Here is a 56590-nt window from a genome sequence, read left to right on the forward strand (position 1 = left end):
GCTGTGGATGATGAACTAGCACGTATTATGAAACAGTATGAGAAATAATATAAAAATGAAAAACTTTTCTTTTTAGGTTGGAGAGAGGATCCGTCTGTGCATAGGAGCGGTCAGTGCCCTTTTTCGCCCCATGCCGCGTGAAAACAAAAAGAGGAGACCTGTTTTTGTTTTCATAGCTGCGGTTTATGTGTTGGAAAATCAAAATGGATATATAGAAGATAAAGGAACCGACATGTCATGAAAATCAATCATGTCGGTTTTCTATTATTCTCTAGAGGAGGTTTCACCATGACATGGATGAATGTGTTAGCCATGCTTGTATGGACAGGAGCAAGCGCTGTTCTTTTATTTGTACTTATGTGGGTTGATTCTATCTTTACAAAATATAATGATTTGGCAGAAATTAAAAAAGGGAATATTGCTGTGACAACGCGCTTTATTATGAAGTTATTTGCGCAAGGATATATTTTGTCACAGTCGATTACGAAAGCAAATGATTTATGGCAAGCGCTGCTTGCATCGGCAGTTTCATTCGTTATTTTGTTAGTTGTAGAAATGTTTATTGAACTCATTTTGAAAAAAGTGGCTGGTTTAGATTTAGAAGGGGGAACGAAACAAGGGAATGTTGCACACGCTTTATTAGCTGGTTCGTTACATGTTGTCGGGGCCCTCATTTTAGCAGCTTGTCTATAACGAGAAAAGGAGGGGATAGATTATGAGTTTATTCAAACGAATTAAAAATATAATGAAAAGTCCGGAGCCCGTTAAGCCAGAAAAAAGCCTATTAACGTTAACGCCTGGTGATATGATCGAAGTTTCATTAGTGATGTACGAAATGATTGGAAAAACAAGTATGCATTCTCGGAATGAAATTATTTTAACATTGCAGGACGGGAAGACCATTCGCTATTTAAAAATTGAAAATCGTGAAAGCACCTATTATAAACTATATGCACCAATTGATGGTCGTTTAGATTCTATAAATGAGATTCCAACAACGATTGAAATGGATGATATCGAGTATCATATGGAAGAGCAATATAACGGACGTGCCGTTGTGATGGGGAAAACGCCATTTGCAATATCTGATGAACAACACGTATGGGAGTTCCAATCTGACAACCGGAAGCTACTTCGCATTGAGTGGCAAGATGGCCGTACAATGATGTATGAGGGAGAATCGATTCTTTCTGCTGATGTACAAATTATAAGGGCAACGTAAGGGGGAGGTAATCATGTCAAACCGATTGTTTACCATGATTAAATCATTCATAATCCCTATCTTTGCCATTGTTACGTTACTTGTAATTGCTGGTTTTGCTTTATCGGGGTGTCAAAATGAAAAATCGATTCAAGATCGTTACCCATTAGAATCAGTTGCAAAAGACGGCAAGCAAGAATCATATGTGTATAGGGCCGCCAATCGATCAGTTCCAGAGGTGGCAAAGGAGCTGATTGATGAAAAGGAACCAAAACAAGCGTCTAAAGAAGATGAAAATCAGATGTTCCTTGTGTATTCTGATAAAATATACAACATTCAGAAAGACAAAGAGAAACCATCGGATACATTAATTGAGATAAGTAACAAAGAGTTTGTCCGTCAAAATTATCAGCCATCTTTCTTACAAGGTTATATTTTAGCAAGTATATTAGACGATATATTTGATTCGCGTAAATCGTATCATGGCGATTACCGTGGATATACAGATCGGAAAAATCATAAACCGGTTATTCCAGAAAGACCGCCTACAAAAGAAGAGAAGAAGACACCACCGCCTATTACAAAGCAAGGTAAGGGCTCTATTATTAAGAGAAGTGATAAAGTAGATCCAAAGACATCCGTAGGCGATAAAGGAAGTATTACAGAAAAAGAGACGAAAACTGTACCACCGTCTACTGAGAATAAAGGAAAGATTATTAAATCACCGGGCGGTTCTAGTGGTTCAGATGTGAAGCCGAAATCTTCGATTAAAAGCCCGCCGAAGAATACGTCTCCCCCTAAAACACGGGTTGGCGGATCTGGGAAGATTACGAAGAGAAGATAAACATAAAAAAGCTCAAGAAGTGAAGGAAATGCTTCTTGGGCTTTTTTTCGAGCACTATGATACAAATATAATTATTTATCCCGCTATTCGCAGGCAGTAATACTCCCACCTAGCGTCGGACTATCGCCCTACACACGCTTGAGGAAGGAGAATTCTTTCGGATAGAGTGTTAAAAGAAGAAGATAGAGGCTTATTGTTTTAAATAATGATTTAGTGAGATTTACGTACTTTTACAATTTTTTTATCGATAAAAAGGATTTGTCCTCCTATGGCTAAAAGTAATATACTGGCTATTATATAAGGCAAAGTGATAGGTTCTATTCCTTTTTCTAAAAATATTCCGTTTGTCATTGTCCCGATGGAACCGGAAAAATAATTAATAGAGCTAAGTAAGGCAATTGAAATGGTAGCGTGATCTGGACTAATTTCTAAGAGTGTTTTTTGCAGGGTGGCCAGTGCCGCCCACCCTGTACTTCCCCAAAGAATTAAACAGATGGCTAACAATAACGTAGTTTCGTGGAAAACTCCCATACATATAAATGAGAAAAACATGATTCCCATTAAGTACAGTAATATGATCTTTGGCTTTTTATAAAAATCCATTATAAACCCGATTATAAAACTTCCGGCAATTCCGCCGATTCCCCACATCCAAATAAATAGGATAGATTTTTGGAATCCGTATGCAATAATGATGGAATCTAAGTATGTATACAAGCCCAAACTACAAAAGCTTAATATCATTGTAATAAGCATGACAAGAGAGATTTTTTTGTTTTTGAACATACTTAGCCGTTCTTTTAATGTTGGCAAAGGACTAGATTCTATTATAGGAAATTTAGTAAAGAGAGCAAATATCCCGATTGCCCCAATTGTGACGATAAACCACATCGCCATGCGCCATTCATAAATGGAAGCGATATATATACCAAATGGAACGCCAATTACGGTTCCAGCACTCATTCCGAGTAAAACAGTGCTTAAAGCTCTGCCCCTTCTTTTTTCAGAAACTAATGTAACAGCAGCTGACGACGCCAATGGTGAATATAGACCAGCACCCATGCCAGCTAAGCCCCTAGAAATTAATAAAATAATAAAATGATGAGTCACAGCAGTCAGGAAGTTAGAGACTGTGAAAAGGAATAATGCAGCTAATAATGTATGTTTTGTATTCGTCTTTCTCATGCATGTAGCAAACAAAGGTGCCGCAATGGCATAACAGATTGTGAAGATACTTACGGTTTGCCCAGCAGTCCCAATCGAAACATGAAAATCATCAGCGATTTGAGGTAATATTCCTGCCATTATATAAGCATCTACTCCTAATGCGAACATCCCGAATGTTAATAAAAATATTTTATTCAATGTGAATCCTCCCTTGGATGAATTGTTCTATTTTTATCGTAACGGGTATAATGAAATTAATGAAATTCATATTTTGAATGAGAGGTATGAGTAAAATTCATGACGATAGCTAGATATGAAATTTTTCAAAAGGTAGTAGAATTAGGTAATTTTACTAGAGCGGCAGAACAATTGAACATGACACAATCAGCCGTGAGTCATGCGATTGCTAGTTTAGAAAAAGAATTTGGTCATTCTTTGTTACATAGAAATAAGCAGGCTGAAATTAGAAGAACCGAGTTTGCAAATCGTATTTTTCCACATATTCAAAATGTGTTAAAGAGTGAAGCAGCGATTAAACAAGAAGTATCTATGCAAAATAAGAGATTGGAAGGTACGCTTAAAATCGGGGCGTTTACAAGTGCAGCATCACAAATATTACCGTCTATGTTATTGCAGCTTAAAAAGAGTTACTCAGGTGTTAAAGTTTTATTATTTGAAGGTACATATGGAGAAGTAGCAGAATGGATTGAGAATGGTACAGTGGATATTGGATTTGTATTAGAATCAAATACAAAGAATCAAATAAAATCAATCCCAGTTAGCAAAGATGAAATTGTATTAGGGTTACCGAAAAATCATTCGTTGATGAATCAAAAAGTAGTGGATGTTCAGCAAATTGATGGAATGGATTTTATTATGCCAAAAGGTCCGTATCAGCCATTAGTGATAAAAAATTTAGCTGATTATCAAGTAAGTCCAAACATTATATTAGAAGTACTAAATTGCGAAACGATTGTGAATATGGTCTCGCAAAATATTGGAATTACAATGGGGCCTGAGCTGTTTTTTAAATCACATAAAAACATTGAAATGAAAAAATTAAAACAGAAACAATATCGTCATATTCATTTAGCATGTAAAGAAAGGTCACCTATAATAGATGCTTTTTTAACATGCAATCAATTGTCGATTCATTCCTAAGATTGTATGGAAATTAAAAAGGCTAGAAGAGGAAACGAAATGAAAGTATAACATGTCCACATATCGGCGATTTTTAAGATATATCGATGGAAACGATTCATATATCGGCGATTTTTACAATATATCGACCATTCGGCACAGTGTAATAAAAATATCAGTTTCAAAAAAGCCATCCTTTCATAAGGATGGCTTTTCCAACATAAATTAACTAAATAAAAAGCTAAGGGCTGATAAGAAAACAGAGAATCCTAAAATAACTCCTACGACCTTAGTATGACGCTTACGACTCATAACGACGATCGCAATGTACTCCCGAATCATCGCATTTGGCCAGTAATAGAAAGCAGTTTTTGAGCCGATTCCTTGGCTGTTTAATCCAGCTTGCTTTGCATATAGTCCAGCACGGAAAAGATGGAAATTGTTCGTTGTAAAGATGCTCTTATACCTATCTTTTAAAGAATCCATAATTTGTTTTGAGAAAAGCATGTTTTGATACGTATTGACGGAACGATTTTCTTGCACTGTATGTTCGATAGGAATGCCTTTTTCAATAGCGTATTTTTGCATAGCCTCAGCTTCAGGAAGATTTTCATCTGGACCTTGTCCACCAGAAAAAATGATTGTAGGCGGAGAAGCGACCGCAGCTTGCTTATGGTAAAAATCAATCGCCTTATTAATTCGGCTTGCTAAAAGTGGTGGCACTTTATCATTGATTAACCCACTGCCAAGAACAATAATGAAATCTTGATTACGTCTTGGTCTATTAAATTGATACAGGAAATAAGCGGTTAAGAAAGTCGATATATGGAAAAAGAAATAGACCATAATGAAAAATATTCCTGTAAAAATGGGCTGGAAGTGAGGAGAGAAAAATCGAGTTGGATCAACTATTAAGGACAGCATAATAAGCAACATGCCCATTCCAGCAATTAAAGTTAAGCAGTTAGATAAACGACGTCCTTCTTTTCTCATTAAAATTCTCGCATTGAGAAATAGTCCAATCATTAAAGCAAATACGCCAAAGGTTAGCATTAAGAAAATGATTATAAATGGTATAATTGCAATAAATCTAAATATCGCATAATTCGAGCTGAAACCTAAATAGAGGAAAAGGATAAGGGATGAACAAAAGAATAAATTAAATAGAAATCCGATTAATAAACTTCGAGGATCTCTTAAATAAAAGAATAGAAAAATAACGAGTAAAATAAGCGTAATACTTCCAAAAAACATCAATTTTGTAAACACCTCATTTTTTTATATGAATAATTTTCTCATTTATTATATATTACATTTCGTAAATAACGTAGTTGAAAAATAATTCATTATAAACATTGTTGTAGAATATCTTTTTCTTTTTTACTGTAAACATGCTATTTTTTTAGGCTCTTTTCATAAACTGAAAATAACATAATGAAGGTGAGTGATACGATGCCTGCTGTTATTGATGGTGTAGTTATTGAAAACTGTAATGGTTCAATTAATTTAGGTGATAAATATAATGTACATCCAATCGAACAAACGAAAGCATATAACGGTTCTGGATCGTCTAATGTAGGATTTAGTGTGAGAGCTTTTAATGGAATTAGTGCTACAGATGTGTATGATAACGATGTGAATGATCAAGGGATACAATTTACGCTATAAGCCTAGAATGAAAAAAGACGCTCCTAAGCGAGCGTCTTTTTTCATTCTAGTGATATCCTTTTGCAGAGTCTTTATGAATTTTTTCTTTGAAAATCGTGTAGCTCCATAATTGATATCCGATAACGATTGGTACCATTACCATTGCGACGAAGAACATGATTTTTAAGTTTAGTTCACTGCCTGCTGCTTGGTATAGTGTTGTACTATATGCATCGTTAATACGTGATGGTAACATTCTTGGGAACATACCTGCAAAGCCGGTTGTCATAAACATAGCAATTGTTAAGCATACAAATGTAAATGCAAAACCAATTTTATGTTTGTAAACCATAATGATTGCTAAGACACTCATTAACATTGCTAGTAGCGGAAGAATGAACAGTACAGGATATTCCGTAAAGTTTTGGAATAAGTTTGTACGGTTTGCAGTAGCTACATAGAAAATCGCAAGAATAATCGCAGCTGCCATTGAAAATGGCTTTGCAATTTTATAAGCACGATCTGATACTTCACCAGTTGTTTTAATCATAACCCAAAGTGCACCGGATACGACAAAGATTGCGGTGAAGAAGAGCCCGCCTAAAATACCGTAATGGTTTAATAAGCTGAATAATGTTCCTTCGTAGCCGTCTTTTCCGATTTGCAGACCGTAGTAAAGGTTAGCAAATGTAACACCGAATAAGAAGGCGATAAGAAAGCTACCAATTGCAAACGCCCATTTACAAGTGCTTTGCCAAATTGGTGAGTCATCTTTATGCATAAATTCAAGCCCTGCTGCACGAGCAAAAAGAGCAAGTAATACTAAAAATAGTGGTGTATATAAGTAGCTAAACATATTCGCATATGTGATCGGGAAGGCGGCGAAGGTTGCACCGCCCGCTGTAATTAACCATACTTCGTTACCACCCCAGAACGGGCCAATTGCTTCTTGCATTTGATTTCGTTCCTTCCGGTCCTTGGTAACGAACGGGAAAATCATTCCGTTACCAAGTGCATAACCATCAAGAATAAAATAAACTGTCCAAATTACGCCCCATAAACCGAACCAAATGACTGCAAGCATATCATGAGACATGAGCTGCACCTCCCTGAGTAGGCTCTTCTAATGCTGCAGGTCCTTTTTTTGCGAACTTCAGCATTAGATATACATCGGCAATTAAAAGCAATGTGTAGAACAATACTAAACTAATTAACGAGAACCAAATTTGTGGAACGGAAATTGGTGAGACAGATTCAGCTGTGCGCATCAATTTATATACTGTCCATGGCTGACGACCTGCTTCAGCAACAATCCATCCAGCGTTAATCGCAACATATGGAAGTAATACAGACCACATTGTAATTTTTAAGAAACGTTTTGAGTTTTCTAGTTTTCCTTTTCGGTTTAAATAGAAACCAAACCAAGTTAATGCCATGAAGAATACGCCAAGTGCAACCATTAAACGGAAGCTATAGTAAACAAGGTTTACGTTCGGACGATCTTCTTTCGGGATATCTTTCAAACCGACAATTTCTCCATCAAATGAGTTTGTATAGAAGAAGCTGCCGAGTTTTGGAATTGTTAATAATTCAAAGTTCTTCTCATTCTTCACATCGGGAATTTGGATGATTGAGAAGCCTTGACCTTTACCAGTTTCCCAAACTGCTTCCATTGCAGCCCCTTTTGCAGGTTGCATTTTTGCAGCGAAAGCGCCGGATTGGTGACCGATGAAAGGTGTTGCAGTTGCCGCAAATAATCCTAAAACTAAACCAAATTTAAATGATTTTTTAAAGAACTCCACATCGTTTTTACGTAATAAATGATAGGCACTGATTGCCATAACGAAGAAAGAACCAACAATATAACAGCCAACAACTGTATGGAAGAACATATGCCATGCATATGGATTTGTAACAAGTGCCCAGAAATCATTTAACTCAGCGCGGCCATTACGCACCACGTAGCCAACAGGGTTTTGCATAAATCCGTTTGCTGTAATAATCCAAAGCGCGGAAATATTTGTTCCAAGTGCAACCATCCACATACAAAAAGCACGGAATTTTGGTGAGATTTTATCTTTACCGAATAACCAAATTCCCATGAAAGTAGATTCTAAGAAGAAAGCCACAAGTGCTTCGATTGCGAGTGGTGATCCGAAAATATCCCCCATATATTTTGAGTACTCAGACCAGTTTGTCCCAAATTGGAACTCCATCGTAATACCGGTTATAATCCCCATTACGAAGTTAATCGTAAATAGCTTACCCCAGAAATTCGCCATTTTTCGATAAGTGGGATTTAATGTACGTGCATATTGTGTTTCCATACACGCTACTAAAATAACAAGTCCGATTGTCAAAGGTACAAACAAAAAGTGATAAAAAATAGTAATTGCAAATTGAAAACGACTCAGTAACAGAACGTCGGACATAATAAAGATTCACTCCTTTTTAACATTATCTACATTTAGTTTATAGTGGAAACGTGAGTAAAGTATGGGAGAGTTGTTACAGAGCTGTGTGTATATTATGAAGAAATTATGTCGGTTGTCTGAAAAATTATATATTTGCAATAAAGTAATATCCTTTTGGTATTTTTTTGATTTTGGTACACTTAGTATGTAGTTTAAATGAAAGAAAAGAGGGGCTATTTACTATGAAGTCATTAGAAGAGATTTTGCAGTATAATGAAAAATTCGTTGAAGAGAAAAAATATGAAGAGTATGAGGCAGGAAAATTCCCGAATAAAAAAATGGTAATCATTTCTTGTATGGATACACGTCTCGTTGAATTATTACCAAAAGCAATGAATATGCGTAATGGTGATGTGAAAATTATTAAAGTAGCGGGCGCTGTTATTTCCCATCCATTTGGAAGTATTATGCGTAGTATTTTAGTTGCTGTATATGAGCTTGGCGCAGATGAAGTATGTGTTGTTGGTCACCATGATTGTGGTATGGCAAAAATACAGGCGAGCAGCACAATTGAAAAAATGAGAGAGCGCGGCGTGACAGAAGAGAAATTAGATACACTTCGTTATTCTGGAATCGATTTAGAGAGATTCTTACAAGGATTCTCTAGCGTAGAAGAAAGTGTAGAACATAGCGTTTCTGTACTTCGTAACCATCCATTACTTCCAGCAGAAGTGCCTGTCCACGGTCTTGTTATTCATCCTGATACAGGAAAATTAGATCTTGTTGTGAATGGCTACGAAGCTTAATTTCTTTTTTCTTTTTTGTCCGGGACGGGGTCAAATCCTCCTGGATGAAAAGGGTGACATTTTAAAATACGTTTTAGTGTGAGCCAAAAACCTTTGAAAGCACCGTGTTTTTGAAACGCCTCTAATCCATAATGGGAGCATGTTGGATAAAAGCGACATGTAGGTGGTGTCATCGGAGAAATAAATTTTTGATAAAAGCGTATGATTCCGATGAAAATCTGTTTCATAACGGTCTCCTTTCCAGCATATTCTTCTAGTATTATAGCACGGGCTATACATAATACTTTACTAATTCGAATTTCCGTTATATCATATTGGATATAACGGAATTAAAATTAAAGCGGGAGAGATGTTTTATGCCATCAGTAGAAAGCTTTGAATTAGATCATACGATTGTAAAGGCACCTTATGTAAGACATTGTGGTGTTCATAAAGTAGGTAGTGACGGTATTGTTAATAAATTCGATATTCGTTTTTGCCAACCGAATAAACAAGCGATGAAGCCAGATGTTATTCATACGTTAGAACATTTATTAGCGTTTAATTTACGTAAATATATTGATCGTTATCCGCATTTTGACATTATCGATATTTCACCAATGGGTTGCCAAACAGGATATTATCTTGTTGTAAGCGGGACACCAACTGTTCGTGAAGTCATTGATTTATTAGAACTTACATTAAAAGATGCGGTTCAAATTACAGAAATTCCAGCTGCAAACGAAACGCAGTGTGGTCAAGCGAAGCTTCATGATTTAGAAGGAGCAAAACGCTTAATGAATTTCTGGTTAAGCCAAGATAAAGATGATCTTGAGAAAGTATTTGGTTAATAGATGAAAAAGCTGCCTGTGAAAAGGCAGCTTTTTATAGTTTAAAGAACATCTTAGAGGAGTTAATAAATAAAAATTTAGAGGGTTTTCTGCGCGATTAAACCAATTATGAGAGCTTGAATCATCATATTTAACTTTTACTGTCAAATCAAATTAAGAAAATATACTTTGTTTTCACTTTAATCGAATAAAAATAAGCCTCTTTAATCACTCCAGCATCATTAATAAAATTAGATAATGGATTAGCAGTTAAATGATCGTTTTTCTGAAAAACAGAGAGCATGGTTTTTAGTTAGATTTTCTTTCGTGGTCTCCTATGTATATTTTTCAGTCTAGTTTAAAATATAAAGTAAAAAGGTGTAGTGTTTTTTACTAAAATATATAGCGATATGACAATGTTTTTTACTGAAAATATTTTGACTTTTTTGAATTTTTTTAGTAAAAAGATAATATGACTTTATTTTTTAGTAGAATGAACTCGAAGTTAGGAAGGAAAACAATTCGTGCGAAGATGGGAGATAGTGGGCATTATAGATTTCATAGTTTAATGGGCAGTAAACCAGATTTAGAAGCCGAGTTGTGTATGGGATAAAGGAAATTCAGTATAAAGTGAAACTTTAATCATTGGGGGGTCTTCATCCCACAATGATTATTAGCCTTCACCAATCGGGCTTTTACGGGCAGTTGATTCCCGACTTAACTTCTTTGCTCTTGCTGAAATTTGAGGTGGGGGTCTTACTGCCCGTTAATGCGGGATAAATAGCATGAGGAGGATCTTAGATGATACATAACCAGTTAATGGAGAGTTTTAAGAAAATATTTCACCAAGAGGAGTATCGTACTTTCTTTGCTCCTGGTCGGATTAATTTGATTGGAGAACATACTGATTATAACGGAGGAAATGTGTTTCCATGTGCCATTACGTTCGGCACTTATGCGTTAGCAAGTAAACGAGATGATGCGTTAATATGTGCCTATTCACTGAACTTCCCCGAAAAGGGTGTTATTTCATTTTCTTTACACGAATTAGATTATAAGCAAGAACATGATTGGGCGAATTATCCAAAAGGTATGATTCGTTATCTCATAGAAGCTGGATATAGCATTGATTCAGGAATTAACATTATGTTTTATGGAAATATTCCAAACGGTGCGGGATTGTCATCATCTGCCTCTATTGAGCTTGTAACAGGAGTAACGATGGAAGGATTATTCCAATTTGAATTAGATCGTATAGAATTAGTTAAAATTGGTAAAAAGGTGGAGAATTATTTTATCGGTGTAAATAGTGGTATTATGGATCAATTTGCTATTGGGATGGGAAAAGCAAGATATGGGATGTTGTTGAATTGTCAAACACTGAATTTTACGTATGCGCCATTGCAGTTGGATAACTACAATATCATTATTATGAATACGAACAAGCGTCGAGAGCTTACTGCTTCTAAGTATAATGAGAGAAGAATGGAATGTGAACTGGCACTTGCAAAATTGCAAGAGGTAATTGATATAAGCTCCTTAGGAGAACTAACTGAAAAAATGTTTGAACAATATAAGCATGTAATTAAGGAAGATAGCTTAAGAAAACGGGCTAAACATGTTGTGTATGAAAACTGTCGAACATTGCAATCTGTAAAAGAGTTAAAAGAAAATAATATAAAAGAATTTGGAAGATTGATGAATGAATCTCATTGTTCTTTACGTGATGATTATGAAGTGACAGGACGAGAACTAAATACATTGGTTGAATCAGCTTGGAAACAAGAAGGGGTTATAGGAGCACGTATGACAGGTGCAGGGTTTGGTGGTTGTGCGATTGTGATCGTTGAGAAAGAATATACGGATCAATTTATTTGTAACGTTGGACAAAAATATAGAGACACCATCGGTTACGAAGCGACATTTTATGTTGCCGAGATTGGGGATGGGGCAAGAGAATTACAGAAAGAGGCCATGCAATAAATGGCATATTATATTAGTTCCTGTGCTTGTATAGCAATTAATAGAGCAAACTTCAATGTAGTAGTTACAGTTAATGTATAACTATTTTATTTCTCTTTATAGATGTTTAGGATGGGTATGAAAATAATCCGAATGGATATAACGATTCAGCGGAGGGAAAGTATCATGAATGTTTATCAAGTCATTGAGCAACTTATAAAACGGGCATGTTCACTTCGGTTTATCGAAAGAGAAGATGGAATTTATATAAGAAATCAAATTCTTCACCTTCTTCATTTAGAGCGTTTTGAAATGCAAAAAAGTAAAGCGGAAGAAAAAGAAATAACAGATTTACTAGAAGATTTAGTTCAGTATGCGAGTGAACAAGGAATTATCGATGGTCATTCTCACAATAGAGAAATATTAGCGAATCAAATTATGAACTGCTTCGTGTCAAAACCATCGACTATTAATCAATGTTTCTATCAACATTATGAGTGTCATCCAGAATATGCAACCAATTATTTTTATGAATTAAGTCGAATAAGCAACTATATTCAAACGAAGCGTGTTCAAAAAAATATTAGTTATAAAGCTAATACAGAGTATGGAGAATTGGACATTACGATCAATTTATCTAAACCGGAAAAAGATCCAAGGGAAATTGTAAACGAAAACGTAATACAAAATACGGATTATCCGAAATGTTTGCTTTGTATTGAAAATGAAGGATATGTGGGCAGAATTGGCCATCCTGCACGTTCTAACCATAGAATGATTCGAATGGAATTATTAGGAGAGCGATGGTACTTACAATATTCTCCTTATGTGTACTATAACGAACATTGCATTGTGCTAGCAGAAATGCATCGGAATATGGAAATAAATTGCCAAGCTTTCGGAAGATTACTTTCTTTTGTGAAACGGTTCCCTCATTATTTTATTGGCTCCAATGCTGATTTACCTATTGTAGGCGGGTCTATTTTATCACATGATCATTATCAAGGTGGTAAATATGAATTTGCGATGGCAAAAGCAGCAGATGATTATGCATTTAAATTGGATAGATTTCCGGGGGTTCAATGTTCGGTAGTGAAATGGCCCATGTCGGTTATTCGCTTAAAAGGTAAGGATTCTAATTTATTAGTAAATGTAGCCGATTACATTTTGGAAAAATGGAAGCAATATAGCGATTCATCTGTTCATATTTACGCACATACAGACGGTGTGCCACATAATACGATTACGCCTATTGCTCGCAAGCGAAATGAACAGTATGAGTTGGACCTCGTATTACGAAATAATCGTACAAGTGAGAAGTATCCCTTTGGTATCTTTCATCCGCATCAGGATGTACAACATATTAAGAAGGAAAACGTCGGTTTAATTGAAGTGATGGGATTAGCTGTACTTCCAGCAAGGCTGAAATTAGAACTACAAGAGGTAGAACGATATATATTGTATAAAGACAATTGTGTAGCGGAATATCACAAACAATGGGCAGAACAACTGAGAGAGCGGTATAAAAAGGAAGCGAATGAAGAGGATATTCACCATATTGTTCAAAAAGAGTTAGCGGCTAAATTTTTAAGGGCATTAGAAGATGCTGGGGTTTTCAAACGAAACGATGAAGGAATAGCTGCATTTAAACGTTTTATACAAAGTTTAGAGGAGCGGAAGTTGGGGATATGAAAGTCTTTCAAAATGTATTTGGTAAAGTAAATGGAGAAGATGTGTACGCTTATACATTAAAAAATGACAATGATATAGAAGTTACGTGTTTAAATTACGGTTGTGTGATTACAAAAATCATTACTCCTGATAGGAAAGGAAATTATGAAAATATCGTTTTAGGTTTTGAAGAATTAGAAAACTATGAGAGATATTCTCCATACTTTGGAGCAGTTGTAGGAAGAGTGGCTGGTAGAATCAAAGGTGCTCAATTTGAGTTGGATGGCAACACATATACGCTAGTAAAAAACGATCAAGACAATCATCTCCATGGTGGTTTAAAAGGATTTAGTTATATCGTTTGGGATGCTAAAATAATAGGAAATGAGAAGGAAACTGGAATTGAATTTACTTATACTAGCCCTAACGGAGAAGAAGGATATCCAGGAACTGTACATGTAAAAGTGATTTATACATTAAATAACGCGAATGAATTTTTGATTCGTTATGAAGCGCAGTCAGATAAAACGACCATATTAAACGTAACAAATCATACGTATTTTAACTTAAGTGGTAATTTAAAACGGGATGTCTTACAGCATACTTTAAAAATGAATAGTGATCAATTTCTAGAATTAAACGAGCAATTATTACCAACGGGTGAAATATAGGATGTAATAGATACGCCCTTCGATTTCCGAGCAGGAAGGCAAATAAAAGAGGGAATATATTCTCGCTATTATCAAAATGAATTAGTAGGAAAAGGATATGATCATCCTTTTCTTTTGAACAGCAACTGCGATCAGGAAATCATATTATGGGATGAAGAAAGTGGTCGCAAATTAGTTGTGGAAACAGATGAAGTTGGGGTAGTTTTGTACACAGGAAACCAATTACCAGGTGATTTTGAAATATGTGGGGTACAATCCAAAAAGTATTTAGGGCTTTGTCTAGAAACGCAAGGATTGCCTGATGCCATTCATCATCCGAATTTCCCTTCTTATATTTTAAATAAAAATCAATTATTCTCCTCCTCAACGAAATATACGTTTCGGATTGAATAATTGAGAAGAGTAGGTGAATCAGGTATGGCAACGATTAAAGATATAGCAGAGAAGGCAGGCGTATTCATCGCTACTGTTTCTCGGGTGTTAAATAATGATCCATTGCTTTCTGTCAGTGATGGAACGAAGAAGAGGATATTTGAGGCAGCAGAGGAGTTTTCTTATAAGAAGCGTACAAAGCGTAAAAAAGAATTGCCAAAAATTACTTTGGTTCATTGGTATACAGAAGAAGAAGAGCTTAACGATTTATATTATATGTCCATTCGTTTAGGAATAGAAAAAAGATGTGAACAGAAAGGTTTGAAAATTGTAAAACTTTTTCATAGCCAAATGGAAGAGTTGATGCAAGAAAACATTCAAGGCATGATTGCAATAGGGAAGTTTAGTGAACGAGAAATAAGTTTATTTGAAACGATAACAAAAAACATTGTATTTGTAGATTATTCTCCAAATGAAGATATTTTTGATGCGGTTGTGGTAGATTTTGAAAAGGTAACCATGAAGGTGATTGATCATTTAATAGAAAAGGAACATCAAAAGATTGGATACATAGGAGGACGGGAAACATTTAAAGATCAGACTTCTGAAATTGAAGATCCAAGGGAACGTGCCTTTATAAAATATATCAAGGAAAAAGAATTATTTTATGAAAATTATATATACACGGGTCAGTTTTCAGTAAACGATGGTTATTTATTAATGAAGCAGGCGATAGAAGAGCAGCAGGGTCAGTTACCGACGGCTTTTTTTGTTGGAAATGATGCTATGGCAATCGGATGTTTGCGGGCATTACATGAATGTGAGATTCCTGTTCCAGAAAGAGTAAATATAATTGGTGTAAATGATCTCAGTATTTCTCAGTATCTTTCTCCTGCGCTCAGTACAGTGAAAGTATATACGGGACTTATGGGAGAAACAGCAGTAGATTTATTAATGGAAAGATTTTCAGGACGGAATGTAGCTAAAAAGGTAATTTTGTCAACGAAATTAAACATTAGGAAAAGTAGTTTTTAGTAAATGAATAAATGAAAAAAGAAACTCCTGCTTATTGAAACAGGAGTTTCTTTTTATGGGGGTATATTAATGGGTTAGTGTGTGGTGTAATATGGGTTTAAAAGGATTATATTCAAGATTACAGGGGATGATTGAGTGGACGATGCAAAAATTCAAATCAAAAAGACAAAGAGAAAAGTAGCATTGGTATTATTTATTGCGCTAGTAATGATCATTGGCTTCGGATATTGGAAGTTTTTTAGTTTGCAAGGCGTTCCGAAAGGAGAATTGATTCGAACTGTGAAATCTCCAGATGGAAAACATGCTATAAAAACTTATTTTCATAACGCCGGATCATTAAGTGCAGATGCTGTTAGAGGAGAATTAGTTAACCTTAGTTCCAATTCTGTCAAAAATGTATATTGGAACTATCCAGATACAGATCCACACATTGAATGGATAGATAAAGATAGAGTTAGAATTGGAGATCAAGCGTTAGATATTTCAAAGAAAGAAACTTATGATTGGCGTGACGATGATAAGCATATAAAAGAATATCCAAAACAGTTTGTTCAATAAATGGGATAGAACTACTTTGATCAAATAAAGCACAAGAGTAACGAAAAGGGCTATCTTTTCTACATTAAGTGGGAAGATAGCTTTTATCTTTTTATCGTAAAAGTATAGAAATTACAATGAAGAAGATAAAACCAGAAACCAAAAAAGAAGCAATCCCTAATGTTTTTCTCCGCGCTTTCATTTCAGAAATGCCCATGATAATGAACATACATGCGAGTGAGAGCTGCATGTAAGGGAGTACATCAGTTTTGGTAAAATAGTAATAGCCTAAAAGAACAAGTGTCAGTAGTACGAAGAAAATACGTAATCCAGTTAGCATTTCATTCTCTCCTTTGAAAATTTATATTAGCGGAGTAATTCTGATATAGCGATGAATAAAACGATAGCTCCAACTAGAAAACACATTGTTCCGCTTACTTTCTTTTGTTCACGTAATTCCTCGATGCTCATAGTGAAAGACATTAAACCTAAAGTAATGAACATATAAAGCATAATGTCTCTGTTATCTGTGATAAAACTATAGATAGACAAAGCGAGTGCAATGAGTGCAAATGTAATTCGAGCGATTTTTAGCATATTAATCCCTCCGTAAGAAAATAGTCGTTACATAATATACTTTACTGCGAGAACAGCCCACACGAAAATTCCTGCTACCATACAGGTCAAACCTGTGCTTGGGTCTTTCTTTTGTATTTGTTCAATCGCGATTATAAACATTAAGGCTCCTAAGAAAAATTGTGAAAGAGTAAGAAATGAATCATTATGTGTAAATAGACTGTACAAGGATACGATAATGACAATGAAAGCAGTTAAGAGGCGGAGTATACGAAGCATATTATTGATCCTCCTTTTTATTTGCCAGATAAGGATTGTCCTCTGGTTTATCAACCGAATGTTTATATGAATAGCCCTTATTAATCGTTAACACAGAGAGTACCAATACGAGAATGACAATAATGACGCCGATGATTAATATTTTTAACATCCAGTTCCCCTCCTTTTCTTAATTTTACCATTAAATGAAACTTCGTTTTACATAATTTTGTAATTGTTGAAAACAATAGAAAGTAAAAGGGTGAAAGAAGGGCGTTATATGGATAATAAGAAAACTTACTATATATCAGTAGGAAATGGTCAGATTTCGCAGGTGAAAACGGCAGATACATATAGCTTTGAAATCCAGGCGAATGATGAGGAAATTACCCAGCTTCGGGAATACTTCGATCAAGCGTATCGTGAAGATCTTGGCTCTTTTGTACGTTCGCACGTTCCGTATGTTGAGTATCATCATGATTCGAATAATGACCGGTATGATGAACAACTGCAGAAAGCCTATAAGATGATCTATGATTTAGGGAATCATGAAACGAAAGAATTAGTCGCGCAAATGGGAATAATCAATGGATTGTAGTTGGATAACATTATGCATATGAATGAGAATTGTGCTACAATTTGTGGTAGGAAAAACTTGTAACCATCTATAGGGGAGTAATGGCATGTACAAATTTAAAGATTATTACCACAACAATGTACAATTATCGTTTGAACGTTACCCATTTTCTCCTGAGCCAAAGCATGTTTGGGTTGTATGCCGGTACGGGGATCAATGGTTATTAACGCATCATTTGCGCCGCGGTCTTGAATTTCCAGGTGGCAAGGTGGAGCTGGGGGAAACACCGGAAGAAGCGGCAGTTCGAGAGGTTCATGAAGAAACCGGTGGTATTGTTTCTGATTTAACTTACTTAGGACAATACAAAGTATCTGGAAAAGACAAAATAATCATTAAAAACATTTATTTCGCAACAATTAGTGCAGTAGAAGAACATACGCACTATGAAGAGACAAAAGGGTCTGTTCTATTAAAAGAAATCCCGGATAACATTAAAACTGATAGGAAATTTAGCTTTATTATGCGTGACGATGTATTAGCGCGTACGATGAAACATATAGAAGAACTCGGCTGTTTTACGAAGTAAAGGGCCGGGTTCTTTTTGTTATTAAAATTATATTTGTTCCTTCGGTATATATTCCGGCGGAGTATTTGTAATGTAGTGCTACCAATATATATTCATGGAAAAACTTATATGGAGTGTTAAAAAAGATAGAAACAAATTCACGATATGTATCATAGAGTGAATTTATATAAAGGGAAGACAAAATAGCTATTTCATAAAAATAAATTAATTTTTTTCTGGCTCCCCTGTAAAATGCTTCACTCGTTCGAATCCTATAATAAAAAAATGATTTAAGGAACATTAACATAAAAAGAAGGTTTGTGCGTATGAGTATACACCTTACATATATGCAATAAAAATACAAAGAGTTATAACTAATACTATTACATGCAATCAAAAACTCACTGGATTAACTGAATAATATATTGTCTTAATATTATTCAGTTAACAAAAACTTAAAAAGGAAAATTTATCTTTTTAATTGCATTTAGAATGTTGATATTATAACATTAGAGTTAAATTGAATTATGAAAATTAGTGTATAGTAACACCTAATCCTAGTGGATTTTGAGAACTTGACTTATGGCAATCTCCAAACTAAAAGGCCCTATGTAGTCATATCGCGCTACATAGGGCCTTGAAACGTTTGGGGGCTGCTTTTTTTTGATTTAATATGTTTATAGAAATCAAATGTTGAGTTTTTAATTATCTTGCTAGAATTAGATCTTTATATTTTTAAATCAAGTGGATAAGGAAAGGTGAACTACACATGTTGAAGAAAACTGCAGTAGCTGTTTTAACATTAGGCTATGTGCTTAGCCCAATGCAAGCTTTGGCTGAAACAGAGAATGAACAGCTACCTTTGGAACAAAAAATTAGTACTGAGCAACAAAAACAATCTAAACAGGGCAATCAATTACTACCCGAGCAAAAGAAGCAAGAACAAGAAATTAGTACTGAGCAACAAGAACAATCTAAACAGGGCAATCAATTACTACCTGAGCAAAAGAAGCAAGAACAAGAAATTAGTACTGAGCAACAAGAACAATCTAAACAGCAAGATCAGCTATTACCTGAGCAAAAACAGCAAGAACAAAAGACAATACAACAAGATATAACAAAGCAGCCTGGAACAGCAGGTGTAAAAAGTGAGCAACCACTAGGTACTAGTGAAATAGAAACGAATCAAACTACTGTTAAAACAGTACAGGCAGCACCTAAAACACAAGTAGGTTGGGTGAATAGAGATAATAAGTGGTATTATATTCAGCCAGATGGAAAACAGAAAACGGGTTGGCTGCAAGAAGGGACTACTTGGTACTATTTGCAACAAGATGGGGCAATGAAAACAGGCTGGTTGCAAGAAGGGACAACCTGGTATTACTTGCAAAGCAATGGAGCAATGAAAACGGGCTGGTTACAGGAAGGGACAACCTGGTATTACCTGCAAAGTAGTGGAGCAATGAAAACGGGCTGGTTGCAGGAAGGAACAACTTGGTATTATTTAGAAAGCAATGGAGCAATGAAAATAGGCTGGCTACAGCTTGGAGATAAAAAATATTATTTAGAAAGCAATGGAGCAATGAAAATAGGCTGGTTGCAGCTTGGGGATAAAAAATATTACTTCGAAAGCGATGGAGTAATGAAAACAGGTTGGCTGCAGCTTGGGGATAAAAAATATTATTTAGAAAGCAGCGGAGCAGCGAAAACAGGTTGGCAGTCAATTAATGGAGCATGGTACTACTTCAACGGAAGTGGAGCAATGCAAACAGGCTGGCAGTCAATTAATGGAGCATGGTACTACTTCAACGGAAGTGGAGCAATGCAAACAAATTGGCAGTCAATTAATGGAGCATGGTACTACTTCAACGGAAGCGGAGCAATGCAAACAGATTGGCAGTCAATTAATGGAGCATGGTACTACTTCAACGGAAGCGGAGCAATGCAAATGGGCTGGTTGCAGGAAGGAACAACCTGGTATTACCTGCAAAATAGTGGAGCAATGCAAACAGGCTGGTTGCAGGAAGGAACAACTTGGTACTATCTGCAAAGCAACGGAGCAATGAAAACAGGTTGGCTACAGGAAGGAACAACTTGGTACTACCTGCAAGGCAATGGGGCAATGAAAATCGGATGGTTAGATGAGAATGGTAAAGTATACTATTTTGATACAAATGGTGTTTGGATTGACAATCCAATCATATTTGGTAAAACAATTATAGTTGATCCAGGACATGGTGGATATGATTCAGGGACATTATATGAAAATATATATGAAAAAACGATTGCCCTGCAAGTAGGTTTGAAGTTAAAGAGTTTATTAGCTCAGAGTGGTTCAAATGTTGTGATGACACGAGCAACAGATATCTTTATTCCATTAGGAGATCGTGTTCGTATTTCAAATGAAAACAAAGCAGATATTTTTGTTAGTGTGCATGTAAATTCAGCTGATGCGACTGCAGCAGAAGGAATTGAAACGTTATATAATTCTGAACACCCAAAAAGTAAACAAGCACTTACTTTAGCAAATGCTGTACAGAATGCTTTAATTAAAAATACAGGTGCTAAAAATAGATTTGTAAAAGATCGACCAGAACTTCGTGTGTTAAAGGCAGATAATAGTGCACCACCTATATTAGTAGAAACAGGATTTTTATCAAATCCTAATGAAAGAGTAAAATTGACTTCTGACAAATATCAAAATGTACTGGCACAATCTGTGTTTGAAGGAGTTCTAAAATATTTTTCTAATTAGAGGTAGCGTAACATTGCTAGTAAGCTAGGAAAAAGAAATACACTCTTAAAATGAAAAAACGCCATTCTTTCTCTAGAATTATAGGAAAGGATGGCGTTTTTGTATCTGATGAATTACAACTTTAGCTTTATACTAACGTGAAAAGTGAATTCTTTAAGGGTGACGACTTATTTATCCAAGTTTTACGAATGAAAGTACCTCAAGTAAATTTTCAACTACACGAGAATGTTCAAACTCTCCCCAAAATGAATCTTTCTTCCAAACTGCAGGAATCCCGGCGTTTTCAGCACCGGTTACATCGTTTTCCGGATGATCTCCAACATAGATACATTCTTCTGATTGGACGTTTAATTGTTTGAGGGCACGCTCAAAGATAGCTGGATGTGGCTTCTTAATACCTTCTGCTTCCGAAATGAGAATGGTATTTGTATAAGTATGTAAGTTCAAAGCGCGAATATTGTTCATTTGAAATTCGGTTATGCCGTTTGTAATAATCCCCACTTTAATATTCTTGTTTTGTAATTGCTGAAGTAATTCATGCATATTTGGAAAAGGAATGCAGTGGTTTGCGAATTCTGTTACGTAATCATGCAAGAGTTGTTCGGCTGTCACACTTGTAATTGCATATTCTTTAAGCAGGGTAGCGTATACTTTATCTTTCCAAGTATAGCCGTTATTGTCTAGCTGAATGAAACGAGAACAGTATTCTGATTTAATAATGCTGGTAAAATGATGAGCATAACGATCATATTGTTCATGAATAAAATGTTCTAAAGATTGATGCCGATCTAACAATGTTCCATCTAAATCAAATAGCACAGCACGAATCATAATAATCCCCCTTAAAATGAAAAAACTTCCTAGAAATAATTATCGCATATTTCTAAAAAAATGCATGGTATAAAACTTTTTGACGTGGAAGAAGGAACCAGAATTTCCAAATAGAATAGGCATAAAAGGGGTATTGTCGCAAAATTGACACAATTATAACGCGCATGTTGAAGATGCAATGAATTCATTCTCAAGGAGGTAGATCGTATGAAAACCATTCTTGCTATTGCTGGTCTCATCTGGGTAATGTCTCATGGTGTTCCGATTTTCGAAGGAGAACAAATCCGTATTGCATTAAATCAACATTTTGATGAGTATCATATTGTGGATCGGAAAGATAATATCGTAACATTGCGTGTGAAGGATTGTTTTCATACGGTCATGATTCAAGGGAACACTGTAATGAACGATACAAAAGTATGTGATCAGAAATAAAAAAGCTAGGATTTCTTAAAAATAATGGTATAAAAAAGAAAGAGCTGACCCAAGTATTTTGTTTTGAGTCAGCTTCTTTTTTTCTTACCTATTAATAATTTCTCGAATCCTTCAACAAACACATACATAAGAGTAGCAAGTGCACATGTCAGTAATACACTCAGCAGTACAAGCGTAAAGTTAAATACTTGGAATCCGTAGCTAATTAAATAACCGAGTCCTTGTTTGGAAACAAGAAGTTCACCGAAAATAACACCAACCCATGATAATCCAACGTTTACTTTTAAAGTTGAAATGATAGCTGGAAAGGAAGACGGTAAAATAACTTGTTTATAGCATTGCCATTTATTTGCGCCGAATGTATCCATTACTTTTATATAATTAGAATCAACTTCTTGAAATGCACTGTAAATAACAAGAATGGTGATAATGATGGAAATAATAACTCCCATTGCGATCGAAGAGGAGATGTTTGGGCCGAAAATAACGATAATAATCGGACCAAGTGCTACTTTCGGCATTGCATTTAACACAACAAGGTATGGGTCTAATACGCGAGCTATAAGCGGTATCCACCAAAGAACGGTTGCGATAATTGTTCCGAGAACTGTACCGAGAATAAAACCAATACCTGTCTCAAGCAGTGTCGTCCATATGTGAATCCAAAGTGATCCGTCTCCCCATTTACTTACAAATAACTCCCAAATACTTGAAGGTGAGCTAAAGAGTAAAGGATCGATCCACTCCTGTTTACTGGAGACTTCCCATAATGTAAAGAAGAGAATGAGAAGTAAAAATTGTAAAGAGGCAGCTGTCCAAGTACGCTGACGCTCTTTTTTTCGAAACTGTTTGTGTAATTGTTTTATATTATCCAAGGCGCTCCAGCTCCTTCCATATGTCTTGAAAGAGGGCTGGAAAATCAGGGTGGTACCTTGCTTGTAACGGTGGTAGGGAGCGGATGCTTTTTGGTACTGAAAATATTTTTGCGATTTTCCCAGGGTTTGCTTGAAGCAAGTAAATACGATCACTCATTGCGATTGCTTCTTCAATGTCATGCGTGACGAGAAGAGATGTTTTCTTATATTTGTGTAATAAAGAAAATACGAGCTCCTCTAATTTTAATTTCGTTTGATAATCAAGAGCTGAAAATGGTTCATCAAGCAACAGGATTTTTGGATTTGTTGCAAGTGTACGAACGAGTGCTGCCCGTTGGCGCATACCACCGGATAGTTCCCGAGGGGATTGCTTTTCTACGCCTTGCAAGCCGACTTGCTTTAAAAGTTGTAAGGTATGTTCTTTCGTTTCCTCTCCATATGTTTTTGTAATGTGCAGCCCAAGCATTATATTTTCTTCAATTGTTTTCCAGGGAAACAAGTAATCTTGTTGGAGCATATATCCCATTGAAGAAGTTGATTTTGTCACTGGCTCATCTTCTACAAAGACAATACCTTCAATTGGTTTTAATAGTCCTGCAATAATAGAAAGAAGCGTTGTTTTTCCACAGCCGCTTGGGCCAAGAAAGGAAATAAATTCCCCTTCTTCTACGTGTAAGTTAATATCTCCGAGGACGAGCCGGGCATTTTCTTTTGCAAAAAAGCAGTGGGAAACATTAGATATTTGTAAGAAACTCATTGTATTCGCCTCTATTTCTTAATAACGCTTTCGGCAATTTTTGTATCGACGAGCGCCTCATGTGGAACTTCTTTTTGTAATTCTCCAGCTTCTTTCATAATTTTTTGTAGTTGTTTCCATTCTTCCACGTCTAATAATGGATTCGTCGCATACGAATGTTGCTTTTTGTAGCGCTCGATTACTTTTACCGTAATATCTTTTGAAGTATCTTTAAAAAGTGGTGTAACAGCCTCGGCAATTTCTTCTGGACTATGCGTATCAACCCATTGTTGTGCTTTATATAATGCACGTGTGAATTTCTCCGCTGCTGCTTTGTCTTTCTTTAAAAAGCTTTCTTTTGCCATAAATGTTGTGTATGGAACAGTTCCAGATTCAGTACCAAAAGAAGCAACGATATAGCCCTTTCCTTCTTTTTCAAAAATACTCGCTGTTGGTTCAAACAACTGGACAAATTCGCCTGTACCAGACGCGAAGGCATTAGCGATATTAGCAAACTCAACATTTTGAATTAAATTTGTATCTTTGTGTGGATCAATGCCATTTTTCTTCAAAACGTATTCCCCAACCATTTGCGGCATACCACCTTTACGTTGACCAAGGAAAGTAACGCCCTTCACATCGTTCCAATTAAAGGAGTCTAATTTTTTGCGAGAAACTAAAAATGTACCATCAGTTTGCGTGAGCTGAGCAAAGTTAATAACCGGGTCTTTTGCTCCTTGCTGGTGAACATAAATGGATGTTTCAGAGCCGACAAGTGCAATGTCAATTCCACCAGATAACAGCGCAGTCATTGTTTTATCACCACCAGCTGTCGTTTGTAGGTCGATATCTAATCCTTCTTCTTTAAAGAATCCTTTTTCAATCCCAACATATAACGGTGCGTAGAAGAGGGAATGTGTAACTTCACCAATGCGAATCTTTTGCACTTGTTGCTTCGTATCGTTTTTTTTACTACAAGCCACAAACGTAAAAACAGTAAGTACAAGTATACAAAAAACAGCTATAAATTTTTTCAAAATGTGACACCTCCTAGAAATGAATCTACTGCCATAATATGTAGGTAAGTGCCTAGATGTGAGTGGATGTAGAAGGAATTTTTTGGATGATAAAGAAGTACAAATATAAGGGGTGATAAAATGAAATATGAATATGATGATAGCATGCATTTACATCTTGATTATTTTGGAGATGAATTTGATGTGGAATCGATTGCTTATAAAAGAAAACATGAAGATGTGTGGGATGTATTTTTTAACTTTGCTTTTTATGGGATTCCGCTAGTACAGGTACAGGAAGATGAATTTATGGATGACTATTCCGGGTATCGCGTTTTTTCTGTACTTGCAAATGACTTAAGCTGGGAATTTGGAAGTGCTAAGTTTGAAGAATGGCTTTTGGAACATCGTATATTAGAGAAATCAGTGCAGAAATAGAGTGATTGACTTTCTCGTTTTGTTACTTATAGTTGTAGCAGGATTTATGATATTACAGCTTCTTGTTTATCGATTTGCAAAGAAGAATGTCTATAAATATAAGGGAATGAAACTTATGCATATTTGGTTGGATATGCATGTAAAGAAGGGGTCTAAATTAGATTTTGGTGATTATACATTTATATTAATTGTATGCATCATATGGGAAATTTGGCTACTTCCTCTCATAAGGTAAAATCTTATAAAATCATCCAAACTGCTTCTAATAGTAGAAGTAAATATCCTATCATTTTTCCCCTTAATAGAAGGACCACATGCTGCATCAAATCTTAATTTTGGTTTAATTAGTTTGCTCATGTTCACCTCAATTTTCAAAAGACATACGTTTGTAACATAGAAATGCTACAACATTATTTAAATCGTATCTTTTTATGAAGATGAATTTAGAGGTGGACACATGAAAGCGAATTTAGAACACGCCAAAACAAATAGAATGAATTTGAACGAAGAAGTACCTTCTTTGGAACAAGCCAAAGAAGGTACTTCCTTATTGCGGTTTAGAAGAATATGTATCATTTCCCTCATACTATTCATTCTTCCAATAACAATTTATGTATATGCTTTTCATTTGGAAACAAAATCATTTTCAGTTACATGGAACGATATTGAAAATCCAAATATTCCAGAAGGTTTTCATGATGTGAAAATCTTACAGTTTTCAGATACACATTTCGGACCAAACTTTCCTCATAAACAGCAGCAAATATTAGTGGATAAAATCAATAAGCTAAAGCCTGACATTGTGGTTTTTACAGGTGATTTAATTGATAAATTTGGAGAATATGTTGTGGAAAGAGAGTACTCACAAACGATTTTGAAACAAATTCGCGCTCCTCTTGGAAAATATGCTGTGTTTGGCAATCATGATCGAGGAGGTGGCGGGGGACACTTATACGAACAGTATATGGAGAAGGCTGGCTTTACTGTTTTGAATAATGAAATGAAGAGGATTAAAGTTGCCAATGGTGATTACATTACCATTTCTGGTCTAGATGATTTTTTACTTGGAAAACCAAAAGTTAAACCTACTCTTCAGCACCTTCGAGCAGAGGATTTTAATCTCCTGTTAGTACATGAACCAGATGCTGTTGATCAAATATCTGAATATCCAGTGGACCTTCAACTATCTGGTCATAGTCATGGTGGACAAGTACAGCTTCCGTTCATAGGTTCTATCATTACTACTTCACTAGCAAATAAATATGTAGAAGGACTTTATTCATTGGAAGGAAAGAGTAAGCCATTACAGTTGTATGTGAATCGTGGTATTGGTACTACTAGAATGCCGGTACGGTTTTTAAGTAAGCCGGAACTTTCTGTTTTTTCATTAAAGAGAACAAGCAGTTATGAGAAAAGATAGCGTGTTTATTGTTTGCGAAGTTATTAAAAAACAAACAATTGGATGTGACTGAGTGAAAATTCGATAAATTACAACAAAGCTATACCCTTGTATCTGTTATCTTAAATAAGTTCGTTATTTTAACAAACACGGAGACGCATACATACGGTATTAAAGTACGATTACAAGATGGGAAAGTTGGTAGAGTTCAGAGTATCGGTTAATAAGAAAGGAGGTTATCCTAAAAATAGAATTTTTAGGATAACCTCCTTTTTTACATGAAAGTTCATAAATGAGACTATTTCATGTTAATACATAACATGGTAAAATTTTAGTTACTGTGCATGCAATCATAAAAATTGAGTGTGTTTGTTAATAGGTTTTGTAATATTTTGATTCGGTTCATATTTTTTAGAGGTAATACATATTGATAGAGTTTTATATTGTAAATATTCACGTAATTTTAGAGAAATACGGGGGTGACTGGCGGATGCCCGAACCATTAAAGAAAAGTAGTCGCTATATGGTTGGATTGGACAGTCTAAGGGGCCTAGCTATACTAGGCGTCATTTTATATCATATTAATTTTAATTGGATGCCTGGAGGATTCCTAGGTGTTACTGTATTTTTTGTACTTTCGGGTTATTTAATTACAGATATTCTAGCTATAGAATGGAAGAGAAATAAGAGGATTGACTTGAAGAAATTCTGGCTCAGTAGGGCAAGGAGATTACTTCCTGGAATGCTTGTCATGCTTGTAATTGTTTTAGCATGGATTACAATTTTTCATAGTTCTTTGCTAGGAAAGATGCGTGGGGATTCGCTAGCAGCTTTATTATATTTCAGTAACTGGTGGTATATTTATCATAAATTATCGTACTTTGATAGTTTTAGCCAACTTTCTCCACTGAATCATTTTTGGTCGTTAGCTGTTGAAGAACAGTTCTATGTAATTTGGCCATTTATTATTAGCCTGGCGTTTCGTTACATAAAAAAGAAATCACACATCATTTTATTCATTGTTTTAGGGGCAGCTGCTTCTGCATTGGCAATGGCATTTCTGTATGAACCAGGAGCTGATCCAAGCAGAATTTATTACGGTACTGATACAAGGGCCTTTTCCTTATTGATTGGAGCGGCACTTGCCTTAATTTGGCCAAGCAGTAGGCTTGCAAATAAAATTATTCCACAAGCACGTCTCATTCTTGACGTAGTTGGAGGAATTGCTCTTATTATTATCCTCGTTATGTTTTGGAAGACAAATCAATATGATCCGTTTCTATATCGCGGAGGAATGGTCATTTTATCAATTGCTACTGCTTTATTAGTGGCGAACCTTGCTCACCCAGCTAGCCGAATTGCTCAATTTTTAAGGTTTAGACCACTGCGTTGGATGGGAGTACGATCGTATGGGATATATCTTTGGCATTATCCGATTATCACGTTAACGACTCCGAAGGTAAATGCTGGAGAGTTTTCGCTTACAAGAGCAATTCTTCAATTTTTACTTATTATAGTAGCTGCACAAATTTCATGGAAGTTTATTGAAAATCCAATCCGACAAGGGGCATTGAAGAATATTCGCTCTAGGAATTGGGGAATAAAAAACTTAGCATTAAGTGGTAAGCTAGCCTTAGTATGCGCACTATTCGTTTCTACGATCGCTGTTTTTGGATTATCAACAGCTAGTAAAGCGAAGGATAATCCTCAAAAAGATAAGGTGGAAGCAGTACAAACGGAACAAAAAGAAAAACCGAAACATCCAGTGGCAGTTAGGGAAAAACCAGCTGATGAGCCACCTCGAAATAAAGAAAAACAAGAAGCTGCTGCGCAGCCTAAAGGTCCTCAAACAGTTACAGCTGTAGGTGATTCTATTATGATTGACGTCGCCCCGTATTTGAAAAATTCATTTCCTAATATTAGGATTGATGCAAAAATTGGTCGCCAACTGTCTAAAGCAATTCCTGTGGTGGAACAGCTAAAGAATGAGGGGAATTTAGGGAATCATGTCATTATTGGATTAGGTACAAATGGTGCCTTTACAAAGGATCAACTCGTATCATTAATAAAAGTGATTGGGAATGAACGTAAAATTATATTCATCAATACGAGGGTACCACGTCCGTGGGAATCATTAGTGAATGGGAAATTAAAAGAAGTAGCATCTGAGTACCAAAATGTGACGTTAGTCGATTGGTATTCAGCAAGTGCTGATAATAAGGCGTATTTTGAGCCGGATGGCGTACATTTAACGAAAACAGGTGCAGAAGCATATGCTGCGCTTGTAGCAAAAGCGGTGAATCAATAATTTGATTTGCATCACACTTTGACATAACTTCAAAGTGTGATGCAATAGATTGATTGAAATCAAAAAAGAACTTGTAGATACGCTACAAGTTCTTTTTGACTTATATTTAATAACGGGGTAGGCTCAAACACAAAGAACGGGGAGTTCTCTTTACAGTTAACCTGACAAGTTCAGTATATAACAAATAATAGCGTTTTTTAGTACATATTATTGAAAATTATGTGACTTATCAAATTGATAAGTCGGGGGAAACTTTTCTACATTATTTGATATTATTTTGGTCAAACACTATTGTCGTTTATTATAATAATGAGTGTTAGTAATAATATAGCGAAAGTATATAGCTTTTGAGGAAGTGTTAAAGTGAAAGAAAACTTTATCTCATTTCAAGAAGAAAAGAAAAATGCTCGACTCTTTTTATGGGTATTGAATATTGTATGGGTTATATATGAAACAGTTTATTCTGTTATGCTAGGAGATTCTGAAACACTAATAAGATTAGAGGTTCAAGTTCCAACGTTTTTGTATGGAGCCTGCTTAATAGCATGTAGTATGTATATGATGAAAAGGGAACAGGCATATCGTGTTAAGTATATATATTTAATAGCTTATATGTGTTCAGAAATTTTAAACTTATATTGGTATGCACTTCACAATAAAGTAGCATTTGATGATGGGCATACAATTGAATTTGTTTTTATTTTATTTGTACCAATTTTTATGAGTAAACGATATTCACTTTGGTTATTTTTGGTTATTATGGGGAAATACAGTGTACTTTTGGTCCTAGGGAAAAAAGCGGCATTTATGCCGTTGGTTATGTATAGCCTCTTATTATTTGTAACGTATCTCCTATTGAATCGATTTTTACAGTACCTTTCTACTGTAAACAACGTGATGATAGAAAAGCGAGAGTCTGAAAAGCTCGTAGTTATTGGAAAAATGGCAGCATCTGTTGGACATGAAATTAAAAATCCACTTTCATCGTTAAGGGGATTTACACAATTGCAGAAAGAGAAATATGTAGATGATAAAGTGTATGAACATATGATTGATGAAATTGAGCATATAAACAATATGATAAGTGAGCTTATGGTAATGGCAACTTGTAAACCTTCTACCTACAGTAGTTATTTAATAGAAGAAATTGTATCAAATGCGTTGAAAGAAATGAGTGCAGAAATCAAAAGGAAACAGCTGTATCTCATTTATGATGTTGCACCTGATCAAATAAAAATAGATTGTGATCATCGTAAATTAAAAGGAGTATTTCTATACATAATAAAGAACGCAATTGAAGCGATGGAACATGGCGGAACACTTCAAATACATATAAACAAAAGAAATGAAGATGGTGTAATAGTAAGTATTGTAGATAATGGGTGCGGTGTGCAGGAAGAGAATTTACAGCGTATAACAGAAGCATTTTATACGACAAAGAAAAATGGCATCGGTTTAGGGCTTACTGTTGCTTGCAAGATTATTGAAGAACATGATGGGAAAATACACATTACGAGTAAAAAAAACGTAGGAACGAAAGTAGACATTATTTTACCTATATAAGAAAATTGAAAAACCGACATAAAACCTTTCTTTTTAGGTGGGAGAGCGCATCCGGCCATGGATAGAGGCGGTCAGATCCTTTTCCAGCCCCATGCCAAGTGAAAACAAAGAGAGAAAACGAGTGCAGGTCACCTTTTATTTTTCATAGCAGCTTATATGTGAAAAATCAAAAAGGAGTTATCCCGCAAAAGCTCGACGGGTGATGGAAGTTTCACTTTATATAAATACAAATTGAAAAATCGACAGAAAACCTAATTTATGTTGAAAAAATCAAAATAGGTTTATATAGAAGGCAAGATTCGCGAAGTATGTGTATTGTGAATAGAGGAGTTACTACATGGACAGTGTTTATAAATTAACAAGGGAAGAGATTCGAACGTTAAAGCTGTTTTTAAGTTTATTCTTTACAACTTTTTTTATTTATGATGTTGCATATTATTATATTATGCCTAAGCTAGAAGGGGTAGGAGATGGGGGGCCAATTCTAGAAAGGGGTTTAGGGATATGGTTGTATATTCTCATGGTTATATTGGTGTTTGTGGGAATATATGTGGCGAAGCGACAGAATCCATATGCTGTGAAATATATTATTTTCATAGGATATAATATATTAGATTTCATTCATAATTTTATCATTTACTATGGAACAGATTTAGAGTTTGATGCAGGGAATATAGTGGAAGGGTTTTTCTTTCTTTTCGCACCATTATTTGTAAATAAACGCTATTTTTGGTTAGTAACGGGAGGGACAATAATAAAGTATGTTTTAATGGGATTCATTGTGAATTCTTTTATTGTTCTCATTCCTATTGTTCTTTGTAGCTTGTTTTCCATTATAGGATGGATTATTTTATTGAGATTCCAATCTTATATACACACAATTGAAACGACACATAAGGAATTGCAACAATCAGAGAAGATGGCTGTAATTGGAAGGGTGGCAACAGTTATCGGTTTTAAAATGCGTAATCCATTGATGCTGTTGAACGGTTTTGTTAGAGGACAAAAAGAAAAGTATCCTGAGGATAAAGCCTATTGTGATATTATGGAGCAAGAAATCGAAAGAATCGATACAATTGCCACCGAACTGGTGGAGCTTGGAAATTCTAAGCCAATGGAATGCGGGAATCATAATATAAAAGACATTCTTTCATACGTGGTAAGAATTATGGGACAGCCTGCTTCGGAACGAGGAATTAAAATACATACCATTTATAAAGGTGAGTTACCAAGTATAATATGTAATGAAAAACGTTTAAAACAAGTGTTTTTAAATTTAATAAAAAATGCGATTGAATCTATGCAAGATGGTGGAATAATTATCATTGAGGTTACATTAAAAGATGCAATGATAATTCGAATCAAGGATGAGGGATGTGGCATACCGAAAGACAAAATGCCTAAACTGAGCGAAGCTTTTTATACAACGAAAGATGATGGAACTGGTTTAGGATTAATGGTTACATATAAGATTATTGAAGAACATCAAGGCAAGATACAGTTTGAGAGTGACGTTGGAGTAGGGACTACAGTTGAAATTGCGTTGCCAATTCACTGATGAATGGGAAAGAGAGGGAAGCAGATCCTCTCTTTTTATTTAAAATGATCGTTACATATACCTTATTAGATTTATTATCTATTCCTGATAACTAAAAGATCCGCAGTATTAGCGAATCTTTTTTAATCTCGTAGACCAAATCCAATTACTTTCTTTGTTTTCATATCAACAAATGCATCTACATTTCCAAGTTTGTAAGAACGATCAGATGGGAATGAAATACGATAAACTTCTTTTCCTATATAAGAGGAATCTTTGACCGAAGATATTCCGGCTTGCAATGTTTCAGTTGTAATTGTAGCATGCTTCCAGCCATCACTTAGTTCTTCTTTCGTATGTTCAGATAATTGATCCCACACTGTTTTTCTTAATTCGTCTTCAGGGTTATTTTTACATGCACCTAATAAAAAACAGGTAAGAAAGAGAAATATGAAAAAAATTTTTCGAATGCGCATTTAATACCACCATTTCTTTTGCGGAAGTAAAACAACATCCACATCAAAGTTTTCTATAAACCAATCACGCATTAATGTTTTCTTCACTAAGTATTCAGAAGCAGAGTGTGACACACCGATAAGTGACATATTCGTTTCTTTCACATAGTCCATAATTAATGAATACTTATGTTTGCCGTATTCGTTATCAATATGGCAATGAATTTCACCTGTAATATACGCCTCAGCGCCCTTTTCTTCTGCTTCTTTAAGAAGATCTATTTTATCACCGCATCCAGCGATAATTGCAATTTTTGTGATAAATTCATGTCGTTTGCCTTCAAAGTCTATATATGGAATGTGAAAGAGTTCTTTTAGTTGGTTTTCGAGTTTTCTTGTTGTTGTTTCAGGAATTTTGCAAATGAGTCCACATGGTATATCTTTACCATCATAAGAAAAACCATCTACTATATCGGCCTCTAGAGCTTTTGCAATCGCAATGCTTGTTCCGTATGTTTGATGATGATCCATTGGAACATGGCATGTATAAATAGAAAGGTCTTTATCTTTGATTCCTTGTAAATAGTGAGCTGGAATCGGTAAAAAGCCTCGTCCGGATTTTCCAAGAGGATCACCGCATTCCATCACAAGAGGATGATGCATAAAAAGTAAATCACCTGGTTTCGATTGTAAGATGAACTTTTCAAGAACATCATCTGTTGGGAAGACTGCTAAAAAGACGCTATTTACAGTTGCAGCCCCTTTTATCATAAGTCCGTTAAAGGTATTTACAAAGTCTGTTTCAAAAAAATGTTGCCAAGGAAAATCAATTGGATCGTATACAGCTGGAATAAAGCGGCTGAAGGCACCGTCTTTTCCGTATTTTTTAATTTGAAATAAATGATCAAGTGCTTGTTGTATTTCTTGTAAAGCTGGCATAATTCACCCTCCTTTATCACATACATTTTATATTAGTCTTAATTTTCTGTATACAATAAATGGATAGAATTCATAAAAAGAATGGTACAATATAAGAATTATGTACTGAGGTAGGAGGGACAATATATGTACGTTACTGTAACAGATGCAGCATATAAAAAGATTATGGATACGATTCCAAGTGAAACGAAGTTTATAAAATTATTTTATGATAATGAAGGATGCGGCTGTGTGATGAGTGGAATTATTGATTTGGTGGCTGTATCAGAGAAAGATGAACGTGATGTAGATATTGATTCAAATAAACTACAGTTTATTGCGGATCGCACAAAGCTTGTTTTTATGGATGATAAATTGACTGTTGATTTACATGAATCAGGTGGATATTTTCAATTGAAGAGTCCGAATCAGTTTTATAATCCGAATATGAAACTCCATATTCGAGTATAACTTATGAAAAAAGGAGCAAACTGTACGCTCCTTTTTCTTATGAAATTCTTCAGTTCATAAAATGTACATTTAATTAAATTTTCTGTATAATCATCTGTGCGGAGGGGATTACGCATGAGAAGATGGGGGATTGAATTATTACTTTTAAATGTTGTTATCATTTGGGGGATAAATTATACGATCGGGAAATACGGACTTGAGGAGTTTTCAGCAGTTGAGTTTACTGCGCTCCGTATGATTGCAGCAGCACCGTTATTATTACTACTTACATTTTATATTGAAAAGTCATTGTATATGGAGAGAAGGGACATACTAAGGCTCATTGTTGTGAGTATTGTCGGTATCGTATTGTATCAAACGTTATTTATGGAAACTATTAAATATACATCCGCTACGAACGCTTCTTTACTCATTTCTATTTCACCTATTTTTACAACGATGTTTGCCATTTTGTTTAAGCAAGAGAAATTTTCTTCGCGAAAATTAGTTGGTTCTACTATAGCCTGTGGGGGAGCTGCTCTCGTTTTATTAGCTGGACATTCGCTTGTTGGGTCTTTTTACGGAAATGGAATTGGACTGATTACATCAATGTGCTGGGGGCTATATCCAGTGTTAGCAGGACCACTTATTAAAAAATATTCAGCGCTTCGTGTGACTGCATGGTCAGCAGTTGTTGGAGCGATTCCTCTTGTTATACTAAGCGGATGGCATATTTTTTCGATGCCGTTTCAAATTGAACAAGGAATGACATGGTTTGCACTATTATATTCTATTTTCTTTGTAACGGTATTCGGTTTAGTTATGTGGTATATTGGTGTTCAAAAAATTGGAGCTTCTCATACGATGGTATATATGTATATTACACCGCTTGTTGCGGTTGTATTTGCAGCGGTATGGGCGAAGGAACAGATTTCATTACAACAAATAATTGGCGGGTGTGTTATTTTTCTCGGTTTATGGTTTGTGAAATCCGAAAAACCTGGGACGCAGCCTGTCGCGTCAGAACATATATCAAAATAGGAAAACAGATCAGTCATGATCTGCTTTCCTATTTTTTTATTTTGGGTAGAAATATGAGGAACAAAATGGCAGTAATAAGTGGGATTAAGTTGAGAAAAGGTATGCGGAACAGTGCAATGAGAATAATTCCGGAGAGAAGAACACTGAGGACAGCATAGAAGATACTATGTTTTTTTGTGTACCAATATAATGAGAGTCCTATAAGTGCAGGGATAATGAGGTGAATGAGAGCCATTAAAAAATAAATCATTATACGCCCCCTTTTTTGTGTACTTACTACATGCATGTAAATTGAAAAACTGACGTAAAACCTTTCTTTTTAGGTGGGAGAGAGAATCCGGCTATGCGTAGTAGCGGTCAGAGTCCTTTCCTGCCCCATATCAAGTTAGAACAGAGAGGAAAAGAGTGCAGGTAACTTTTGGTGCTTCGTGGCAGCGATTTTATATGTTGGAAAATGAAAGCGGATATATATACATCATATCCATATTCTTATAGATTGATATCACTTTTTTATAAATCTATGAAAAAATGTTTGCAAAAACGTCACAAAATGATCCTACTTCCAAGCTAGAAATCTTGTATAATATTATTTCTGAAAAATATTTTAACAACATAAATGTAGTGGTTATGTTGTTTTTCTTTGAATGTAACAGATAAAGTGAAACTTTAATCAGTGGGGGACTTCCTGCCCGTTAAGGCGGGATAAAGTCTGATGATATGTAAATAAGATGATAATGATAAAGGAGAATTGCATGATTAGTATGTCACTAAGGTCATTTAAAATCCAAATGTATTATTTGCTGGGCGCGATGCTATTAGGCTGGGCGATGACACCTTTTTCTGCTCACTTTTTAGGTGTGGGGATTGGTTTACTCGTTAGTATGTATTGTGTTTGGATTTTAGGAAGACGTATTGAAAAGCTTGGAGATAGTATTGTAAAAAAGAGTAAGGCACCAACACTTGGTATGATTAATCGCTTTGCAGCAGCGATACTTGGTGCGATTATTATGTATGAGATTGAACACCATATGGTCATGTGGGCATTTGCTGTTGGAATTATGGGTGGTTATTTTTTAATCGTTATTAATTTAGGGTATTACAGTATGAAGGATGCGAAGAAATAAATACAAAAACCTTTTCTTTTAGGTAGAAGAGAGGCCCCGTCCATGGATAGAAGCGGTCAGTGCCTTTTTTCGCCTCATGCCGCGTGAAAACAAAAGTAGAAAGTGAGTGGGGAATCTGTTTTTGTTTTCGAAGCCGCGATTTATATGTTGGGAAATCAAAATATATATAGAAAGAAGCTTACGTTTTTATCGTAAGCTTCTTTTTTATTGTAAGTATGTGTAACCTATTAAGCCGCATGGGTTTTGTCGGTGAGTACGCGCACTTTTAGGCTACAACATACTTATTCATATGAGTAAAGGGGTATTCAAACAGTAAAGGTTAAATTAAGCGATTGGACCGCCTAATTTGATCATGTTTTCAGAAACGTTCTCGAACTTCTTGAAGTTTTCTTTGAATTTACCTGCAAGTTCGATTGCTTTTGCTTTGTAAGCAGATTTATCAGCCCATGTTTGTTCAGGCATTAATACTTCATCAGGTACACCTGGTACATGAAGTGGTACTTCAAGACCGAAGATGTCATGTTTCACTGTTTCAGCGTTATCAAGCTCGCCGTTTAATGCGGCTTGCACCATTGCACGAGTGTAACCTAAGTTCATACGTTTTCCAACGCCGTATTCGCCACCAGTCCAGCCAGTGTTTACTAGGAATACTTTTGCATCATGTTTCTCGATCTTCTCACCAAGCATTTCAGCATAGCGAGATGCATCAAGTGGTAAGAATGGAGAACCGAAGCAAGTTGAGAATGTCGCTTGCGGAGATGTTACGCCGCGCTCTGTTCCAGCTAGTTTGCTAGTGTAACCGCTTAAGAAATGGTACATAGCTTGCTCTTTATTTAATTTACTGATTGGAGGTAATACCCCAGATGCATCAGCAGTTAAGAAAATAATTGTATTTGGATGTCCAGCAACACTTGGTACGACGATATTATCAATCGCATCAATTGGGTATGCAGCACGTGTATTTTCTGTTAATGTAGTATCATTGTAATCTGCAACGCGTGTTTGATCATCAATTACAACGTTCTCAAGTACAGATCCGAATGTAATGGCATCAAAAATTTGCGGCTCTTTTTCATGAGAAAGGTTAATACATTTTGCGTAGCAACCGCCTTCAATATTGAATACACCGTTATCAGACCAACCGTGCTCATCATCACCAATTAATTTACGGTGTGGGTCAGCAGATAATGTTGTTTTACCTGTTCCAGATAAACCGAAGAATAAAGCGACATCGCCTTCTTCACCTACGTTTGCAGAGCAGTGCATAGATAAAATATCTTGTTCTGGAAGTAAGAAGTTCATAATAGAGAAGATTGACTTTTTCATTTCTCCAGCGTATTCCGTACCACCGATTAATACGATGCGTTTTTCAAATGAAACCATGATGAATGCTTCAGAGTTTGTACCGTCGATCTCTGGATCTGCTTTAAAGCTTGGTGCAGAAACAATTGTGAACTCAGCTTCATGATTTGTTAATTCTTCTTCAGTTGGACGAATAAATAATTGATGTACAAATAAATTGTGCCATGCATATTCGTTAACAACTTGTAATGGAAGACGATAGTTACGATCAGCACCAGCGAATCCTTTAAATACGAATAATTCTTCTTTTTCCTTTAAGTATTCTAATACTTTTGTATATAATTTATTAAAATGTTCTTCAGAAATCGGTTGATTTACAGGTCCCCAAGCAATCTTATCGGCAACCGACGCTTCTTTCACAATAAATTTATCTTTAGGAGAACGTCCTGTATATTTTCCTGTAGAAGCAGAGACGGCACCAGTAGAAGTTAATTTTCCTTCATTTCTCATTAGTACTTTTTCCACTAATTGTGGAACGCTTAATTGAACCTGTGCATTGCTTCCGTTCAGTAATTCGTGTAATCCAATTTGGACATTCACAGTACTCATATTTATATACCATCCTTTTCAATTTAATGAAATATTTCTCGTAATCCCCATCAAGAGTATAACACAATCATATAAATAATGTATACTATTTATTTATTTTTGTTTGTGCGAATGTATTATTTTCCTATTTATATTTCGTCCAACAAATAATGCGAAAAACTTGTAGGAATATGTGAATATTAATTGACAAATGAATATCATTTCTTTAGTATAGGTTGGGACGGATACTCTCTTATCCCGAGCTGGCGGAGGGACAGGCCCGATGAAGCCCAGCAACCTCACTTGTAACGGTAATAAACAAGTGAATAGGTGCTAAAACCTGTGCGAGGCGAACGGTCTCGAACGATAAGAGCGAAGGGCAAAAAGCAGTATGCAAGTAGCAAATCAAACCTTTCCTCTATATAGGAAAGGTTTTTCTTTATACTTGTGTGGGAGAATAAATGAATGTCGCAGTTTGTGGCAAATTAAGGATGAGTTCCGTACAATATATACGATTACTGTAGGGAGGTTTACCACATGACAAAACAACGTCATCTGTTCACATCTGAGTCTGTAACTGAAGGACATCCAGATAAAATTTGTGACCAAATTTCTGATTCAATTTTAGACGCGATCTTAGCAAAAGACGCAAATGCACGTGTAGCTTGTGAAACAACAGTAACAACTGGTTTAGTATTGGTAGCGGGGGAAATTACGACTTCTACTTATGTAGATATTCCAAAAATCGTTCGTGAAACAATTCAAGGTATCGGTTACACTCGTGCAAAATACGGATTCGATGCAGAAACTTGTGCAGTTTTAACATCTATCGATGAGCAATCTGCTGACATCGCTATGGGTGTTGACCAAGCGTTAGAAGCACGTGAAGGTCAAATGACTGACGCTGAGATTGAGGCAATTGGTGCAGGGGACCAAGGTTTAATGTTTGGTTTCGCATGTAATGAAACAAAAGAATTAATGCCACTTCCAATCTCGCTTGCTCACAAATTAGCTCGTCGTTTAACGGAAGTTCGTAAAGATGAAACATTAGAATATTTACGTCCAGACGGTAAAACGCAAGTTACAGTTGAGTATGATGAAAATGGTAAACCAGTACGCATCGATACAATTGTAATTTCTACACAGCATCATCCAGAAGCTACATGGGAACAAATCGATCGCGACTTAAAAGAGCACGTAATCAAAGCTGTAGTACCAGCAGAATTAATGGATGAGGAAACGAAATTCTTCATTAACCCAACAGGCCGCTTCGTAATCGGTGGACCACAAGGGGATGCTGGTTTAACAGGACGCAAAATTATCGTTGATACTTACGGCGGATACGCTCGTCACGGCGGCGGTGCATTCTCTGGTAAAGATGCAACAAAAGTTGACCGTTCTGCAGCATACGCAGCTCGTTATGTTGCGAAAAACATCGTAGCAGCTGGTCTTGCTGAAAAAGCAGAAGTACAACTTGCATACGCAATCGGCGTGGCACAACCAGTATCAATTTCAGTTGATACATTCGGCACTGGTAAAGTATCTGAAGAAGTACTAGTAGAACTAGTTCGTAACAACTTCGATCTTCGCCCAGCTGGTATCATCAAAATGTTAGACTTACGTCGCCCGATTTACAAACAAACAGCAGCTTACGGCCACTTCGGACGTACTGATGTAGAGCTTTCATGGGAACGTACAGACAAAGCAGCAACTTTAAAAGAGCAAGCTGGTCTATAATATAAGAAGAAAAAAGCTTTGCGCGAAGGCGCGAAGCTTTTTTTTAGGCATGTTAACACACATTTGGGTAAAGTTAATCTTGAACTTTATTCAAATATATATTGGCTAATTTGATTGCACATAATTGTGGAATCAAATTTAGGAAGTTAACTACTGTCAATAATTGGATGGGTGTTAATGGTTTAAAATATCCCCCAAAATATTCATCACTTGTTACATGGATAAAATAATATGAGATTATTGCAGATAATATATTGCCTATTATAAAAGTGGCTGTAGTATTCAAGCATTTACAACAAAAAGCAAGTAGTGAAGTTACAAGCAACATAATGAAATAACCAATCATAGAACGATCAGTGAAATCTTTATACATGGAAAAATATACGAACGGAAAGCAGTATACACAGATGATTAGTATAGTAAGGATTACTTTTTTATTTATTTACCACCTTAAAAAGTAGTTGTTTTACATTCTTCACTGATGGAAATTTCACATTACTTGTAGTTGTTCTGCAGCAAGGCAAACATTTCAATATCATGCCATTTCCCATTTCGGAATACAGCTTCTTTACAGGTACCTTCATGTTGAAAGCCGAGCTTTTTATAGAGAGAAATGGCTTTATCATTAAATGAAAATACACGTAAGGATACACGATGTAAGTTCAATTCTAAAAAGGCATAATTTAATAACACTGTTAAGGCTTCTTTCCCGTATCCTTGTCCCCAGCAATTCTTTTTACCGATATCAATAATACATTCCGCATTCCGATTGTGTGGATCGATGTTAATTAAAGAAGTGAGACCAATGGGAAGATGACTATCTTTTTGTTCAATGATATAACTTTTAGAAGTGGGAGAGTGGATGATTTGTTTGCAAAACGCTTCTGTTTCTTGAACGGAATGGACATCAAGATTAAGGATAGTGGTATTCATAACTTCTATATCGTTCCGCCAAAGATGATAGATGGGAATATCGTCTTCTGAAAACTTTCGTAAGCGAATTCGATTTGATTCGAACAATTCGGTATACCTCCTATTTCACCTCATTATTTTGTTTCGTGAATACTCCAACACACGAACCACAATATACTTCTCCATCAAGCTCAATATATTTTTTCATATTCGTCATCCCGCTTGGAGGGAACGGCATATGAATCCATGCTTTTTCATATGTTTGAATCTCTTTTCCGCATGATCTGCAAATTGTAGGTTTTTTGCGAAACAATGGTCATCATCCTTTCTTTTGACGCGCTTTTCCAGCACAAAATGCACTGCATAGTAAAAAGAGTGTCGCAAATCCCCAGCCGCCAATTGCTGAATATGGAACAGCATCCTTTAATGCCATCCCAGCACTGATGGAAGCGACAAATAGAAGGATAAATACCGTTGTGAGTTTTTGATAAAGTTCCATGAATGAACCTCCTAATTATGAAAATTTATTTAGTATGTATCTGGTTATTTCGTGCGATTCCTAATCCATTGAAATAAAATAAAGCAAGAGGAACCACGGTTCTCGATAATAGCGAATAGAGTCGTCTAGCATGAATACGTATCATTTTAGAAAATTGATATCTAATCTATAGGTAATGAATTGGAAGGGAATTAGGATTATAAGAAAAGGAATTCATGGGACAGGTTGTTTAAGATTATAAAGAGATATAGATAAACTCCCTTTTTATGGTTATATATACTTATATTGTATCATGATGTTTTGGTCATGTAATAGATAATTGTGAATATGTGATTTATTTCATATGTAATAAAGTTTCTATACGATATGATAAAATTATGAGTAGTTCATAAGAAGGAGCGAATAAAAATGAGCGTAATAGAACATAAAAAACAAGCACCCACAGAGGTTCGTTGTAAAATTATTACAATCTCTGATACACGTACAGAAGAGACGGATAAGAGTGGTAAGTTGTTAAAAGAATTATTATTAGAAGCGGGCCATATAGTAACTGCTTATAAAATTGTAAAAGATGATAAAGAAAGTATTAGGCAAGCGGTATTAAGTGGATATCATCAAGAAGATGTTGATGTTATCTTAACAAATGGAGGAACTGGTATTACAAAGCGTGATGTTACGATTGAGGCAGTTTCGGCATTATTAGATAAAGAAATTGTTGGATTTGGTGAATTGTTTCGGATGATTAGTTATTTAGAAGATATCGGCAGCGCTGCAATGCTAAGTAGAGCAATTGGCGGAACAATTGGAAGAAAAGTTGTCTTTTCGATGCCAGGTTCTAGCGGGGCAGTTCGCCTTGCGATGAATAAATTAATTTTACCAGAGTTAGGACACATTACATTTGAGCTGCATCGTCAATGAAAAAGCTCGCTGGGATTGTATTAGCTGGTGGTATGTCGAGACGATTTGGTGAGCCGAAAGCATTGGCAAGCTGGCAAGGACATACTTTTATCGAACAGATTGTTCAAATGATGCGGGATACTATACAAAATGTAGTTGCGATTAGTCATCCTGATATAAAAGAAAGAATTGTTACCTTAGTAGACGTTCCTGTTATAGAAGATATTCCTCCCTATAAAGGAGATGGACCGCTTGCTGGAATTGTATCGGGGATGGAGCATATAGAGACGGAGTGGTATATCGTTTCGCCTTGTGATGCACCGAACCTTTCAAATGAGTGGATTACAGCATTAATAGGACAAATAAGTGGTGAATATGAGGCAATTGTTCCGGTTATTGATGGAAGAAAGCAGCCGTTATTAGCAGCGTATCATTATCGTGTAAAAGAAAAAATATGCGTATTACTAAATGAAGAAAAACGAAGTATGGGACAACTTTTATCACAGTGCAACGTAAAATATGTGATGGAAGAGGAATGGAATGTAGCGAAAGAATTATTTGTGAATGTAAATACAAAAGAGGAATATGCGCGGTTACTGAATGAGAAAAAGAACAAAAAGGTATGACGTTATAGAGTCATACCTTTTTGCTCTTTATGAATACGATGGATGAGTTCATTGTTATATGTTTTGAGGTCAATTTTTTTATTACGCAAGTAGTTCGGTATTATTTTGGTGAAGCACCTCTTCATATTGCATGTATAAACCATGAAAAATTTCATCCCAGCTTTGTGTAGTGGCGTAGAATCTAGCGGCTATGCCCATCTGTTTACGCATTTCTTCGTTATTTAACAACTGATAAATAGATGATAAAAATGAGTTCGAATTTTTGGGCTCGCAAAGAAAACCTGTTTTTCCATCTGTAATAATATTTTTTACCCCGCCAGAATTCGCACCAACGACTGGTGTACCACATGCGAGCGATTCAAGAACGACATTGCCAAACGTTTCTGTGGCCGATGGAAATACCATGAGATCGGAGCATGCATAAGCTTCTGCTAAATTTTCTTCTTGTAAATATCCTGTAAACGTAACGTTTGCTGGTAAAGTTTCACGTAATTCTTCAGCAAGGGGACCATCTCCTGCAATGAGCCAATGAATATTATCTTTTCGTTCTTTTATTGTTGTGTGAATCAGTGTACGCAGTGTTTCGATATCTTTTTCAGGGGCAATGCGTCCGATATAGGAAAGAATGTATGGAGCAGTAATATTATATTTTTTTCGGAATAGGTCTTTATTGTAAGCCTGATGGAAGAGGGAACAATCTACGCCGCGCCCCCATATATATAAATTTCGAAATCCCTTTTGAGTTAATTGCTGTAATGTTTCAGGAGAAGGGACAAAGTTTTTTTGCATACTACTGTGAAACCACTTTAAATAATTCCATAACATATTGGAGAAAAATTCAATTTTATAATATTGCAAGTAGGAATCAAAGTCAGTGTGATAAGAACCGACAAGAGGGATATTTAATTTTTTCGCGTAATACATGCCGCATAGCCCCATGTTAAAAGGAGTAGCGACATGAATGATATCCGGCTGAAAGTTAAGAAGTTCCCGCTTAATACGCGGAGTTGGAAAAGCGAATCGACATTCTGGATACAGTATTTTTAGCGGAATACTTCTCATTTTATTCACATTGGCTACGAAATCATCTTCTGCTGTATGTTGCGGTGCGAATACGGAGTAAGCAATATTTTGTTTTTGAAAATAAAGGGTCAAACGATCTAGTGTTTTTGCCACGCCATTTACTTGCGGTGTAAATGTATCAGTAAATATGGCGACTCTCATCCAATCTCTCCTTTACATGAAAAATGGAATGAATTGATAAAAAGAGATGATGCCAGAACATGTGCCAAGGCACATACCTACAAATACATCTGATGGATAATGAAGCCCGAGATAGATGCGGGAAATTCCTACAATAATTGCTAATAGAAGTAAAACGACTAATAAGTTTGGATCATAACAAATAAATGGAACAACTACCGAAAAAATAGCTGTTGTATGACCTGACGGAAAAGAATGATCTTTTAATGGATGCGATGGATATTTTGCATCTTGAATTGTTAAATAAGGCCGTTTGCGTGGATACCACCTTTTTAATATTTGCACAGGAATATGACTAATTGTTAATGAAAGAGCTGCTGTAATTGCTGCATCGTGCAGAGGACCCTGTGAAAATATAAGAAAGCATAACGTGAGCGAGATGGAAAAGATTGCACCACCGATATGTGTAATGGTACGGAAAAAGATATTTAATGTTTTTTGATCAAAGTAACGGTTAATTCCTTTGAAAATGTAACATTCTATTTTATATAAGGAGCTGCCGGATTTAGCTTTCATGAAATCTCTCCCCCCTCATTTACATATATATTGAGATTATATCTTCTATTTTAATAAGACTTTATTGAGGGAATAATAAGATTTTGTAAAGAAAACGTTAGAGTTTTAACGAAAAAAGCTGCCATCGTGGTGGCAGCAAGTAGAGACTATTTTTGCAGTGACTTATAGTACTGTCCTTTTTCAACATATTGTTTGCGAATGCGTTCCATATCTTTGTGATCTTCATCTGTTAATTCGCGAATGACTTTTGCCGGACGACCGAAAGCCAGTGTATTAGGTGGAATTTTCTTTCCTTGTGAAACTAAACTACCAGCACCGATGAATGCACCTTCACCAATTTCAGCACCGTCTAAAATAATAGATCCCATCCCGATTAAAGAGTCTTTTTTTAAGGTACAGCTATGTAAAATAACTTGATGTCCAACTGTTACATCATCTTCTAAAAGAAGAGGGTACTGTGGACTTTGATGAAGTGTACATTGATCTTGTACATTTACGCGGTCTCCAATTATTACCTTAGACACATCACCACGAATGACTGTATTAAACCAAATGCTTGATTCTTCACCAATTGTGACATCGCCTGTAATCGTAACATAGTCAGCGATAAAAGCACTACTCGCAATTTTTGGATTTTTATCTTTATAAGGATATATCATGTAAAGCCTTCCTTTCCTAGAAACTAGTTTTAGTGTATCAAATTAAGGAAAAGAGTGAAATGGAGGAGTTTCGTATGTGGAATTATGAAGCGGAAGCAGCCAAAGCGGTAATCGTGATGGTGCACGGTGCGATGGAATATCACGGACGTTATGAGGCGCTAGCAGAAATGTGGAATCATTTCGGGTATCATGTTGTCATGGGGGACCTTCCAGCTCATGGAACAACTTCAAGAAATAGAGGACATATTGACTCATTTGATGAATACATAGAAGAAATAAAATTATGGGTGAAAGAAGCAAGAAAGTATCGGCTACCTATTTTTTTATTTGGACATAGTATGGGCGGTCTTATTGTCATTCGAATGATGGAAGAAACGAAGAGAGACGATATAGATGGAATTATATTAAGCTCGCCATGCTTAGGTGTATTAGCTGTACCTGCTGCTCCGCTTAGAGCTGTTTCAAAGGTGTTAAATATTCTCACGCCAAAACTTCAATTTCCCACCAAACTTACAGTAAACATGTCAACGAGAAATAAAGAAGTTCGCGATGCGATGGAAAATGATTCATTGTTCTTGCGCAAGGTATCGGTTCGTTGGTATAGTGAATTGATAAAATCTATTGAGATTGCTCATGACAAAATAGATGAGTTTCCAGACGTTCCGCTCTTGCTAATGCAGGCATGTGAGGATAAAATTGTAGATAAAACACGTGTCCGTAAATGGTTTGATAACTTAAATATTAGTGATAAGGCATATAAAGAATGGTCAAATTGTTACCATGAGCTATTAAATGAGTATGAGCAAGATGAGATTTTGAACTATATCAAGTCATTTACTGAAATACATGTAAATAACATAATAGAAACAAATAAATAATTATTTGTACATTTAATAGAGGAGATGAAGGAAGAAGTGAACGTACCGAGTAATCCCATAACGCTCATGGCGAAAGTATACCGTGATGTGTTTCCGGTTGTACACCATGAGCTAGCGATGTGGAAAGAGCGTGCCTACCATATTCCAAATGACGAACTTCATAGTCAAGCGATTGCAAGTATTGAGCATAAAACATTTCATTGTGAAGGCGGTGGTATTTTAGCGCTGCTCGCAAATGAACAACGCGAGGAATGTATTCGTTTTATTGTGGCGTATCAGACGATTAGTGATTACTTAGATAATTTATGTGATCGTAGTACATCGCTTGATCCGAATGATTTTGCTGCACTGCATGAATCAATGCTGACTGCATTAACACCAGAGAGTGAAGGAAGCAATTACTATCGTTATCGAGATGATCAAGATGATGGTGGTTATTTAGATGAGCTTGTTGCAACATGCCAAGATGTTTTAAAGAAAACGAAGCACTATGATAAAATCGCTCCGATTCTTCACGAACTTGCTTGTTATTATTGTGATTTACAAATTCATAAGCATGTGAAACTAGAAGAAAGAGAACCGCGCTTACAAACATGGTTTGAGGCTCATAAGGAAAATGTACCGCCAATGAGCTGGTTTGAATTTTCGGCATGTGCAGGATCAACACTTGGAATCTTTTGTCTCGTGGCGTATGCGTTTCATGATGAATTACTTGATGAAGATATTGCAAAGATTAAGCAAGGTTATTTCCCGTACGTACAAGGGCTCCATATTTTGCTTGATTACTTTATTGATCAAGAAGAAGACCGACTTGGCGGGGACTTAAATTTCTGTAGTTATTATGAAAATGAACAAGTCGTATTAGAGCGAATGAAGCATTTTGTGGAAGAAGCAGAAAGAAATATTGGTGGCTTACCACATGCGAAGTTTCATCGCCTTATTAGCCGTGGTCTCCTTGGGATTTATTTATCTGATCAAAAGGTATCAGAGCAAAAGAATATGCAGCAAATGGCACGGCGCATCGTGAAATATGGTGGATTCACTTCACGATTCTTCTATTGGAACGGGAAGATGTACCGAAAGAAAATGGCGCAGTGATAGAAATAGAAAAAGATGTGCATTTGGTGCACGTCTTTTTCTCTGTTGATTTTTGGTGATGTTCTTTTTTTAATTCGTGAGAGAAAGAAAAAATTGAGTCATAAATAAAAAGCATTTGTACAAGATGAATTGTACAAATGCTTTTTTCTATACTTTTTTTACCCGTATTTTAGAGAATAGATATAGTAAAAACTCAACTACAAAAATAATAAGAACAGATAAACCGAATAAAGGCATGACAATTCCTAATAAAATCATAATAAGTATAAAGGCAAATATGCTTTTTTTATCCTTTTGTTTTGATGGTGCTCCTACCTTACCTTGTGGCTTTCTTGCTAGCCACATTTTAACACCGAAATAAATGAGGAATAGTAAGGACAAGGTTGTAAGTAAGCATAGTATTTTGTTTGGCCATCCAAATAAATATCCTTCATGAAGGGGGATACCATAAGAAAACCACTGTGCAAATAAGCCATAATCACGATAGTCAATTTTTGAAATGAGAGTGCCGCTATATTGATCAAAATAAGCAGTAATCTCTTCATTTGGTGATACGTGCATTCCTGTAATACCAGAACCGCTAGATTTTGAAATAGTGAATACTCCTTTTGGCTCATTTGGTAATGAAATGACATATGGTTTTTCAATTTGAATAGATTTCTCTAACTCATCAATTGAAAGAGCTGTCTGTTCGTTTGAATCTGATTGTGGCGGTGTTTCTTGTCTAGTCGCCCACGGTAACTCTTTAAACTTAGACTCTGGAGGAGCCATATATAATTTCGGATATCCTAGTGATTCATTGGAAGTTGCTATGTTATAAATTTGTTTTCCCATGAAAGCAGACCAAGGTAATCCTGTTAGTACTAAGAGAACGAGTGGAATTGTAAATACAATACCGATTATGCTATGAAGTCGTTTGGATCTCTCTCTAGCGTTTGATACTGGGGGTTTCTTGAAGCGTTTTATACTCATATATAAACCAGTAACAATTAAAAAAATCGTCCAGCAAGCGGCTAGTTCGACTAAGTAGTTTACAACGGTACCGCCTACTAGAAGAGAGCTATGTAATTCTCGCATAATATTTGCAAACGTTGCATCAGCATTTTGATCCCCAACAATTTGGTTATGTTTATCTAAGTAAACATACTTCTGATCACCCGTATATTCATTTGCCATTGTGAGTCTTGTATTATGATCATCTTTAAAATAGCTAATTTTCGTCACGTTATAGTGAGGATATTTCTTTTCTGTTGTTGAAATGGATTCAGACATAGAAAGAGATTCTGTTTGCCTACTATTTCCAAAATATAAATCTTTATAGATGAAATTCTCAACTTCCTCTCGAAACAAATAACCAATGCCACTGAGTGATAAAGTAATGAGTAGCGGTGCTATGAAGAGACCGGCGTAAAAATGCCACCTCCAGAAAATATAATGAAGCGATCGATTCTTTTTCATATTTTAAATCCCCCGTTCAACCTTTTATAAAATGAATGCTCATTTAATATATCGGGATAAAGTGTGATTACTTTGAAAGAATTGTGAAAAATGTTAAAAGTTTTAGGGGCATATAAAAAAGACGTGCAGCATGCGCACGTCTTTTTAGCGATTTCTGTCGAGGGGTTGATATATTTATAGGCGCGAAGAACAATGTTGGATACATAGTTCTGTCGAGCGAATAAGTTCTTCATTTCCTTTTTTCATTCGAATTTGGAGTGTTTTTTGAAAGTAAGGTAAAGCTACATTCAGATCTCCTTCATCTAGTTTACTTTTTCCGTAATGTTGATAGAGAAAATCTTCGTAATTTGTTAAATCATTTTGGTGCAACATATGAAAGAGTTCAGCAAAGATTTCATTTGCTTTTTCAAAGTCACTTTCCCAATGATATACATGAGCAAGGCGAAGTTTGTTAATAAAAATTCCTTGCGTATGTTGTAAGGCTTCATATCTTTCTATGGCCTTTTGTAAGTAGTATTTGCTCTTAGAAAGGTTTCCTACGATACGGTCGTAAACACCGATTAAACCGCATTGCTTCGCATATGATATATCTGAATGAGCTAAATTTGTTTTTAAAAATGTAATCCCTTGCTTCATTTCAGCAAGGGATAGTGGTTTTTCGCGGAGATTTTCATCGAATGTATAGCCCATTTCAAAAGGGATGTTTTCTATTTTCATGGAATTCTCCTTCTATACTTTTTTGTTGGACAAGTATTCATTCACCGCTGCCTTCGCAAGGCAAGCTGATGAATCCACTAAATAAAGGCTGTGTGCTCCGGTGTTTAATACAACGTTTAAATCTGTACAAGCTATAATAACTCCATCTACCGTTTCAGCTAATTCTATGCAAAGTGTACGCCATGATTTAGTTGCGTCAGGCAAGTCTCCTATTTTTATGTTTGAGATAATTTGAGTGATAACCGTTTGCCAGCTATTTTTATGTATATAGTCCATACCACGTTTTGCAATCCCATCTTGATATATACCGGATTGAACAGTCGCATCGGTTGCTAAGAGAGCTACTTTCCTTACGTGATCGGGTATTTCTTTTATCGTCTCATCCACCATATTTAAAATGGGAACTGAAATTGAATTTTGTAATTCATAAAAATATAAGTGCGCTGTATTACAAGGCATGGCAATAAAATCGACACCTGTGTTTTCAAGTTTTTGAGCACCATTTATAATAGCCTTTTCCATGGCTTTATGATCAATCGATCTATCTATATAAAAAGGTGTTGGACAAGAATAAATCATCATATGTGGAAAGTCCATATCATGTTTCGCACCGTATATTTTTTGGCATTGCTCGACTACTGTATCAACGAAGGGGCCTGTGGATTTCGGCCCCATTCCTGCTAGTATTCCAATCATTGTTGTATATCCTCCTGATTTCATAATCTAAATTTAGAAATTCTTGTTTTCGTCTACATGTTCCTTCTTTTTCGTACAAGATAAAGAAACAAACTCATTAAAACAAATGAATATGCAAGTGCTCATGCAGTAAGCCAAAGCACGTGAACAAGCAAATGATGTTCATATTGTCCAAACATCAGAAAACTATTGATAGGCGGAAAAACTCATAATAGTTCCGGCATTTCTTTTTTGAGACGAATGGAAGCAATCATTTTGAGTAAAGTACTTTTTCCAGTACCATTGCCACCGATAATGGCAACCGCTTGTCCTTTTGCAATAGATAAATGAATGTCTTTTAGTATCAGTTGTTTGCCATAGGCCTTTTGTATTTCCTTTCGTTCTAATAACAAAATGATTGCCTCCTTCTTTATAGATTTCTCACATCCATTATATGGTATATTTTATTCTCGGAACAATAAAAAACGTGCAGCACATGCACGTTTTTTATAACGATTCTTGTTGAAGCGCCGATATATTTAGCGTTTCTCAATCGCCACAATAAATGGCGGGTTATTTTGTTGGTTGATGAAGCCGTAACGAAGTACGTGAGCTTGTTTTTGATCCAGCTCTTCGGCGAATTGCAGGACAGCATCGCGCTCTACTTGTCCTTCTGGATGTCCATGATAAATGACAAGAACGATAATTCCTTCTGGTGCCATGACTTCTAATAATTGTTCGATGGCAGCTATCGTTGAGTTTGGTCTTGTAACGATATATTTGTCACCGCCAGGAAGGTAACCTAAGTTGAAAATGGCTCCGGTTACTTTGCCTTTTGCTTCTTCTGGTAATACAGATAACAAAGTATCGTGGCTATCATGAACGAGAACAGTTCGTTCTTCAAGTCCTCTTTCTTTTAGGTGAGTAGCTGAACTTTCAATTGCTTCACGCTGAATATCAAATCCAAATACTTTCCCGTGTTCTCCAACAATCTCTGCTAAAAAACAAGTATCGTGACCGTTGCCAAGTGTTGCGTCTACGGCATAATCACCTTCTTTGACAGCTGTTTGCAAAAGCGTGCGTGCAAACGGTAATACACGTTCTAATTTCATACGGGTTTCACCTCATTTGCATATTTTCCTTGCCAGCTTCCGCGGCGTATAAATTCCGCATCGATGGAATTTAATACTTCCCATTTATTTAAGCTCCACATTGGACCAATCATTAAGTCAGGTGGACCGTCACCTGTGATGCGGTGCACAATGACATCTGCTGGAATGATTTCAAGTTGGTCCACAACAAGACTGACATAATCTTCGAGAGAAAGGAATTCTAACTGTCCTTTTTCATATTGCTTCACCATTGGTGTTCCTTTTAATAAATGAAGTAAGTGAATTTTAATACCTTGTACATCAAGTTTTGCGACTTCACGTGCAGTTTCCATCATCATGTTGTAGTCTTCAAGCGGAAGCCCATTAATAATATGGGAGCATACTTTAATGCCATGCTTACGAAGTTTGTTTACACCTTCTACATATGATGGATAATCATGAGCACGGTTAATGAGGTTCGCAGTGCGCTCATGAACGGTTTGCAGTCCAAGTTCAACCCAAAGATACGTGCGTTTATTTAAATCAGCTAAATATTCAACGACATCGTCAGGTAAACAGTCGGGACGAGTTGCGATTGAAAGACCAACAACATCTTTTTCTGCCAACAGCGGTTCGAATTTTTCTTTTAGCATTTCTAATGGAGCATGCGTATTGGTGTATGCTTGGAAATAAGCGATACACTTTCCATCTTTCCATTTCGATTGCATTTTTTCTTTCATTTCATGATACTGCGTTACAACATCATCGCGGCGATCGCCAGCAAAGTCACCAGAACCAGCAGCGCTGCAAAATGTGCATCCGCCGTATGCGACTGTGCCATCACGGTTTGGGCAATCAAATCCAGCGTCTAATGAAACTTTAAAGATTTTTTCGCCGAACTCTTTTCGTAAGTGATAATTCCACGTATGGTAACGTTTATTGTCATTTGTATATGGAAAAGGGTTTTGAACCTTCATTACATATCCCTCCTAAAGCCTAAAATGAAACAAAATCCATTATAACATACTCATAAGGTCGATATGGAAGGGACACACTAAGGGAGAACTAAAGGCAAGGGGGCTACATCATGGCAGAGCGTCAATCACTTGAAGAATACATTACGCAAGCAGAGCAAGCTATAGAATATGCAAAAGAGCAATTAGATATCGGAAGTAAACAAGAGCATTACAATACAATGGAGTATTCTGATGCACAATTACAATTAGAACAAGCTTATAACGATTTACAAATTATGCAGCAACATGCGAATGATGAACAACGTGAGCAATTAAATCGTGCACGTATGGCAGTTCGTCAATTACAGCACCAAATGATTATTACACCGCACTAATAAGGAGTGAATGTAATGGCAAAGCGCTCAGATCAAAATAACCCAGAGCAAAAAACGCAAAATGGACATAACGCTGAGTTCTCAAATGAACTCGATCCAGTGGTACAAGCAAAACAGCGTAATCGTAAAACAGGACAACCACAAAAATCAAAGCAATCAGAGTAAGCCAGGTCGCTTGTTTAATTTTACAGGAAACCTGACGTATATGCAGACTCTATATGTATGTATCGCAATTTATACAATCTAAATTATTTTCAGTGTCATCTAGATGAAGTTTTTCAAGATGGGGCCATTCGAATAAATTTGGCGTGTGATTACGTATTGGACAGTTACGCCTTTAAAAAAATAATGTTGGAGAAAAAACTGCTTCAGAAATGGAGCAGCTTTTTGTATTTTTGAATCTCTCCGTTATAATTAAGATTCAAGTAAGCAGAGTAACGGAGGAATAAACAATGATTGCACATATCGGTACAGTAGCAGTTTACGTAGATGATCAACAAAAGGCGCTCGAGTTTTGGACAGAGAAAGCGGGATTTGAAGTATATCGTAACGATCCAATGGGACCAAACGCAAGCTGGATTGAAGTAGGACCAAAAGGCACACGTTCGCACTTAGTCATTTATCCCAAAACAATGATGCCAAATGCAAATGAGCTAAAAGCATCAATCGTGTTCGTAACAGAAAATATGACAGAAACGTATGAAACAATGAAGAAGAACGGGGGAGAATTTACACAAGAGCCAAATAAAATGGCGTGGGGAACATTCTCTATCTTTAACGATAATGAAGGGAATGAATTCGTTTTAAAAGGTTAAAACAATAAAAGGAAAAGCTGAGCTTACATGGGCTCAGCTTTTTGTGTGACATTATAATCCAAATTGTCGAATATTCCGAATTTTTTATCGTCATGTATGTTAATAGGTGGTATGTTAATAGGTGGACATTTGAATTTTTGGATGTATTGGTTTGTTTATAAAAAGCATGATAAGGAAAATGTGAAGGGGAAGGGATATAGATGAATAATACTATGAAAATAAAGAATGTCGATGTATATCCGAATGTAAATGTTAGCAAGGTAACACGTTTTTAATGTGATTTTTTCTATGAAATTGAATGGAATGAATCTATTGATATGGTTCTAAAAAAATGAAAAATAAGCATTTATATTACAAAAGTGTAAGGTAAATGTAATGTTAAACAATGGTAGATGATGCAGAAATGGTACAAACTAGAAAATGGAAAAACAATTGTAGGAGGATATATATGAACAAACCAGTTGTAGACGTAAAAAACGTTCAAAAAGTGTACGGTAAAAAAGGTGAGAGTCAATCACATGCGTTAAAAGGTGTATCATTCTCTATTCAAGAGGGTGAATTTGTTGGAATTATGGGGCCATCTGGTTCAGGGAAAACAACTTTGCTAAATGTAATTTCAACACTGGATAAAGCAACGGGCGGCGTTGTTGAAATTGCAGGTACAGATATTACAAAAATGAAGCAAGGAGAACTATCTGATTTCCGCTCACAAAAGTTAGGATTCATCTTCCAAGACTTTAACTTATTAGAAAACTTATCAATCTATGAAAATATTGCTCTGCCACTTTCTTTGCAAGGCGTTCCATCACGTAAGATTGGACCGAAAGTAGAAAAGGTAGCTGAAATGTTAGGAATTTCAGAAATACTTCAAAAGTACCCATCTGAAGTATCTGGTGGACAAAAACAGCGTTCAGCAGCAGCGCGTGCGCTTGTACATGAGCCAGCGATCATTTTAGGAGACGAGCCAACAGGAGCGCTTGATTCTAAAAATGCAACGAGTCTTTTAGATGCAATGACAAACTTAAATGAAGAACAAGGTGTATCGATTATGATGGTTACCCACGATCCATATAGCGCAAGTTACTGTCAGCGTATTTTATTCATTCAAGACGGCGAGTTATACAAAGAAATTCACCGCGGTGGTACGCGCGAAGCGTTCTATAAAGAAATTTTAGATGTGCTTGCAGACTTAGGCACACAAAAAGCATAAGAAAGGAGGTTCAGACATGTTATTTAAGCTTTCTATGTCAGGACTGAAAAGTAAGCTGAAAGATTACATTGTCTTACTTGTTGGTCTTGTAATGTCAATTTCGATCTTTTACATGTTCCAAACGTTAGCATTGAATAAAGCGTTTATTGAGGCGAATTCTGTAATCAGTAGTATTCAATTCGTCTTCCATGCTGGTGCGGTACTATTAGCTATCATTACATTCTTCTATATTTTATATGCTAATTCTTTCTTGCTATCACTTCGTCAAAAAGAATTTGGTATGTATATGATGTTAGGAGCCAAAAAGCATAAGGTGACACTGCTTATGTTTATTGAAACAATTGTATTAGGAGCAGCATCTCTTGTAGTTGGTATTGCAGTCGGTGTAGGGCTCGCGCAAGGAATTGGTAAACTACTTATGCAACAGCTTGAATTTACTGCAGGTGGCTATCATGCATTTTATGTTCCATCTATGCTTGTTACATGTATTTTCTTCTTAGTACTATTTGTTTTATCAGCAATTATGAATAGTATCAAATTATCACGTATTACGGTTCTACAACTGGTTCATGCTGATTCTAAAACGGATCGTGTTTCTAAAGCAGGAGTAAAGACTGTTATAGCTGCATTCGTTGGAATTATTCTATTAGCAATTGGCTATGCTTCTATGATTTACATGGGTAAGTTGGCGCAAATGGGGGTTATTATTGCATTAATCACTGTAACGTCCGGAACTTACATGTTATTTGGAACATTCCTTCCGCTTATTATTAAAAAGCTAAAGAGTAATAAAAAGCGTACTGAAAAAGGACTTAATGCTTTTACATTTGCACAGTTAAATTTCCGCATCAATAGCTTAACAAAAGTACTAGCTACAGTAGCGATGTTAGTGGCGCTTGGAGCGGGTGCGATTTCAGGCGGTATGGCGTTCAAAAATAACGTTATGCTTACTGTCGATGGTTTGGCAATTTATGATGTTACGATTCATAATCCAACAGCCGAAGAGAAGAAAATTTTAGATGGTATTACATTTAAAGAGAAAAGTGAATATCGTTACAAAACAGACGATAAATATGTCTATTATTTAAAAGAAGATTTAGAGAAAAATCGTCCTTTAATACAAGATTTAAAAGATTTTAAAGGAATGAAAGATATTGGTAAAGTGAAACGAGTTTCTGAAGAACTGCCAGTAGGTGCGATTTCGAGTTCCGGTCAAGAAAAATCTGATAATGTGATTCCAAAGGAGTGGGATCAGGCATTAAGCACGATTCATCCAATTTATGTATCCCCTAATCAAACAATTAAAATTGTAGACCAAAAAATGTATGATGGTTTGCAAGGTAAAGAGGGCGTTGCATTACTTGGAAAAGTAGATGATTTCTTAACATATAAAAAAGAGTGGAAAAAAATTGACGAGTTGCAGCTAGTTAAATATAAAAATGTAAAAGAAAATTCCTTGCAAAGTAAGAACCAGTTTTATACTGGATTTTACGGCATCGCTAGTGGAACAGTATTTATGGGGCTCTTCCTAGGAATTGCTTTCTTAGCAATGATGGCAAGTTGTTTAATGTTTAAAATTCTATCGGGTGCATCAAGCGATATTACACGTTACCAAATGCTTCGTAAAATCGGTGTTCGCCGTGAATTATTAACGAAGTCTATCTATAAAGAATTATTCTTAGTATTCTTATTCCCAGCGATTGTGGGTATTGCTCACGTGTTAGTTGGTATGAATATTTTCGGATTTATCTTAATTGACCCGTATTTCCGTATTTGGTTACCAATTGTAATTTTCGTGGTCATTTACACAATTTACTACTTCATTACAGTTCAATTGTATAAAGGAATTGTTCTTCCGAAAGAGGACTAAGAGTTAGAAAATACCGAGCAGAGGGTGCTCGGTATTTTTTCTTTTTCATTTAAATATCATTATCTGAATTTCACCAACTATTAATCAGTTGCCTTCCTATTTAAAAACGACTACAATTTTACTGTTATGTATAGAACGAAAAAAACAGAATAGGAGGGGGAACTATGCCAAGGAAAGTATGGCTATTAGTAGCTGGGATGATTATTAATGTCACGGGTGCTTCTTTTTTATGGCCATTTAATACAATTTATTTACATGATCATTTAGGAAAATCGTTATCTGTGGCCGGAATGGT

General features: G+C 35.9%; 64 protein-coding genes, 5 pseudogenes and 1 riboswitch (2 of these 70 only partly in view). Of the genes and pseudogenes, 39 read left to right on the forward strand and 30 right to left on the reverse strand.

The window, feature by feature from the left end; translation table 11 throughout:
* The 4 genes from JDS96_RS08820 to JDS96_RS08835 form a co-directional block, all read left to right on the forward strand.
* Positions 1-48, forward strand: partial view of a PspA/IM30 family protein gene (locus tag JDS96_RS08820; RefSeq protein ID WP_003201365.1) — the 3' end only. It extends 618 nt beyond the left edge of the window; the window shows 48 of its 666 coding nt (coding positions 619-666); its start codon lies off the left edge, out of view; the stop codon is at positions 46-48.
* Between the two features lie 240 nt (positions 49-288).
* Positions 289-693, forward strand: coding sequence for a DUF350 domain-containing protein (locus JDS96_RS08825; protein WP_003201367.1), 405 nt, complete (start codon positions 289-291; stop codon positions 691-693).
* A gap of 22 nt (positions 694-715) precedes the next feature.
* Positions 716-1222, forward strand: a complete 507-nt coding sequence (locus JDS96_RS08830) for a DUF4178 domain-containing protein (protein WP_003201369.1) — start codon at positions 716-718, stop codon at positions 1220-1222.
* 13 nt (positions 1223-1235) lie between these two features.
* The gene (locus tag JDS96_RS08835) at positions 1236-2045 is read left to right on the forward strand and encodes a DUF4247 domain-containing protein (RefSeq protein WP_018764615.1); all 810 of its coding nucleotides are present in this window, start codon (positions 1236-1238) and stop codon (positions 2043-2045) included.
* Between the two features lie 210 nt (positions 2046-2255).
* Here the strand turns inward: JDS96_RS08835 and JDS96_RS08840 are convergent, their stop codons facing one another.
* The gene (locus JDS96_RS08840) at positions 2256-3410 is read right to left on the reverse strand and encodes an MFS transporter (RefSeq protein ID WP_199666618.1); all 1155 of its coding nucleotides are present in this window, start codon (positions 3408-3410) and stop codon (positions 2256-2258) included.
* 99 nt (positions 3411-3509) lie between these two features.
* On the opposite strand from JDS96_RS08840, the gene JDS96_RS08845 reads away from it, so the two are divergent.
* Positions 3510-4373 carry a LysR family transcriptional regulator gene (locus JDS96_RS08845; RefSeq protein ID WP_199666619.1) on the forward strand — a complete coding sequence of 288 codons (864 nt, stop codon included), beginning with the start codon at positions 3510-3512 and terminating at the stop codon, positions 4371-4373.
* 204 nt (positions 4374-4577) lie between these two features.
* Here the strand turns inward: JDS96_RS08845 and JDS96_RS08850 are convergent, their stop codons facing one another.
* Positions 4578-5606, reverse strand: coding sequence for a YdcF family protein (locus tag JDS96_RS08850; protein ID WP_006096346.1), 1029 nt, complete (start codon positions 5604-5606; stop codon positions 4578-4580).
* A 180-nt stretch (positions 5607-5786) separates the two neighbouring features.
* Between JDS96_RS08850 and JDS96_RS08855 the strand changes: the two genes are divergently transcribed.
* Positions 5787-6020, forward strand: coding sequence for a spore germination protein (locus JDS96_RS08855; protein WP_003201384.1), 234 nt, complete (start codon positions 5787-5789; stop codon positions 6018-6020).
* 46 nt (positions 6021-6066) lie between these two features.
* Here JDS96_RS08855 and cydB read toward each other — a convergent pair whose 3' ends face one another.
* Together cydB and cydA are read right to left on the reverse strand one after the other, a co-directional pair.
* On the reverse strand, positions 6067-7095 hold the full coding sequence (cydB, locus tag JDS96_RS08860) for a cytochrome d ubiquinol oxidase subunit II (protein ID WP_199666620.1): 1029 nt from the start codon (positions 7093-7095) through the stop codon (positions 6067-6069).
* Positions 7085-8431 (reverse strand): cytochrome ubiquinol oxidase subunit I, encoded by a 1347-nt coding sequence (gene cydA, locus JDS96_RS08865; RefSeq protein ID WP_033799188.1) that lies wholly within the window; start codon positions 8429-8431, stop codon positions 7085-7087. Before cydA ends, cydB begins: the two co-directional genes overlap by 11 nt.
* A 224-nt stretch (positions 8432-8655) precedes the next feature.
* Here cydA and JDS96_RS08870 point away from each other — a divergent pair, with 224 nt between their 5' ends.
* On the forward strand, positions 8656-9219 hold the full coding sequence (locus tag JDS96_RS08870) for a beta-class carbonic anhydrase (protein WP_003201390.1): 564 nt from the start codon (positions 8656-8658) through the stop codon (positions 9217-9219).
* On the opposite strand, the gene yidD is transcribed toward JDS96_RS08870, so the two are convergent.
* Positions 9216-9446 (reverse strand): membrane protein insertion efficiency factor YidD, encoded by a 231-nt coding sequence (yidD, locus tag JDS96_RS08875; RefSeq protein ID WP_018764610.1) that lies wholly within the window; start codon positions 9444-9446, stop codon positions 9216-9218. The genes JDS96_RS08870 and yidD overlap by 4 nt on opposite strands.
* 129 nt (positions 9447-9575) lie before the next feature.
* On the opposite strand from yidD, the gene luxS reads away from it, so the two are divergent.
* From luxS to JDS96_RS08905, 6 genes and pseudogenes are all read left to right on the forward strand, one after another.
* Entirely contained in the window at positions 9576-10049 is a 474-nt protein-coding gene (luxS, locus tag JDS96_RS08880; RefSeq protein ID WP_003201393.1) for an S-ribosylhomocysteine lyase LuxS, read from the forward strand.
* Positions 10050-10829: 780 nt separating this feature from the next.
* Complete coding sequence (locus tag JDS96_RS08885) at positions 10830-12011, forward strand: galactokinase (RefSeq protein ID WP_199666621.1); 1182 nt, start codon at positions 10830-10832, stop codon at positions 12009-12011.
* Between the two features lie 165 nt (positions 12012-12176).
* On the forward strand, positions 12177-13682 hold the full coding sequence (gene galT / locus JDS96_RS08890) for a UDP-glucose--hexose-1-phosphate uridylyltransferase (RefSeq protein ID WP_199666622.1): 1506 nt from the start codon (positions 12177-12179) through the stop codon (positions 13680-13682).
* A pseudogene (locus JDS96_RS08895) lies at positions 13679-14725 on the forward strand (aldose epimerase family protein). Before galT ends, JDS96_RS08895 begins: the two are co-directional and overlap by 4 nt.
* 24 nt (positions 14726-14749) lie before the next feature.
* The gene (locus JDS96_RS08900) at positions 14750-15739 is read left to right on the forward strand and encodes a LacI family DNA-binding transcriptional regulator (RefSeq protein WP_199666623.1); all 990 of its coding nucleotides are present in this window, start codon (positions 14750-14752) and stop codon (positions 15737-15739) included.
* Between the two features lie 135 nt (positions 15740-15874).
* Positions 15875-16297: a DUF5412 domain-containing protein gene (locus tag JDS96_RS08905; RefSeq protein ID WP_199666624.1), complete on the forward strand. Its 423-nt coding sequence runs from the start codon at positions 15875-15877 to the stop codon at positions 16295-16297.
* Between the two features lie 91 nt (positions 16298-16388).
* Here the strand turns inward: JDS96_RS08905 and JDS96_RS08910 are convergent, their stop codons facing one another.
* The 4 genes from JDS96_RS08910 to ytzI are packed head-to-tail and all read right to left on the reverse strand — an operon-like array spanning position 16389 to position 17282.
* Positions 16389-16616, reverse strand: coding sequence for a DUF3953 domain-containing protein (locus tag JDS96_RS08910; protein WP_033796509.1), 228 nt, complete (start codon positions 16614-16616; stop codon positions 16389-16391).
* 26 nt (positions 16617-16642) lie between these two features.
* On the reverse strand, positions 16643-16873 hold the full coding sequence (locus tag JDS96_RS08915; RefSeq protein WP_199666625.1) for a DUF3953 domain-containing protein: 231 nt from the start codon (positions 16871-16873) through the stop codon (positions 16643-16645).
* Between the two features lie 27 nt (positions 16874-16900).
* Positions 16901-17131 carry a DUF3953 domain-containing protein gene (locus JDS96_RS08920; protein WP_018764602.1) on the reverse strand — a complete coding sequence of 77 codons (231 nt, stop codon included), beginning with the start codon at positions 17129-17131 and terminating at the stop codon, positions 16901-16903.
* Position 17132: 1 nt separating this feature from the next.
* Positions 17133-17282, reverse strand: coding sequence for a YtzI protein (ytzI, locus tag JDS96_RS08925; RefSeq protein ID WP_016116776.1), 150 nt, complete (start codon positions 17280-17282; stop codon positions 17133-17135).
* 108 nt (positions 17283-17390) lie between these two features.
* On the opposite strand from ytzI, the gene JDS96_RS08930 reads away from it, so the two are divergent.
* The 3 genes from JDS96_RS08930 (at position 17391) to JDS96_RS08940 (ending at position 21007) form a co-directional block, all read left to right on the forward strand.
* On the forward strand, positions 17391-17708 hold the full coding sequence (locus tag JDS96_RS08930; protein ID WP_018764600.1) for an HAD family hydrolase: 318 nt from the start codon (positions 17391-17393) through the stop codon (positions 17706-17708).
* 85 nt (positions 17709-17793) lie between these two features.
* Entirely contained in the window at positions 17794-18273 is a 480-nt protein-coding gene (mutTA, locus tag JDS96_RS08935; protein ID WP_199666626.1) for an antimutator 8-oxo-(dGTP/GTP)ase, read from the forward strand.
* Between the two features lie 748 nt (positions 18274-19021).
* Entirely contained in the window at positions 19022-21007 is a 1986-nt protein-coding gene (locus JDS96_RS08940) for an N-acetylmuramoyl-L-alanine amidase (protein ID WP_199666627.1), read from the forward strand.
* Between the two features lie 171 nt (positions 21008-21178).
* Here JDS96_RS08940 and JDS96_RS08945 read toward each other — a convergent pair whose 3' ends face one another.
* Complete coding sequence (locus JDS96_RS08945) at positions 21179-21838, reverse strand: HAD family hydrolase (RefSeq protein WP_018764598.1); 660 nt, start codon at positions 21836-21838, stop codon at positions 21179-21181.
* A gap of 207 nt (positions 21839-22045) precedes the next feature.
* Here JDS96_RS08945 and JDS96_RS08950 point away from each other — a divergent pair, with 207 nt between their 5' ends.
* Complete coding sequence (locus JDS96_RS08950; protein ID WP_199666628.1) at positions 22046-22273, forward strand: hypothetical protein; 228 nt, start codon at positions 22046-22048, stop codon at positions 22271-22273.
* A 68-nt stretch (positions 22274-22341) separates the two neighbouring features.
* Here JDS96_RS08950 and JDS96_RS08955 read toward each other — a convergent pair whose 3' ends face one another.
* Genes JDS96_RS08955 through JDS96_RS08965 form a run of 3 tightly spaced genes read right to left on the reverse strand, consistent with a single transcriptional unit; the run spans position 22342 to position 24921 of the window.
* Positions 22342-23148, reverse strand: coding sequence for an ABC transporter permease (locus JDS96_RS08955; protein ID WP_199666629.1), 807 nt, complete (start codon positions 23146-23148; stop codon positions 22342-22344).
* A complete protein-coding gene (locus JDS96_RS08960; RefSeq protein ID WP_199666630.1) occupies positions 23141-23905 on the reverse strand; it encodes an ABC transporter ATP-binding protein in 765 nt (254 codons plus the stop codon). The genes JDS96_RS08955 and JDS96_RS08960 overlap by 8 nt, the downstream gene beginning before the upstream one ends.
* Before the next feature lie 11 nt (positions 23906-23916).
* Positions 23917-24921 carry an ABC transporter substrate-binding protein gene (locus JDS96_RS08965; RefSeq protein ID WP_033796488.1) on the reverse strand — a complete coding sequence of 335 codons (1005 nt, stop codon included), beginning with the start codon at positions 24919-24921 and terminating at the stop codon, positions 23917-23919.
* Between the two features lie 120 nt (positions 24922-25041).
* On the opposite strand from JDS96_RS08965, the gene JDS96_RS08970 reads away from it, so the two are divergent.
* From JDS96_RS08970 to JDS96_RS08995, 7 genes and pseudogenes are all read left to right on the forward strand, one after another.
* On the forward strand, positions 25042-25338 hold the full coding sequence (locus tag JDS96_RS08970) for a DUF3986 family protein (RefSeq protein ID WP_003201279.1): 297 nt from the start codon (positions 25042-25044) through the stop codon (positions 25336-25338).
* A gap of 1 nt (position 25339) precedes the next feature.
* Entirely contained in the window at positions 25340-25573 is a 234-nt protein-coding gene (locus tag JDS96_RS31960) for a hypothetical protein (RefSeq protein ID WP_018782069.1), read from the forward strand.
* A gap of 222 nt (positions 25574-25795) precedes the next feature.
* Entirely contained in the window at positions 25796-26758 is a 963-nt protein-coding gene (locus tag JDS96_RS08975) for a metallophosphoesterase (RefSeq protein ID WP_374220995.1), read from the forward strand.
* A 116-nt stretch (positions 26759-26874) separates the two neighbouring features.
* Positions 26875-26961, forward strand: a pseudogene (locus JDS96_RS33235) (DUF2196 domain-containing protein); the annotation flags it as partial.
* 266 nt (positions 26962-27227) lie between these two features.
* A complete protein-coding gene (locus tag JDS96_RS08985; protein ID WP_199666631.1) occupies positions 27228-29045 on the forward strand; it encodes an acyltransferase family protein in 1818 nt (605 codons plus the stop codon).
* 363 nt (positions 29046-29408) lie between these two features.
* A complete protein-coding gene (locus JDS96_RS08990) occupies positions 29409-30608 on the forward strand; it encodes an ATP-binding protein (protein WP_199666632.1) in 1200 nt (399 codons plus the stop codon).
* A gap of 337 nt (positions 30609-30945) precedes the next feature.
* On the forward strand, positions 30946-32166 hold the full coding sequence (locus tag JDS96_RS08995; protein ID WP_199666633.1) for an ATP-binding protein: 1221 nt from the start codon (positions 30946-30948) through the stop codon (positions 32164-32166).
* A 122-nt stretch (positions 32167-32288) separates the two neighbouring features.
* Here JDS96_RS08995 and JDS96_RS09000 read toward each other — a convergent pair whose 3' ends face one another.
* Positions 32289-32621, reverse strand: coding sequence for a hypothetical protein (locus tag JDS96_RS09000; RefSeq protein ID WP_006096286.1), 333 nt, complete (start codon positions 32619-32621; stop codon positions 32289-32291).
* Entirely contained in the window at positions 32622-33539 is a 918-nt protein-coding gene (locus JDS96_RS09005) for a Nif3-like dinuclear metal center hexameric protein (RefSeq protein ID WP_199666634.1), read from the reverse strand. It abuts the gene before it with no gap.
* A 126-nt stretch (positions 33540-33665) separates the two neighbouring features.
* Between JDS96_RS09005 and JDS96_RS09010 the strand changes: the two genes are divergently transcribed.
* The gene (locus JDS96_RS09010) at positions 33666-33989 is read left to right on the forward strand and encodes an iron-sulfur cluster biosynthesis family protein (protein WP_003201293.1); all 324 of its coding nucleotides are present in this window, start codon (positions 33666-33668) and stop codon (positions 33987-33989) included.
* 114 nt (positions 33990-34103) lie between these two features.
* Positions 34104-35009: a DMT family transporter gene (locus JDS96_RS09015; RefSeq protein ID WP_199666635.1), complete on the forward strand. Its 906-nt coding sequence runs from the start codon at positions 34104-34106 to the stop codon at positions 35007-35009.
* Positions 35010-35037: 28 nt separating this feature from the next.
* Here JDS96_RS09015 and JDS96_RS09020 read toward each other — a convergent pair whose 3' ends face one another.
* The gene (locus JDS96_RS09020; RefSeq protein WP_018782076.1) at positions 35038-35259 is read right to left on the reverse strand and encodes a hypothetical protein; all 222 of its coding nucleotides are present in this window, start codon (positions 35257-35259) and stop codon (positions 35038-35040) included.
* 502 nt (positions 35260-35761) lie between these two features.
* Between JDS96_RS09020 and JDS96_RS09025 the strand changes: the two genes are divergently transcribed.
* The gene (locus JDS96_RS09025; RefSeq protein ID WP_017153754.1) at positions 35762-36133 is read left to right on the forward strand and encodes an ATP synthase subunit I; all 372 of its coding nucleotides are present in this window, start codon (positions 35762-35764) and stop codon (positions 36131-36133) included.
* A gap of 324 nt (positions 36134-36457) precedes the next feature.
* On the opposite strand, the gene pckA is transcribed toward JDS96_RS09025, so the two are convergent.
* Positions 36458-38044, reverse strand: a complete 1587-nt coding sequence (pckA, locus tag JDS96_RS09030) for a phosphoenolpyruvate carboxykinase (ATP) (RefSeq protein WP_018764584.1) — start codon at positions 38042-38044, stop codon at positions 36458-36460.
* Between the two features lie 229 nt (positions 38045-38273).
* Positions 38274-38396, forward strand: a riboswitch (SAM riboswitch).
* A 164-nt stretch (positions 38397-38560) separates the two neighbouring features.
* On the opposite strand from pckA, the gene metK reads away from it, so the two are divergent.
* Entirely contained in the window at positions 38561-39760 is a 1200-nt protein-coding gene (gene metK, locus JDS96_RS09035) for a methionine adenosyltransferase (protein WP_003201301.1), read from the forward strand.
* 495 nt (positions 39761-40255) lie between these two features.
* Here the strand turns inward: metK and JDS96_RS09040 are convergent, their stop codons facing one another.
* The 3 genes from JDS96_RS09040 to JDS96_RS09050 are packed head-to-tail and all read right to left on the reverse strand — an operon-like array spanning position 40256 to position 41171.
* The gene (locus tag JDS96_RS09040; RefSeq protein WP_003201303.1) at positions 40256-40780 is read right to left on the reverse strand and encodes a GNAT family N-acetyltransferase; all 525 of its coding nucleotides are present in this window, start codon (positions 40778-40780) and stop codon (positions 40256-40258) included.
* A gap of 13 nt (positions 40781-40793) precedes the next feature.
* On the reverse strand, positions 40794-40985 hold the full coding sequence (locus JDS96_RS09045) for a hypothetical protein (RefSeq protein ID WP_018782078.1): 192 nt from the start codon (positions 40983-40985) through the stop codon (positions 40794-40796).
* 6 nt (positions 40986-40991) lie between these two features.
* Positions 40992-41171: a hypothetical protein gene (locus JDS96_RS09050; protein WP_003208786.1), complete on the reverse strand. Its 180-nt coding sequence runs from the start codon at positions 41169-41171 to the stop codon at positions 40992-40994.
* 408 nt (positions 41172-41579) lie between these two features.
* On the opposite strand from JDS96_RS09050, the gene JDS96_RS09055 reads away from it, so the two are divergent.
* Positions 41580-42089 carry a MogA/MoaB family molybdenum cofactor biosynthesis protein gene (locus JDS96_RS09055; protein ID WP_199666636.1) on the forward strand — a complete coding sequence of 170 codons (510 nt, stop codon included), beginning with the start codon at positions 41580-41582 and terminating at the stop codon, positions 42087-42089.
* The gene (locus tag JDS96_RS09060; RefSeq protein WP_199666637.1) at positions 42086-42694 is read left to right on the forward strand and encodes a molybdenum cofactor guanylyltransferase; all 609 of its coding nucleotides are present in this window, start codon (positions 42086-42088) and stop codon (positions 42692-42694) included. The genes JDS96_RS09055 and JDS96_RS09060 overlap by 4 nt, the downstream gene beginning before the upstream one ends.
* 81 nt (positions 42695-42775) lie before the next feature.
* Here the strand turns inward: JDS96_RS09060 and JDS96_RS09065 are convergent, their stop codons facing one another.
* From JDS96_RS09065 to JDS96_RS09075, 3 genes are all read right to left on the reverse strand, one after another.
* A complete protein-coding gene (locus JDS96_RS09065; protein ID WP_003208784.1) occupies positions 42776-43918 on the reverse strand; it encodes a glycosyltransferase family 4 protein in 1143 nt (380 codons plus the stop codon).
* 12 nt (positions 43919-43930) lie between these two features.
* Positions 43931-44473, reverse strand: coding sequence for a phosphatase PAP2 family protein (locus JDS96_RS09070; RefSeq protein ID WP_003201315.1), 543 nt, complete (start codon positions 44471-44473; stop codon positions 43931-43933).
* Positions 44474-44619: 146 nt separating this feature from the next.
* Complete coding sequence (locus tag JDS96_RS09075) at positions 44620-45132, reverse strand: gamma carbonic anhydrase (RefSeq protein ID WP_003201317.1); 513 nt, start codon at positions 45130-45132, stop codon at positions 44620-44622.
* A gap of 74 nt (positions 45133-45206) precedes the next feature.
* Between JDS96_RS09075 and JDS96_RS09080 the strand changes: the two genes are divergently transcribed.
* Both JDS96_RS09080 and JDS96_RS09085 read left to right on the forward strand, forming a co-directional pair.
* A complete protein-coding gene (locus JDS96_RS09080; protein WP_018764577.1) occupies positions 45207-46010 on the forward strand; it encodes an alpha/beta hydrolase in 804 nt (267 codons plus the stop codon).
* Between the two features lie 36 nt (positions 46011-46046).
* On the forward strand, positions 46047-47108 hold the full coding sequence (locus JDS96_RS09085) for a tetraprenyl-beta-curcumene synthase family protein (RefSeq protein WP_018764576.1): 1062 nt from the start codon (positions 46047-46049) through the stop codon (positions 47106-47108).
* A 147-nt stretch (positions 47109-47255) separates the two neighbouring features.
* Here JDS96_RS09085 and JDS96_RS09090 read toward each other — a convergent pair whose 3' ends face one another.
* The 7 genes and pseudogenes from JDS96_RS09090 to mnmL all read right to left on the reverse strand — a co-directional run bounded on the left by JDS96_RS09090 (position 47256) and on the right by mnmL (position 52026).
* On the reverse strand, positions 47256-48566 hold the full coding sequence (locus JDS96_RS09090; protein ID WP_199666638.1) for a PepSY-associated TM helix domain-containing protein: 1311 nt from the start codon (positions 48564-48566) through the stop codon (positions 47256-47258).
* 174 nt (positions 48567-48740) lie between these two features.
* Positions 48741-49283: a hypothetical protein gene (locus JDS96_RS09095; protein ID WP_199666639.1), complete on the reverse strand. Its 543-nt coding sequence runs from the start codon at positions 49281-49283 to the stop codon at positions 48741-48743.
* 12 nt (positions 49284-49295) lie between these two features.
* Positions 49296-49979, reverse strand: a complete 684-nt coding sequence (locus JDS96_RS09100) for an aspartate/glutamate racemase family protein (protein WP_199666640.1) — start codon at positions 49977-49979, stop codon at positions 49296-49298.
* Positions 49980-50032: 53 nt separating this feature from the next.
* A pseudogene (locus tag JDS96_RS33000) lies at positions 50033-50242 on the reverse strand (ATP-binding cassette domain-containing protein); the annotation flags it as partial.
* A pseudogene (locus JDS96_RS31970) lies at positions 50225-50371 on the reverse strand (ATP-binding cassette domain-containing protein); the annotation flags it as partial. The pseudogenes JDS96_RS31970 and JDS96_RS33000, both read right to left, overlap by 18 nt.
* A 126-nt stretch (positions 50372-50497) precedes the next feature.
* Positions 50498-51070 carry a tRNA 5-(aminomethyl)-2-thiouridylate-methyltransferase MnmM gene (gene mnmM / locus JDS96_RS09110; protein ID WP_199666641.1) on the reverse strand — a complete coding sequence of 191 codons (573 nt, stop codon included), beginning with the start codon at positions 51068-51070 and terminating at the stop codon, positions 50498-50500.
* Positions 51067-52026, reverse strand: coding sequence for a tRNA modification radical SAM protein MnmL/YtqA (gene mnmL / locus JDS96_RS09115; RefSeq protein WP_199666642.1), 960 nt, complete (start codon positions 52024-52026; stop codon positions 51067-51069). Before mnmL ends, mnmM begins: the two co-directional genes overlap by 4 nt.
* Before the next feature lie 110 nt (positions 52027-52136).
* On the opposite strand from mnmL, the gene JDS96_RS09120 reads away from it, so the two are divergent.
* From JDS96_RS09120 to JDS96_RS09150, 7 genes and pseudogenes are all read left to right on the forward strand, one after another.
* Positions 52137-52400 carry a YtzC family protein gene (locus tag JDS96_RS09120; RefSeq protein ID WP_199666643.1) on the forward strand — a complete coding sequence of 88 codons (264 nt, stop codon included), beginning with the start codon at positions 52137-52139 and terminating at the stop codon, positions 52398-52400.
* 15 nt (positions 52401-52415) lie between these two features.
* The gene (locus tag JDS96_RS09125; protein ID WP_199666644.1) at positions 52416-52565 is read left to right on the forward strand and encodes a glycogen biosynthesis protein GlgD; all 150 of its coding nucleotides are present in this window, start codon (positions 52416-52418) and stop codon (positions 52563-52565) included.
* 4 nt (positions 52566-52569) lie between these two features.
* Positions 52570-52701, forward strand: a pseudogene (locus JDS96_RS09130) (DUF418 domain-containing protein); the annotation flags it as partial.
* Positions 52702-52852: 151 nt separating this feature from the next.
* Positions 52853-53215: a VOC family protein gene (locus JDS96_RS09135; RefSeq protein WP_199666645.1), complete on the forward strand. Its 363-nt coding sequence runs from the start codon at positions 52853-52855 to the stop codon at positions 53213-53215.
* Between the two features lie 448 nt (positions 53216-53663).
* Entirely contained in the window at positions 53664-54425 is a 762-nt protein-coding gene (locus JDS96_RS09140) for an ABC transporter ATP-binding protein (RefSeq protein WP_018764569.1), read from the forward strand.
* 16 nt (positions 54426-54441) lie between these two features.
* The gene (locus tag JDS96_RS09145; RefSeq protein WP_199666646.1) at positions 54442-56295 is read left to right on the forward strand and encodes an FtsX-like permease family protein; all 1854 of its coding nucleotides are present in this window, start codon (positions 54442-54444) and stop codon (positions 56293-56295) included.
* 164 nt (positions 56296-56459) lie between these two features.
* Positions 56460-56590, forward strand: partial view of an MDR family MFS transporter gene (locus JDS96_RS09150; protein ID WP_199666647.1) — the 5' portion only. It continues 1063 nt past the right edge of the window; 131 of the gene's 1194 nt are visible here — the first part of the coding sequence; the start codon lies at positions 56460-56462; its stop codon lies off the right edge, out of view.

It is taken from the genome of Bacillus cereus group sp. N21 (genome assembly GCF_016483395.1).
GTDB lineage: Bacteria > Bacillota > Bacilli > Bacillales > Bacillaceae_G > Bacillus_A > Bacillus_A pseudomycoides.

What these genes read in the sequence shown, in the direction of transcription:
- JDS96_RS09135 (WP_199666645.1), top strand. Translation starts at nt 52,853, where the DNA reads ATGATTGCACATATCGGTACAGTAGCAGTTTACGTAGATGATCAACAA.
- JDS96_RS08835 (WP_018764615.1), top strand. Translation starts at nt 1,236, where the DNA reads ATGTCAAACCGATTGTTTACCATGATTAAATCATTCATAATCCCTATC.
- mnmM (WP_199666641.1), bottom strand. Translation starts at nt 51,070, where the DNA reads ATGAAATTAGAACGTGTATTACCGTTTGCACGCACGCTTTTGCAAACA.
- JDS96_RS09070 (WP_003201315.1), bottom strand. Translation starts at nt 44,473, where the DNA reads ATGAAAGCTAAATCCGGCAGCTCCTTATATAAAATAGAATGTTACATT.
- ytzI (WP_016116776.1), bottom strand. Translation starts at nt 17,282, where the DNA reads ATGTTAAAAATATTAATCATCGGCGTCATTATTGTCATTCTCGTATTG.
- JDS96_RS08995 (WP_199666633.1), top strand. Translation starts at nt 30,946, where the DNA reads ATGGACAGTGTTTATAAATTAACAAGGGAAGAGATTCGAACGTTAAAG.
- JDS96_RS08900 (WP_199666623.1), top strand. Translation starts at nt 14,750, where the DNA reads ATGGCAACGATTAAAGATATAGCAGAGAAGGCAGGCGTATTCATCGCT.
- JDS96_RS09055 (WP_199666636.1), top strand. Translation starts at nt 41,580, where the DNA reads ATGAGCGTAATAGAACATAAAAAACAAGCACCCACAGAGGTTCGTTGT.
- JDS96_RS09080 (WP_018764577.1), top strand. Translation starts at nt 45,207, where the DNA reads ATGTGGAATTATGAAGCGGAAGCAGCCAAAGCGGTAATCGTGATGGTG.
- JDS96_RS08870 (WP_003201390.1), top strand. Translation starts at nt 8,656, where the DNA reads ATGAAGTCATTAGAAGAGATTTTGCAGTATAATGAAAAATTCGTTGAA.
- JDS96_RS08975 (WP_374220995.1), top strand. Translation starts at nt 25,796, where the DNA reads ATGAAAGCGAATTTAGAACACGCCAAAACAAATAGAATGAATTTGAAC.
- JDS96_RS08970 (WP_003201279.1), top strand. Translation starts at nt 25,042, where the DNA reads ATGAAATATGAATATGATGATAGCATGCATTTACATCTTGATTATTTT.
- mnmL (WP_199666642.1), bottom strand. Translation starts at nt 52,026, where the DNA reads ATGAAGGTTCAAAACCCTTTTCCATATACAAATGACAATAAACGTTAC.
- JDS96_RS09140 (WP_018764569.1), top strand. Translation starts at nt 53,664, where the DNA reads ATGAACAAACCAGTTGTAGACGTAAAAAACGTTCAAAAAGTGTACGGT.
- JDS96_RS09095 (WP_199666639.1), bottom strand. Translation starts at nt 49,283, where the DNA reads ATGAAAATAGAAAACATCCCTTTTGAAATGGGCTATACATTCGATGAA.
- yidD (WP_018764610.1), bottom strand. Translation starts at nt 9,446, where the DNA reads ATGAAACAGATTTTCATCGGAATCATACGCTTTTATCAAAAATTTATT.
- luxS (WP_003201393.1), top strand. Translation starts at nt 9,576, where the DNA reads ATGCCATCAGTAGAAAGCTTTGAATTAGATCATACGATTGTAAAGGCA.
- JDS96_RS08960 (WP_199666630.1), bottom strand. Translation starts at nt 23,905, where the DNA reads ATGAGTTTCTTACAAATATCTAATGTTTCCCACTGCTTTTTTGCAAAA.
- JDS96_RS09075 (WP_003201317.1), bottom strand. Translation starts at nt 45,132, where the DNA reads ATGATATATCCTTATAAAGATAAAAATCCAAAAATTGCGAGTAGTGCT.
- JDS96_RS08985 (WP_199666631.1), top strand. Translation starts at nt 27,228, where the DNA reads ATGCCCGAACCATTAAAGAAAAGTAGTCGCTATATGGTTGGATTGGAC.
- JDS96_RS09000 (WP_006096286.1), bottom strand. Translation starts at nt 32,621, where the DNA reads ATGCGCATTCGAAAAATTTTTTTCATATTTCTCTTTCTTACCTGTTTT.
- JDS96_RS08920 (WP_018764602.1), bottom strand. Translation starts at nt 17,131, where the DNA reads ATGCTTCGTATACTCCGCCTCTTAACTGCTTTCATTGTCATTATCGTA.
- JDS96_RS09005 (WP_199666634.1), bottom strand. Translation starts at nt 33,539, where the DNA reads ATGCCAGCTTTACAAGAAATACAACAAGCACTTGATCATTTATTTCAA.
- JDS96_RS09120 (WP_199666643.1), top strand. Translation starts at nt 52,137, where the DNA reads ATGGCAGAGCGTCAATCACTTGAAGAATACATTACGCAAGCAGAGCAA.
- JDS96_RS09060 (WP_199666637.1), top strand. Translation starts at nt 42,086, where the DNA reads ATGAAAAAGCTCGCTGGGATTGTATTAGCTGGTGGTATGTCGAGACGA.
- JDS96_RS08910 (WP_033796509.1), bottom strand. Translation starts at nt 16,616, where the DNA reads ATGCTAACTGGATTACGTATTTTCTTCGTACTACTGACACTTGTTCTT.
- JDS96_RS08885 (WP_199666621.1), top strand. Translation starts at nt 10,830, where the DNA reads ATGATACATAACCAGTTAATGGAGAGTTTTAAGAAAATATTTCACCAA.
- JDS96_RS09065 (WP_003208784.1), bottom strand. Translation starts at nt 43,918, where the DNA reads ATGAGAGTCGCCATATTTACTGATACATTTACACCGCAAGTAAATGGC.
- metK (WP_003201301.1), top strand. Translation starts at nt 38,561, where the DNA reads ATGACAAAACAACGTCATCTGTTCACATCTGAGTCTGTAACTGAAGGA.
- JDS96_RS08850 (WP_006096346.1), bottom strand. Translation starts at nt 5,606, where the DNA reads ATGTTTTTTGGAAGTATTACGCTTATTTTACTCGTTATTTTTCTATTC.
- JDS96_RS08950 (WP_199666628.1), top strand. Translation starts at nt 22,046, where the DNA reads ATGAAAACCATTCTTGCTATTGCTGGTCTCATCTGGGTAATGTCTCAT.
- JDS96_RS08930 (WP_018764600.1), top strand. Translation starts at nt 17,391, where the DNA reads ATGGATAATAAGAAAACTTACTATATATCAGTAGGAAATGGTCAGATT.
- JDS96_RS09020 (WP_018782076.1), bottom strand. Translation starts at nt 35,259, where the DNA reads ATGATTTATTTTTTAATGGCTCTCATTCACCTCATTATCCCTGCACTT.
- JDS96_RS09100 (WP_199666640.1), bottom strand. Translation starts at nt 49,979, where the DNA reads ATGATTGGAATACTAGCAGGAATGGGGCCGAAATCCACAGGCCCCTTC.
- JDS96_RS08830 (WP_003201369.1), top strand. Translation starts at nt 716, where the DNA reads ATGAGTTTATTCAAACGAATTAAAAATATAATGAAAAGTCCGGAGCCC.
- JDS96_RS08825 (WP_003201367.1), top strand. Translation starts at nt 289, where the DNA reads ATGACATGGATGAATGTGTTAGCCATGCTTGTATGGACAGGAGCAAGC.
- cydA (WP_033799188.1), bottom strand. Translation starts at nt 8,431, where the DNA reads ATGTCCGACGTTCTGTTACTGAGTCGTTTTCAATTTGCAATTACTATT.
- galT (WP_199666622.1), top strand. Translation starts at nt 12,177, where the DNA reads ATGAATGTTTATCAAGTCATTGAGCAACTTATAAAACGGGCATGTTCA.
- JDS96_RS09025 (WP_017153754.1), top strand. Translation starts at nt 35,762, where the DNA reads ATGATTAGTATGTCACTAAGGTCATTTAAAATCCAAATGTATTATTTG.
- pckA (WP_018764584.1), bottom strand. Translation starts at nt 38,044, where the DNA reads ATGAGTACTGTGAATGTCCAAATTGGATTACACGAATTACTGAACGGA.
- JDS96_RS09145 (WP_199666646.1), top strand. Translation starts at nt 54,442, where the DNA reads ATGTTATTTAAGCTTTCTATGTCAGGACTGAAAAGTAAGCTGAAAGAT.
- mutTA (WP_199666626.1), top strand. Translation starts at nt 17,794, where the DNA reads ATGTACAAATTTAAAGATTATTACCACAACAATGTACAATTATCGTTT.
- JDS96_RS08915 (WP_199666625.1), bottom strand. Translation starts at nt 16,873, where the DNA reads ATGCTAAAAATCGCTCGAATTACATTTGCACTCATTGCACTCGCTTTG.
- JDS96_RS09050 (WP_003208786.1), bottom strand. Translation starts at nt 41,171, where the DNA reads ATGGAACTTTATCAAAAACTCACAACGGTATTTATCCTTCTATTTGTC.
- JDS96_RS09090 (WP_199666638.1), bottom strand. Translation starts at nt 48,566, where the DNA reads ATGAAAAAGAATCGATCGCTTCATTATATTTTCTGGAGGTGGCATTTT.
- JDS96_RS09125 (WP_199666644.1), top strand. Translation starts at nt 52,416, where the DNA reads ATGGCAAAGCGCTCAGATCAAAATAACCCAGAGCAAAAAACGCAAAAT.
- JDS96_RS08845 (WP_199666619.1), top strand. Translation starts at nt 3,510, where the DNA reads ATGACGATAGCTAGATATGAAATTTTTCAAAAGGTAGTAGAATTAGGT.
- JDS96_RS09015 (WP_199666635.1), top strand. Translation starts at nt 34,104, where the DNA reads ATGAGAAGATGGGGGATTGAATTATTACTTTTAAATGTTGTTATCATT.
- JDS96_RS08945 (WP_018764598.1), bottom strand. Translation starts at nt 21,838, where the DNA reads ATGATTCGTGCTGTGCTATTTGATTTAGATGGAACATTGTTAGATCGG.
- cydB (WP_199666620.1), bottom strand. Translation starts at nt 7,095, where the DNA reads ATGTCTCATGATATGCTTGCAGTCATTTGGTTCGGTTTATGGGGCGTA.
- JDS96_RS08940 (WP_199666627.1), top strand. Translation starts at nt 19,022, where the DNA reads ATGTTGAAGAAAACTGCAGTAGCTGTTTTAACATTAGGCTATGTGCTT.
- JDS96_RS09010 (WP_003201293.1), top strand. Translation starts at nt 33,666, where the DNA reads ATGTACGTTACTGTAACAGATGCAGCATATAAAAAGATTATGGATACG.
- JDS96_RS08855 (WP_003201384.1), top strand. Translation starts at nt 5,787, where the DNA reads ATGAAGGTGAGTGATACGATGCCTGCTGTTATTGATGGTGTAGTTATT.